This is a genomic window from Aquimarina penaris, from assembly GCF_040786285.1.
GTDB lineage: Bacteria > Bacteroidota > Bacteroidia > Flavobacteriales > Flavobacteriaceae > Aquimarina.
In genome coordinates this window covers 230,687-288,357 of sequence record NZ_JBFMKQ010000005.1, presented here as the reverse complement: position 1 = coordinate 288,357, position 57,671 = coordinate 230,687, and the positions used below count along the sequence as shown (strand labels likewise).

The following is a 57,671-nucleotide window of genomic DNA, read 5'->3' as shown; positions in this document are numbered from 1 at the left end:
CAATATGTCTGGTGCTCCACAGGGATCTAAGCAACAATCGCTTATTGAATCTTTTCTTGACGCAGATGGCGACGGAAGTATTATTGATGACGTAGCCGGAATGTTATTAAGTGGTAGCGGAAATAAAAAAGGGGGTCTAGGCGGTTTACTAGGCGGGCTTTTTGGAAAATAACAACAATACTAAATAATGGTTAAAGCCGAAGAATTATCTTCGGCTTTTTTGTATTTTACATACTGGGATGATAAAAAAAGTTATTTACATACTACTTCTGGGGGTATTTATATGTAGTTGTGCCACAACACAGGACAGGAATATGAATGTAGCTTCTGCAGATGATGTTTCAGACACCTTAAGAATTGCTAATGATAGTCTAGAATATGAAATAACTATTATAGAACCCGGGTTTAATGCATGGTTAGTGACTCAAAGACCCAGAGGGTATTATTCTGAATCTTTTTTAGAAACAAGAAATCAACGATATGTAATTGAATATAATCAAAGAGTTATACAACCTATACGCTTTGATCCCAATCTATACATTCAACAAATCAACTATGATTCACATATTCATTATGGATATGAAGTAAACTATCTCTTATATAACTATTTTTTATTTTTTGAGCAGCGATATAGACAGCGATTTTTTGTAACTCGAGGAATAAGGTTTTGATTTGAATACTTTTTAATTGTATTTTTGCGGCATGCAAAAATTTAAGGACCGCTGGGAAATAAAATCAAACTGGCAATTAATCTTTCCAATACTAGGATTAGTAAGTTTAGTATTTTCTTCTTATTTGATAAGTAAAAGAGTTTTACCAGTTATTGAGATTCATCAAACAGACATAGCATATATCGGTTTACTTTCTACAACTACAATTTTTCTATCTGTCCTACTCTTGTTTATTACCTTAAAACTTTTTAATATTCTTGAATCAAAATGGGCAGTTACTTACCGCTGGGAACTTATCGCTATTTTTATTGTATTTGCGATAACCGGATCTACAGCTGCAAGAATTTCGGATCCTGTAATTTCTTTTCTGGGAATTCATAGAGAAACAACAAATGGATGGATATACTGGCCCTTACGTATATTGCTTGTATTCCCAATATACCAAATACTACTTCTTATAGTAGGATGGTTATTTGGGCAATTTAAATTTTTCTGGAATTTTGAAAAGAAAATGCTAAGTAGAATGGGATTATCTCGTCTTTTTATGGATTAAGACACATCTACATCAATAATGTCCTTTGCTTCATCTTTTTTAAATACGTAAGTATACAACCACATTATGGTAAAGGTAGGTATGATATCAAAACCAGGTAACGCCTCCTCTACAAATGTAAAAACTCCGGCAGCTTTACCAACATTTCCTTTATACATTCTGGTCATTAGCCAACCAGCCAAAGGTGCCCAGATTATATCTCCAAATTCGCCAACTCCGGGTATAACGTAAGTTACCATTCCAAGTCCATCAAAAAGTAAACTTAATCCAAGCTTTTTATATTTATCGTTTGCCATATCAAATTGTTTGGGGTGAATATAAAACGAGTAAAGCAAATAGTATTCCAAAAGTTGGCTATCCCAAATCTGCCGTTATCAGTCTTAAAAATTCTGTTCTTGTTTCAATTTTTTCAAACTGTCCTCTAAATCCAGAAGTCGTTGTAACCGAGTTTTGTTTTTGTACACCACGCATCATCATGCACATATGAGCTGCTTCTATCACTACAGCAACTCCTTTTGGTTTTAAGGTGTTATTAATACATTCAAGAATATCATGAGTAAGTCGTTCTTGTACCTGCATTCTTCTAGAAAACACATCGACAATCCTAGGCAGTTTACTTAATCCAACAATATGACCATTAGGAATATAAGCGATATGTGCTTTTCCAAAAAATGGTAACATATGGTGTTCACATAAAGAATATAACTCAATATCCTTAACAATTACCATATCATCATAATCTTCTTTAAACATGGCACTTTTAAGGATTTCTTCGGGATCCTGATGATATCCCTGAGTAAGAAACATCATTGCTTTTGCAGCTCGTTCTGGTGTTTTTTGTATACCTTCTCTCTTAACATCCTCTCCTAAATCGGTGATTATAGATTCGAAATGCTCTCTTACATCATCCGTTACCTTTATATTATACTCTTCAAAATTTTTGTACGGCATATCAATTAATTCTGTATTTCTTTTTTTAATTTGGTTTTAAAGGTAGTATTTAATTTATTAAGCTTAGGGTTGATTACAAATTGACAATAACCCTGACTACTATTTTGATTATAATAATTTTGATGATAGTCTTCTGCATTATAAAAATCACCTAATTCTGTAATTTCGGTCACAATAGGTTGATCAAAAACACTCTGATTTTCAAGATTTATAATAGTTTGCTCGGCTATTAATTTCTGATCTTCATTAAGGTAAAAAATAGCACTTCTATATTGGGTACCACGATCTGCCCCTTGTTGATTCAATGTAGTAGGATCATGAGTGGCAAAAAAGATTTCTAACAGCTCATTATAAGTAATTAAACTTGGATTATATTCTATTTTAATAGCTTCAGCATGACCAGTTCTACCTGTGGTTATTTCTCGATATGCGGGATTTTTTATAGCACCTCCGGTATATCCAGATATCACCTTTTGCACTCCTTCCAAACGTTGAAAAACAGCTTCTGTACACCAAAAACAACCTCCAGCAAAAACAGCAACTTCTATAGTCTCTTCTTTCATAATCATATTTAAAGTAAAAATTAAGAAAACTAAAATACATATATAGCATAAGGACTATATACAATTTAACTTTTCATTAGTAACAATATTAGCACGTATAAACTTAGTATATTATCTTGGGGATTCTGTGGATATTGATTACTTTCACTGCTTGTAATTTGAAAAGTAAATGATCAAAGCAAAAAACATTCATAAATACTATGGTGATTTACACGTTCTTAAGGGTGTAGATTTACATATCAAAAAAGGAGAAATTGTTTCTATCGTTGGGGCTTCTGGAGCAGGAAAAACTACCTTGTTACAGATTTTGGGTACTCTCGATCGACCCCATGAAATAAAAGAAGGTCATTTAACTATTAATGAATCTAACATTGATAAATTTTCTCAAAAGCAACTTTCAAAATTTAGAAATGAACAATTGGGTTTTATCTTTCAATTTCATCAATTATTACCCGAATTTACCGCATTAGAAAATGTATGTATTCCTGCATTCATAAAAAAGACATCTTCTTCTAAAGCCGAAAAAAAAGCTAAAGAATTACTTGATTTTTTAGGGCTTTCTCATCGGTATGACCACAAGCCTAGTGAGCTCTCTGGTGGAGAACAGCAGCGTGTAGCGGTGGCAAGAGCACTAATTAATAACCCTAAAGTAGTTTTTGCCGATGAACCCTCGGGTAATTTGGATAGCGAAGCGGCAGAAAATCTTCATCAATTATTCTTCAAACTTCGGGATGAATTTGGGCAAACTTTTGTGATTGTAACTCACAATCAAGAACTAGCCGACATGGCTGATCGAAAACTGGTTATGGTTGATGGTAAAATAATTAGCTGATGTTTTTGTGAAAAAGCTTAGTAAATCCGACCTTAAAGACTTTTTAGACGAAAAAGCAACCTTCTATGAACAACCAAAATTTATAGAAACTGATCCTGTACAGATCCCCCATCTCTTTTCGAAAAAAGAAGATATCGAAATTTCTGGTTTTCTAACCGCTACAATTTCGTGGGGAATTCGCAAAAGCATTTTAAAAAATGCACATCAACTTATACAACTTTTAGGAAACAGTCCGTATGACTATGTAATGAATCATACAGAGGCGGATCTTGAGGGTTTAGATGGATTTGTTCATAGAACGTTTAATAGTCTAGATCTCGTCTATTTTATTAAAGCTTTACGGCATTTGTATATCGAATATGGAGATATGGAAAGTTTTTATGCTCGGTTTAATAAGGAAAATGATCTTCAGAACGCTATTCACCATTTTAAAAAGGAATTTTTTGCGCTTCCACACCAAACCAGAACCGAAAAACACATAAGTGATCCTCATAAAAATTCGGCCGCAAAGCGAATCAATATGTTTCTTAGGTGGATGATACGAGATGCTAAAGCGGGTGTCGATCTTGGAATTTGGAAAAGCCTGTCCCCTGCTCAACTATCATGTCCACTAGATGTTCATTCGGGCAATGTGGCTCGTAAATTAGGGTTACTTAAACGGAAACAAAATGATGGTAAAGCACTAGCAGAATTAGATAGCAAGCTTAGAGTTTTAGATCAAAATGATCCCGTAAAATATGATTATGCTCTCTTTGGTTTGGGAGTTTTTGAAAAGTTTTGATATTACCCATAAATCAAAAACAACATTCCGATCAAAATGATAATGGGCGAACAAACAAGCAGATACTTTTTGACTTTAGTAAAAGAATAATCCCCCATCGTTATAATAGCAAAGACTAACCCCAAAAATGCTCCTACAATACCCATAAAAATTGGCACCACGAAATATAAGATTTCATCTATACTATGAGGGTGATCATTTCCGAAAAAGGTAACCATAACAAAAGCCATGAGTACACCGACTAAAGCGTATAGCAATAGGCCCACTAATGAAGATTTAAGAATATAATAGAAAGTTTTCATCAAATTGAATATCTTTTAGAATCCTTTAATGCACAACGAATATACAGTTTTAACAATAAACAATAATTTGGTAAAATTCTATAGTATGCAGCAATTACATTCTTACTGTTTCAAAAACTACTTCATCAAGTTTAGACTAATTCTAAAGAATAATAATTCCTTTACATTCGAAACATTGAGGTGATATTTCTTTAATAAACATAAAACATCTTCATAAAGTCATTAGGGTATCTCGTGTGGTAAATTTGTAAAAACAAAAAAAAACACACAACCATGAAAAGTCATCTTATAATTGCTTCTTTACTATCTGTATTGGTTTTAACATCATGTGACCTCGACGATTATTCGGGTCCTATAAAACCAACTGGAAAAATTGAATTAAAAAACCACTCTATTTCACCCGTTTTATTAGAAAAAACTCCTGAATTTTCTGATATAGAAATCTATACTATACTTTCATCTGAAGATACCTATATTCCGGATTTTACATACGGATCAATGGCAGATGGTGCTGGACTTCTAAAAAACAATGACGGAACGTATACTCTAATTAACAATATAGAGGCAGATTATTCTGTAGCTAGAATTACATTAGATGAAACTTTTAAACCCATAAAAGGAGAACACATTCTTAATGCAATAGCAACAGCAAATACTGCACAATGTTCTGGATCTTTAATAACGCCATCAGAACATGGTTTTGGTCCTTTATACCTTTCTGGAGGTGAATGGGGAGGAAATTCTAAAGGGGTTTTTGCTACAGATCCTTATAGAAATGCCACTGAAGCTTCTGCGCCAAGAATGTTACCTGCTTTAGGGCAATGGTCTACAGAGAATGCCGTAGCTCTTGGTATACGAGCTTATGCAGGTAAAACGGTAGTATTTATAGGAGATGACAATAGTAATAACGAAATCCCTTCTGGACAATTAGGAATGTATGTGGGTAGACATGGTGATTTAGAAGGCGGTAAACTTTATGGGTTGAAAGTTACTTCACCGGGTGTTACTTATGAAATGGATATGGAAGAAGGAGTAGAATATAACATGGAATTCGTAGAGCTAAATGAAAGAGATATTGATCTACTTGATGCCGAAGCCAAAGAAAAAGGTGTAATGGGATTCTCTAGGTTAGAAGACATCGATTGGAGAAGAGGACCCAGAAGAAATAATCAAGAGGTCTATTTTGCCGTAACCGGAAGAGATAAACCAGGATTAATAGGAAAAGGTACGCGTTCGGGAAGAATCTATAAAGTAATTCTTAATCCGAGAAACCCACAGGGACCCGGTAAAATTGTTTGTGTTCTTGATGGAGACAAAGAAGGTGGTATAGCCGAAGCTTTTCATAGCCCAGACAATATCTTGGTAACCGAAAACTATGCGTATATCCAGGAAGATCCAAATGGAATTCAGGATTTTAAACCAGCTGCTGCCCATTATTCTAGACTTTATCAATATAATCTTAATACAGGCGAATTAAAAACCGTTTTAGAATGTGATCAGCTTAGAGCAGAAGCTGAAGGTTATGGCCCAGCAAATAGAATCTGGGAAATCACAGGGATGATCGATATTTCTGAAACTATCGGCGTAGATGAAACATTTGTTATGATTACTCAAAACCACGGATGGGAAAGAGCAGATGGCGTTCCGTTTACCGACCCTAAAGCAAATCCAGATCTGGCAAATAGCCGTAAAGAAGGAAGTATGATGTATGTAATAAAAGGTTTAGAACGTTAATATATGATCATTAAGAATTCGTTTAAATATACTAAAGGGGCTTATTTATCAATAAGCCTCTTTGTCGTATTCAGTCTTTTCACTTCTTGTTCTAAAGAGGGTAAGGTTGAAAAAATGCCGTTTAACATGGAGATGAAAGAACAATTCATAGACGATATTACTATGGCAATTGCTTTTTTGGATAGTACCACAATCGATACCACAACTGCAGAAAAAAATTATTTAGAATCCCGAAAGTATTTCAAAAAAATAGAACCTATTTTATCTTCTCTCGATACAGAAAATTATGGTTTTCTAAACCAGCCTAATATTCTCAAAGTCGAGGAAGAAGATTATACAGATATTAAAATAATAAAACCTGGTGGATACCAAGTTCTAGAAGAAGAAATCTTTACAGAACAAATGGATTCTGTCATCGTAAAAAAGCATATAAGTTTAATCTCTAACAGGCTTAAACTAATTAAAGAGAATATAAGTTTTAGTCATATAAAAACGTATCATTTTTTATGGCTGTTTAGAAAATCAATTATTCGAATCGCACTCACCGGAACAACTGGTTTTGATTCTCCAGTGCTAGAAAATTCGTTAGAAGAATCTAAAATAGTATACCAAAGTCTAAAAACATACCTCTCTATTTTTCAAAGTGAATTTAAAGACCAAAAACTTTTTGAAGACTGGAATAAAGAAATAGAAGCATCAATCAAAGATCTAAATGGTGATTTCGACACATTTGATAGATATAACTTCATCAAAACACACACTCACAAGCAATTAGAATTATGGAATCAAGTTGTTAGCGATTGGAACGTAAGCTTTCCGTTTGAATTAGCCATAAAAAACAATGCTACCTCTCTTTTCTCTTCGAATACATTTAACCTCTCCTATTTTTCTGATAGAAATTCGGGAGAAATAACACCAGAAAAAATAGCTCTTGGAAAAAAACTGTTTTATGATACCAAACTATCTTCAGATAAAAAAATAAGCTGTGCTACATGCCATCATCCAGACAAAGCATTTACCGATGGAATGAAAATAAGTACGGGAGTAACGCGCAATGCACCTACGTTACTCTATGCTGCATTACAAAAAGCTTTCTTTTATGATAAAAGAGCTGGTAGTCTCGAGGGGCAGATCATTGCAGTAGTCGAAAACGAAAATGAGTTTCATACGAATTTAGAAACCTTAGAAAATGCAGTTAAAAATGATAGTACTTACATTTCTGGTTTTGCTCTATCCTATTCAAATCAAAAGATCACTAATGTAGAAATCAGAAACGCTATCGCCAGTTATATTAGAAGTTTAGTTCCGTTTAATTCTAAATTTGATCGCAATATCAATGCGTTAGAGAATACATTAACTCAAAGTGAAATTAATGGATTCAATTTATTTCATGGGAAAGCTAAATGCGCTACCTGTCATTTTGCACCTGTATTTAACGGTACTGTTCCTCCTGATTACAAAGAATCTGAAATTGAGCTTATTGGTGTGCCAGAACAAAACGATACGGTAAATGTTACAATAAGCAAAGATTTAGGTAGATACGATGTCTATAAAACTCCCGAAAGAAAACATTTTTTTAAAACCTCTACGGTAAGAAATGTTAATAAAACCGCTCCATATATGCATAATGGAGTATACAAGAATCTTGAAGAAGTTATGGATTTCTATAATCGTGGCGGTGGATCAGGAATAGGGATACAACAAGAATATCAAACGTTACCCTCTGATCCTCTTCATCTTACAGATCAGGAAGTAAAAGATATTGTAGCTTTTTTGAATAGTCTGAGTGATGATACTATTTATGAAGATAAATAATAGTATTATTTAGACTTTTTCAAGATTAAATACCCATTACGTAGTTTAGATTTGAAAAGTATATAATGGGTAGCTAGATTTTTTGAATTTCATTATTCATCATCTGATTACTAAAGTAATTTTTTATATCCGGATCAGTCATAGGTTGTAATGTACCAAATACGATTTCTTTATAGACTTTATTGGTATATGAATTAGGAGACAAAAACCTTGATCCCATTAAATGCCTGATTTTAGTAATGATATCTTCAGAAAAATGGGTAGCAAAATACTTTGACAATGCAGAGGCCTCAAACATGTTTTCTAGAGATCTCTTATTTCCGATCTTAAAGCCTTCGATTGAAATCCCTGCTTGTTCACATAATTGACATGCGGCTTTATACTTAATCATTAACTCTCCTATATTATCTAAAAAACTTTCTGATTCCGACACTATTTTCCCATTCTTCATCTTTCCTTGAGCAAATTCCTTAACCTCCAATAACACGCGAAATGCAGCTCCTAAATACGTACCTGGCATTAATGCCTGAAACCATGATCTTTGATAAATTAATAGTTCGCATCGCTCCTCTTGCGTGCTATCCAATTTAATAACATTAGTACTATGCACATTCAAATTTTCGAATCGCACTGATTTTGTAAAAGATCCACGCATAGCATCTCCAAAAGCAGTATCCTCGAATTTGATTTTATCGGTATCCAAAGGCACAAAAAACACCGCTTTTTCATCTTGAAATATACTAGCAGTAAATACCATATAATCTGCTATCCCAGATAATGACATAAAGGGTGCCTCACCATTAATAGTGTATGAATCTTTTTCTTTTTCGGCCACTATACTTTTATTACCAGAAACATTTTTGAAAGTTCTTACCGATCCGGTATTTGCTATTAAAAGTCGCTCATTTTTAATCTTTTTTAATAACATTTCCCGTACCCAATATTGTTTACTTGTCTTCGAAAAAGGGAAAGAAGCCATTGATGCCAAAACATAGTAATGCATGGACAACGCAACAGACACCGGAATTGAAATTTCACCAATACGATGTAAAACCCTAAAACATTCTTGATACATTGTTTTTACGTCCTTTTCGTAGCAAGGTATAAAAGGTATTTTGGTCGTTTTTAGGTACGAATAAAAGTCCTTATAATTTTTTGTCTTTTCCACTTCACGAAGTTTAGTACAGATATTTTCTAATTCATCATTCTTATGGATTGGCTGATTATTGGTTATGCTAATATTCATTTTTGAGTCCTTTTTTTAATAGAAATATTTCTTCTTTTTAATTTTTAAAGATTTGGCAACCAGAAAATTTGAGCTGCCATAAAGATTCCCATAGCCAAAAGTATAGTGAGTACAAATAGAAGGAACGCCATCATAAACTTCCCTCGATCACCAGCATGGTCCTGAGCAAGGAAATAAAGCTCTAAGAAAAAAAGTGGTAAAAGATAATTAGCCAGGTATAAAAACATATCAAACGGACCCGTAAGATCCTGTGTTGAACCAGGAGCATTGCCATTATTTAAGAAAATCCATAGCCCAAATCCAATTCTAAAGAACCAAACTCCGCTTACCACTATAAAAGTGCGAAGTGCCCAACGACGATGGGCTACAAAATTACGAGTAATCGCTGTTCGTATAGTTATAGCCGCAAAGACTATAATAAGTATCGCATTCCCCGAGATAGCTACCTGGCCATAAAGTCCACCTACAACGGCTTCACGGCTCCAAACCATATAGAGTCCGCCTAGGCTTATGATGATTGCTGTAAAAATATAGGCCCGACCATTTAACCTATGAAACAATGGATAACGATTTCGTAATTTCGGAATCAATTGAAGTGGGCCGCTAAATGTAATAATAAATGCCAGCAGTATATGAAGGAGTACAAAAGCATTACCCATATAATCTCCCTCAATAAACCCATGGATCATTCTCCTGGTCCATTCTGCAAAATTTCCTTGTATGGCAGTACCTCCGTAAAAAAGAGCTATATAATAGGCAAATAACCATTGGCCGGCAACAGCGACCAAAAACCAAAGGGTCGCTGATGTATTCAAGGTCTTATTCGACCATTGTGTTTTACCTTGTAAAGTATCAACGACACTATTTTTTAAATTCATAACTGTTCGTTTTTATTAATGATTGATGATGATTTTTAATTTTAATGGAAAGAATAAGGTGATTAAATCCCATTCTTAATACTCTATATTTTAATTAACTTATAGATGGTTTTACTGACTCTGTGGGAATTACTGTTGAATTAAACCCTTTAACAATTAACCAAATAGATATAACTATAAAATGTACACCATTTTGGAGATAAAAAACAAAGCTTACACTATAATCAAAGATTTGCATCCAGGTCACAATAAAAACAATAGTAACTGCAATAAACGCCCAGGCCGATAGTAACCTTGGAATCAGTTTTACTTTATAGAGCAGATAATAAAATAGTGCAGCTCCAGAACTATACACTATCAAAATCAGAAAATGTGCCCAGTAATATTCTTCAAACTTTAAAAACCCCAACATATTGAAATAAGTAGGGTCTGAAACATTTCCTTGCACAAATTCCTGGCTTAGAGATAATAGAGAAAAGTGAGTGATATTGCTTACCATAATGATCGAAAATTCTATGATCCAAAAAGTAAGATAGAGTAATGCGATATAGTTATTATATTTTTTTAAAAATGGAAATAGGAAAATTGCAATACCCACCCCTACCGTACTCGAAATTATATCGAGAAGGATAGCAATTTTCATTTGTAATGAGTTTTCATGAACAGTGGCTAGAAAGTTCTCAGATTCTACGAGAGAGGTTGATAATCCTCTTAAACTTGTGCCTAGAGCTCCTATAATAAAAACGATGAGAAATAAAACGCCTACAATTCTTCCTGTCTTCTTATTGGTATACATAATATTTGTTTTTGATTGATAATTAATAAAGTAATGATAAATGTCTGTTTATATCAGTTTTTGAGGTGCTTGGAAGGAATTAAACCCTTTAACCATAAGCCATATTGCCAAAAACAATCGGTTAAGCCCCAATGGAACGAGTAGTTTCATTTCTGTACCATGCGTACCTAAGTCAAAAATTGTGAATAGGATTGCTGCTAACATCAATAGGACACCGATACCCCCCCAAACAGATATAAATCGAGGAACTAGCTTTAAAACATATAACACATAATAAAACACAGGAAGCGCAAAGATGGCTACAAGCATATCTAAGTAATGGGTCCACCAACGAGTAGCATAAAGTATAGTGCCTATATCCTCAAAAGAGTTAATCTCTGTTGTCCCGGCTTGTACATATTCTTGACTTAATGCCAATATTGATAACACATTTGTATTATCAATTAAACCCATTGCAAAACCTAAAATACTGAAACCAAGATACCAGAATGCTACCCCTGTATTGAGTTGTTTAAAAATGGGTAATAAAAGAACTGCTACTGCTATAGATATTGAACTACCGATCAGCCCAAGTAGTACCGATGAAATTACTTGTGTGGCGTTTGAGGATACTGTGGTAAGAAAATCTGAGGTAAATATAATAGGGCCTAATAAAAATTGATTAATTAAAATGCCAATTATTAATTGAAGCAAGAATAATACTCCTACAATTCTACCTATTCTTTTGTTTGATACCATAATGTTCGTTTTTTGATTGATGATTATTAATAATGAGTTGATTAGGCTCTTTTAATGTTTAAAACAAATTGATTACGTTTGTTTTTTAATTCATAAAGTTCATTTTTTACATGATGATTACTATTTTAATTAGAAAAATCGATATTTTTTGAATTCCCATTCAATACTACTTTTGACTCTGAGGATGCTTTACATTTCACAGATTCATATGACAATTCAAGCTTTCCTTTGCTATCATCACTAAACTCGAGTTTTAGATCTTTTCCCGAAACCATGCCTATGGTTCTAAAATGCCCATCGGGTAAAACATATAGTTCATCTAGTTCAGGATTAGTGATATGGATTACAATACTATCTACACTCTGCATTCGTTTTGTTTTCTCCAGGATCAATTTTTCTTGTTCTACCTTTACACGTATATAAGGCATCAACGTTCTTGGGGCTTCTACTCTAACTTGAGTCATACTATCTTGCCTAAAAAAGACCTGGATACCATGATGGACCGATATTTTTCTAAACATCGGAATTGTTTTTATTTCAGAAATAAAATCACCACTTTCAACATCTTCAATAGCACCTTTTTCAACATAACTATGTATTGAAAACTGAAAAGCTGAGAAAAAAAAGATAGTCGCACCTAATGCGCCTAATACCATTAGATTACTTTTTTTCATGGTCTAAATTATTTACATATTGGTCAAATGAGTTTTTTACTTCTTCAAATGTTACATTAAGTAATCCCATTTTTTTAAATACATCAGGAAGGATTACTTCCATAAATTCTATTTTCTTAATATCTAACACCTTATTAAAACCGTTTTCTGAAACGAAATATCCTATTCCCCTCTTATTATAAATTACATTCTGTTCTTGCAAATAATTAAAAGCTCGTATTGCAGTATTAGGATTAACTTCAACCATAACAGCAATCTCTCTAACAGAAGGTATTCTTTCTTCTTCGTGCCATCTTTTTGCAAGGATGTTTTCGTAAAAAAAGTCTACAATTTGTAAATAAATAGGTTTACTGTTATTAAAATCCATAGCTACACTTCTTTTTCAACTATTTTAAAGTAGGTGGCCAGGAGCATTGTTGATACAAAAACACCAACGAATAGCAACTTTTCTATTCCCGAAAAATCTTTTGAAGCAAGACTAAAAGCCTCAGAGGCCAATTCTTCTCCAGAAAACACATCATACCCATAATTAAGCATCCCATATAACATCATATTAAAAAATATTAACCCCAAAACAATTAATAAAACAGAGAGTATGGTTTTACCAATTCTATTTTTATTAAACGTAACCGCTCCGTAAAGAAATACGGGTTGTATGAAAAAATAGAATTTAATCGATGTCCAAAAATCTTCAGAGAATACCGGCAGTAGATGAAAATTAGTTTCAGAAAAGATGCTTCCGATAAAAATGGCAAATTGCCCAATCAAAAAACACAGAAAAGAAAACACTATGGTATACAAAATACCGGTTGTGAGCCAGATTGCCGTTATGCGTTCATAGGATGAGACTGGTAGTGATACATATAAATGATTTGAGGTTTTATTATTTATTTCTTTTAAAACAGAAAAAATAAATAATATTCCTGAAATGATATAAAGCTTATTAAATATACTCACAAACTCTCCTGGTGACACTAAATGATCTTTTCGTAAGCTAAATAAAATGACGATGAACATAAGAATACTTACCACAGACAAAGCAGTAATTATAGCTCCTCTTAACAATACGATATCTCTATAGATAAAATTACGTATTCGTCGAATGTTATACTCTTTCATCATGATACACATTTTTTAGTATAGTATTAATTCGATCTGGCTGGTTGATTACGGCATTAAAAAGCAACTCTAGATCAACTTCTGTTTCATCATGATCTTTACGCATTACTACTGCCTTTCCTCCATAAGATGTTTCTGAATAAATAATAGACGCTCTATCCTCTTGTGTAGGTTTGCCAAACCACAGATATTCTGAAATAGTAGAAAGTGGTTGATCAAAAGTTACCTTAGCATTATCTAATATCACAATATGATTTATAAGACTGTGCAAATCCCTAACCTGGTGCGTAGAAATCAGGATACATTTTCCTTGATCTACAGCAGAAGCCATAATCTTTCTAAACTGGCTTTTTGATGGTATATCAAGTCCATTGGTGGGTTCATCCATAAGGAGTAGCTTGGTGTTCGTAGCTATCCCAAATGCAATAAGCACCTTTTTTTTCTGTCCGAACGATAAAGTCGATATCTTTTGATGAACCGAAAGTTTAAATTCTTCTATAAGTTCATAAAACTGATCTCTTGAAAACTCAGGATAAAACGATGAGTTCACTCGCTCATATGTAGAGATTTTGACTGCAGGTAGCTCAAACTCTTCGGGTACCATAAAAATATCCTGCAGGCATTTCACTGATCTTTTTAAAGTGTTCTCATTAAGAATACGACAATAACCAGCTTTGGGGAAGAGTAATCCAGTCATTATCTTCATTAACGTACTTTTACCCTCACCATTCCTCCCAAACAGGCCATATATATTACCCGAAGTAAAATTTAATGAGACATCATTAAGAACTATTTTACTATGAGAATAGTAGAATCTAATATTTTTAACCTGAATCATATCTAGTGTATTAGTTATCTAGTACACTTCAAATGTAAACAACTAAAAGTAATTAAACAAGTCTTTTTTTTATCTACAAGCCAATACCTATTATATCATAGATAATATTTCGGCATTGTTTCCCGTTATAAATCACTAAATACAGTCTTAAACTACACTAAAATGCAGGGTTACGGAAATACCACAAAACATTTACGCTATGTTAATTATTTCGTAATATGTAACTTATTTTTGTTAATTTTATTAAGAATTGTTGGAACCTTCAAATCAATTCTTCAATAGGTATGATATCAGCTGCGATACCCACAAATGAGAATTTCAGACTAGAAGCTCTAAAGTCATTAAAGATTTTAGACACCGAGTATGAAAACGAATTCGACGACATTACTGCGTTGGCTTCCCATTTATGTGGAACTGAGATAGCTTTGATAACTCTAGTTGATGAAAAAAGACAATGGTTTAAATCTAGGTACGGTATAGATGTTTCTGAAACTCACAGGGATTATTCTTTTTGTGCACATGCTATTTTAGAACCCGAAAAACCATTTATTGTTAATGATGCTCGCAAAGACGAACGTTTTTATGATAATCCGTTAACAGAAAAAGACAAAGTGGTAATTTCTTATGCCGGTATACCTCTGGTAGATAAGGACGGATTTGCATTAGGAACTCTTTGTGTAATCGATGGTAAACCAAAAGAGTTCTCAGAACAACAAATAAAATCTCTTAAGGCGCTGGCCAATCAAGTTACTATTCTTTTTGAGCTTAATAAGAAGAACAATGATCTTGAAAAATTTCAGCGTAGGCTTAAAAAAAGAAATGAATCTTTAAAAGAATTTGCAAGAGTTATTTCGCATGATCTTAAAATGCCTCTTGCCAATATTATCTCTACTACCGATTTATTAAAAATTATCCTAGGTGATAAACTAGATAAAGAAAGCCTTGAATATTTCGATTATATTAAAACGTCTTCTTTTTCTATGAGTAATTATATAAGTGACATTCTTGGGCATTATGAGAGTGAAAGCTTACTAAAAAATAAACCCGAAAAGTTTTACTTAAATGATTTTCTGAAAGAAATAGTTACTTTATTAAGTATAAAACCAGATTTCAATATTCACTATCCGGCAAATAATCCTTTGTTAGAATGCAATAAACTGGCGCTGAAACAAATTTTCTTTAATCTTATAGGAAACAGCATTAAATATAATGACAAAGAAGAGATTGTTATATCTATTGAAGCAGACGAGGATGAAAAGTTTTATTATTTCAAAATAACAGATAATGGAATGGGCATTCCAGAGAAGGATATTGATGGCATTTTTGATCTCTTCACTACCGCTAATATGACAGACAGGAGTGGCAATAAAGGTAACGGAATAGGGTTATCAACTGTTAAAAAATTGGTCCAAAAACTCAATGGAACCATTAAAGTAACGTCTAAAGTAAAGGTGAAAACTACTTTTCATTTTAGTATTCAAAAGCCGCAATAAAATCTATTTTGATTTTAGTGTTTTTACACATGCCTCAGCACATTTTTCACCATCAATAGCTGCAGATATAATTCCACCGGCATACCCTGCACCTTCTCCACATGGATACAACCCATTAATTTGTATATGCTCTAGTGTTTTCCAATCTCTGGGAATACGTACGGGTGATGATGTACGTGATTCTGGAGCATGCACTACAGCTTCGTTGGTAAGGTAGCCGCGCATACTTTTATCAAACTCTTTAAAACCATGTTGTAATGTATGATAAATAAACTCTGGAAACACTGTTTTCATATCCACAGAGGTCAAACCTGGTTTATAGGAGGTAACGGGAAGGTCTACAGACGTTTTTCCTTCTACCATATCGACTAATCGTTGTGCAGGAACTTTCTGGGTTTCACCTCCTAAATGCCAAGCTTGTTGCTCAATACTTTTCTGAAAATACATTCCGGATAAAGGCCCATACTTTGCAAATGGCTCAAAATCTTCTAAACGTAGTTCTACAACAATCCCACTATTAGACGTAGGTTGATCTCTTTTAGAAGGAGACCAACCATTTGTAACCACCTCTCCCGGACTCGTCGCACAAGGCGCAATTACTCCACCCGGACACATACAAAAAGAATACATCCCTCTACCATCGATTTGTTTTACAATACTATATGGCGAAGGAGGTAGATATGGGCTCCTAACCTCACATTTATACTGAATCTGATCAATCAACTGCTGAGAATGCTCAACTCTTACTCCCAAAGCAAAAGGTTTTGCTTCGATCTCAATCTTTTTACGATATAAAAGTTCAAAAATATCTCTGGCCGAATGTCCCGTTGCTAAAATTACTTTGTTTGTAGCAATCGTATTTTTATTTTGAAGTGTTACTCCTTTGATTTCAGAATACTTAACCTCTAGATCAACAACACGGGTTTCAAAATGTATCTCTCCCCCTCTTTCAATAATTTTTTCTCGTATCGCAGCAATAATATCTGGTAATTTATTGGTACCAATGTGTGGGTGTGCTTCTACTAAGATCTGATCTGTAGCACCAAAACCCACCAAAAGTTGTAAAATACGTTGTACATCTCCACGCTTTTTAGAGCGTGTATACAATTTCCCATCGCTATATGTTCCTGCTCCACCTTCACCAAAACAATAATTAGAGTCTTCATTTACAATATGGTCGCGATTAATGGCTTTAAGATCTCTTCGACGATTTCTTACGTCTTTTCCACGCTCTAGAACGATCGGTTTACAACCTAACTCAATACAGCGTAGTGCAGCAAATAATCCAGCCGGTCCTGCTCCAATAATCACAACTTCGGGATTATGTGTTACATCGGGATAATCTGGTAATTCTATATGCTCTTTTATAAAATCCTCTTGTACAAATACACGTAGTTTTAGGTTTACTTTAATATTCTTTTGTCTAGCATCGATAGACCTCTTAAGAATCTGAATGTGACTAATTTCATCTTTAGGAATGCCATTTTTTCGTGCAATATCATCCTTTAGTTGATCAGGATGCCCCGCAATCTCTGGTGACACTTGTATAGTAAATTCGTGTTGCAATTTTAGGTAGGGTTTCTATTTATAAGGCGAAGATACAACAATCTTTATTTCAAAAGTATGGACTAAAATAACAGAATATAAATAAAGTTTAACCGTTTATTAAGGTAATTGTTTTATATATTTGAATTAAACAAACCTTAAATTTACAATTATGAAAAAGCTTATTTTATTAGCAATTGCAGTAATCGGTTTTACACTAACTGCAAATGCCCAGAAAGTTAAGTTTGGTTTCAAAGGAGGGCTTAATCTAGCCAACGTTGATGTTGAAGTTGCTGGAGTTGACACTGATTCAAGAACAGGATATCATATAGGAGCTGTTCTTCAGCTTGGGCTTGGTGACACCTTTATTCTACAACCAGAACTTTTATATTCTGCTCAGGGAACAAGTGATTTTGATATTGATTACTTAAATATCCCTGTGTTGGCAAAACTTAAATTTGCCAAGATTTTTAGTGTAGAAGCTGGACCTCAATTTGGTTTTGTAGTAAATGATGGCATTAAAGACGCTTTTTTATCGACAGTAGAATCTGAAAGCTTTGATATTAGTGGAGCTGTAGGTGCTGGGGTTGAATTTGGACCCGTATTTGGACAAATACGATATAACTTTGGATTAACAGATGTTGTTGATGGTTTTGATGGAAAAAATACGGCATTCCAGATATCTGTAGGGTATTATATCTTCTAATAAAAAAATAGGATTATTTCCTGAAGGGTGAAAGTTTGACTTTCACCCTTTTTTTGTAGCTATTAAAGCATCAATACAACTTGAATTTACATCCCTTACTAGAGCATACAAGGAAGAGGTTACCTCCTACTTTTTTATTGGCCAAAGCTTTGTTAAAATTAGTCTAGAGAATAAAAAGGTTATGTAGCTTTATAGAGTTATACTATGATAGTAAACCTATTAACGATACGCACTTAATCCTACATGAAATCAATCTGGAAACGAAGAATTGTTCAGACGTTTTTAGCACAAAAACTCACAAAATCCCGGGATATTTCGGATCCTAATTTGGGTGATATTTCGAAACAAATTACAACACTAAAAATTACTGTTTTTTCATTTCTTAAAGATATGTTTTTTATGGTTTTAGGAGTTGTTGCGGCTGCTTTTGGCCTCGAAAGCTTTTTATTGCCTAATCAGTTTATCGACGGTGGAGCAACAGGAATTTCTTTACTCATTTCAGAAGTTTCATCAATACCACTTTATATTCTTATTGTAATCGTAAATACTCCCTTTATAATTCTTGGACTTAAAGTAATCGGCAAACGTTTTGCTATACGAGCCATTATGGCTATATCAGGACTTGCCTTTACTCTTGTCGTAATTGATTTTCCTGAGGTTACACAAGATAAGCTATTAGTTTCTGTATTTGGCGGGTTCTTTTTAGGTGCAGGAATAGGGCTTTCAGTACGCGGAGGAGGCGTATTGGACGGCACAGAGGTATTAGCCATTTTTATGAGTAAAAAATTAGGGAGCACAGTTGGAGATGCTATCACAATAATTAATGTAATAATTTTCTCTGCGGCGGCTTACCTCTTATCTGTTGAGACTGCATTATACTCTATGCTTACCTACCTTTCAGCGTCTAAAACCTTAGATTTTGTGATTGAAGGAATCGAAGAATATACCGGAGTTACTATTATTTCTGAGTCCAATCTAGAAATGGTAGATATGATTACCAATACAATGAGACGCGGAGTAACAATCTATCAAGGAAAGCAAGGTAATGGAGATCAAGGACAAATGAATCAAATCGATATTATATATACTGTGATTACCCGACTTGAAATCAGTAAACTTAATGCTGAAATAGAAAAGATAGATTCTAATGCATTTGTAATCATGCATAGCATTAATGATACACGTGGCGGCATGATCAAAAAAAGACCTATTGAGTATTAAAGATTATTAAATCTAAGAATTTCTTATAAAGTTAGTAGTAGTTTATCTTCTCGACCTTCTTTTATAATTCTTGTTATTACCTCTTGACTTAGGTCTTCTATGATTATTAGTATTCTTACGCGCCGGGCTTTCATTTTGAGTACTAATTGTGGGTTCAAAACCTTCTACAACTTCGCTTGCTAGTTTTTCGCCCAGTAGTTTTTCTATTCCTTTTATATAACTTAATTCGTCCTGACTTACCAAAGAAATTGCTTCTCCGCTTGCTCCTGCTCTACCAGTACGCCCAATTCTATGGACATAATCCTCAGATATATTAGGTAATTCAAAATTTACAACATGTGGTAATAATGGAATATCTAGCCCTCTTGCTGCTATATCTGTAGCTACCAAAACACGAACTGTTCCTTTCTTGAATCCTCCCAGAGCTTTTGTTCTGGCTCCCTGGCTTTTATTACCGTGGATAGCAGCAGCCGTAATACCATTTTTAACCATTTTTTCGCTTAGACGATTTGCACCATGCTTTGTTCTGGTAAAAACCAAGACCTGTTTCCAGTTTCCTTCTGAAATAAGCTTAATAATTAATTCCGTTTTTCTTTTCTGATCTACCTTGTATATTTTTTGATCAATCTTTTCTGCAGTAGTATTTTCTGGTGCGGCTTCAACCCATACCGGATGGTGCAAAATCCCATTAGCTAATTGCTTTATCTCTTTAGAGAACGTAGCAGAAAATAAGAGGTTTTGTCTTTTTGAAGGTAATAGATTTAAAATTTTATTGATATCTCTTTGAAACCCCATATCAAGCATTCGATCAGCCTCATCTAACACCAAGATTTCTACATTGGCCAAAGAAAGTGCCTTTTGATTATGCAAATCTAGTAAACGACCAGGAGTAGCCACCAATATATCTACGCCATGTCTTAACGCTCTGATTTGAGGGTTTTGGTTTACTCCCCCAAATATCACCATCGATCGAAGATCAACAAACTCGCTATAGGCTCTTACATTATCTAATATCTGAGCAGCTAATTCTCTTGTAGGAGTTAATACCAAAGCGCGTACAGGTCTTTTTCTTAATTTTTGTCCCTGAGATAAAATCTGTAATAACGGTAACGTAAACCCCGCTGTTTTACCAGTTCCCGTTTGTGCAGACGCCAGAACATCTTTTCTTTCTAAAATTGGTGGAATAGCTTTTTCTTGAATAAGAGAAGGAGTTGTATATCCTTTTTTCTCGATGGCTTTTAATAGCGCATCAGATAATCCTAATGTATTAAATGACATATAAACTGTTTAAGAAATAACCATTTAATTAGTATGAATGCCATTTCTGTATAATGAGCCAAAGGTACACCTAATTTTTAGGATATCTTATTATACTTGCGTATTGATGTACGAACATTTAAAAATTCATCAATCATAAATCATAAATCGTAAATCTTGTATTATATTTACACGAGAAAGGAATGGATCCAATACTACTATTGGATATAAAATCAAAGTCTCATTAACATATAGGAATGCAATTTAAACACCCAGAATTTCTTTACGCCCTTTTTGCTCTTATCATTCCTATTATAGTTCACCTATTTCAATTACGACGATTTCAGAAAGTAGATTTTACCAATGTACAGTTCTTAAAAGCAGTGACTATACAAACTCGAAAAAGCTCACAGCTTAAAAAATGGCTTACACTCCTTGTTCGTTTACTGGCTCTGGCGTCAATTATTATGGCGTTTACACAACCTTTTCTGGCTTCAGATGAGATTGTGGGCAAAAAAAGCGAAACGGTAATTTATTTAGACAATTCATTTAGCATGCAAGCTAAGGGCTCAAAGGGTCCTTTGTTAAAACGTGCAGTACAAGAGATTCTTAGTGATCTCCCCGAAGATGAAACTATATCACTTTTTACCAACACAGAAACATTTTCTAATGTCTCTAAAAAAGACTTTCAAAACGATTTACTTCAGTTAGAATATAGCTCTAATCAGCTACCTTATACTGCAGCGTATTTAAAAGCTAAGCAATTACTTGGCACATCTTCAGAAACCATTAAACGAATCATTATGGTTTCAGATTTTCAACAAAAAGAAGATGCATTTACATTACCTACAGATTCTAATACCAAAACCAACCTTGTACAACTACAACCTGTAACAAGGCAAAATATAGCTATAGATAGTGTATACCTGCAACGCAATACAAATAATGATTTAATGCTTCAGGTAATAGTGAGTAATACCAGTGCCAATGCAGAAAATATATCTATTGCGCTTCATAATGATGACAAATTGATTGCTAAAACAGCTGTTTCTGTTTCTAAAAACAGTAAATCGACTACAGAGTTTCGTTTAGATGAAAACACAAAGATAAATGGGCGTGTAACCCTAGAAGATCCTGCGATTACTTTTGATAATTCAAGGTACTTTACTATAAATACTCCCGAAAAAATAAAGGTTGTTGCTATAAACGAAGCTAATGATAGTTTTATCAAAAATATTTTTACTCCAGATGAGTTTTTACTAATCAGTAACGCTATTGAAACACTTAATTATAATGACATTAGTAATGCAAATCTGGTTATAATTAATGAAGTGAAACAAATCCCTATATCGTTAACCAATGCTTTAAAACCTTTTACAGATCAAGGTGGTAAAATCTGTTTTATACCGGCTAAAGAAGGTGATTTGACGTCGTATCAACAATTCTTCAATAGTTTTTCTACTTCTGGATTACTTTCAGAGAAAACACAAGAAAAAAAGATCACTACGATACACTTTTCTCATCCTCTATATCGAGGAGTATTTGATAAAAAAGTGGTTAATTTTCAATACCCGAAAGTGAACAGTTATTATCAAACTAATGCTACCAATGTTATATTATCCTTCGAGGATAATAGTCCATTCTTATTTAAGACCCGAAGCATATATGCCTTTACAGCTTCTATAAACAATGAGAATTCAAATTTTAAGAATTCACCCTTAATTGTTCCTACGTTGTACACTATCGGAAAACAAAGCTTACAACATACCGATATATCGTATACTATTGGGCAAACTAATTCGTATGATGTGCCCGTATCTCTTGGGCAAGATGGTATATTATCTTTGATTTCTGATCTGGAGAATATTATTCCGTTACAACAAAGTTTTTCGACAAAAGTGCGTATTACCACAGATGAAGTGCCAACTAAAGCAGGGATTTATAGACTTCAAGATAAAAATAACATTATCCAGCATGTTAGTTATAATTATAGTAGCTCTGAAAGTGATTTACAATACTATAATCTCAATACCACAGATAGCTACGAGGTAAACGATTCTGTTACAGAACTTTTTGACCAAATAAAAGAAGAGACTAGTGTGAATGAACTTTGGAAATGGTTTATTATTTTTGCGCTGATATTCTTACTAATCGAAGTACTACTATTAAAATATCTGAAATGAATTTTTTACTAAAGGCTGCAAGAGTAATTGATCCAAAGTCACCTTTTCATCATAAAACAGTTGATATTTTGGTCGAAAATGGAACTATAACAGATATAAATACTTCAATTACCACCAAAAATGGATGTCAGGAGGTACAATTAGAAAATTTACATGTATCTCGGGGATGGTTTGATAGTAGTGTAAGCTATGGAGAACCAGGATATGAGGAACGAGAAACCATAGTACATGGACTAGAAGTGGCTGCAAAAAGTGGTTTTACCGGTATCGCCTTAAACCCAAATACGTTACCTGTAACCGATACTAGTGCCTCTGTGGGTTTCCTTAAAGGAAAATCGCAAAACAATCCCGTATCACTTTATCCGATAGGAGCATTAACGATAAAATCTGAAGGTGTTGATATCGCAGAGCTATATGATATGCAACAGGCTGGTGCCATAGCTTTTGGAGATTATAAAAAATCAATTCAAAACCCTAATTTGCTTAAGATTGCACTCCTTTATGCTCAGAATTTTGATGGATTAGTGATGTCTTTCCCGCAGGAAAATGACATTGCAGGAAAAGGCATGGTTAATGAAGAAGAACAAAGTACCTTATTGGGTCTGAAAGGAATTCCAGCTCTGGCAGAAGAATTACAAATTGCAAGAGATCTTTTCTTATTAGAATATACTGGCGGAAAATTACATATACCAACAATTTCTACAGCTAAATCTGTAGCACTAATTAAAGAGGCTAAATCCAAAGGGCTACAGGTTAGCTGTAGCGTGAGTGTTCATCATCTAGCGCTCACTGATGCCGAATTAGCGCCATTTGACTCTAATTATAAGGTATTACCCCCATTAAGAACTAAAAAAGATATAAAAGCTTTGCAACAAGGAATCGAAGATGGTAGCATAGATATGGTTACTAGTGATCATCTACCCATGGATATTGAGCATAAAAATGTAGAATTTGATAATGCAAAATACGGTACAACAGGACTAGAAAGTGCATTTGGTATATTAAACAACATTTTTGGGACAGAAAAAGCAATATATATGCTAACCAATGGTGCATTTGTTTTCGGAATAGAAAACAACCCCATCAACATTGGAAATAAGGCTGATTTATCACTATTTAACCCAGAAGGTAATTCTGTTTTTACTAAAGAACATATACTTTCTTCTTCTAAGAATAGTGCTTTTATAGGAAAACAAGTAAAGGGTTCTGCCTATGGTATAGTATCAAATGGAAAAATAGTATTGAAATAAATAATATGTCGACCGAAGCCCGTAACGTTTTTTTTAGCTAATACAACACTTCGGAAAACTCAGTCTGACACCAATAGAAATAAATTATAATACATCAGTCATGCAATCAGATTACGCAAAACAAGGAAAAACGGCAGCTATTGTAGCTTATCTTACAATTATAGGTACCATCATAGCCTTTTTTATGAATCAAGACAGTAAAAACAAATTTGCAAGTTTTCATATCAGGCAAGCATTAGGTATTAACATTTCATTTTACCTTTTAGGCGCGCTAGCGAGTGTTTTTGACTCTTGGGGGATATCTTCAGCATTTTACATCTTTATATTTGTATTATGGGCTTTTGGTATTATAACAGCCATACGAGAAGAGCAAAAAACTGCTCCAATTCTTGGACCTCTTTTTCAGGATTGGTTTAAGTTTATTAAGTAATCCATATCCCCTTTAACAACTCAATTCTAATTACATAGCACTACAATTCATGCAAACAAAAACTTTATCCCTGCATCATATCATCAAAGAACCAACAATTAAGAAAGATAAGACTCCTGTTTTATTCATGTTTCATGGGTATGGTAGTGATGAAAATGATCTTTTTTCGTTTACACCAGAGTTACCCGAAGAACTTTTTATCATCTCTGTACGAGCTCCATACCCAATGCAACCATATGGTAATGCATGGTATGCCATTTATTTTGATGACACACAAGGAAAGTTTAGTGATGATCAGCAAGCCATAGAGTCTCGAGATAAAATAGCGGATTTTATTACTGAAGCTGTAGAAGCTTATAGCTTAGATGGTAACAATGTGACTTTACTAGGGTTTAGTCAGGGCACTATATTAAGTTATTCTGTAGCACTATCTTATCCAGAAAAAGTGAAAAATGTGATCGCATTAAGTGGGTACCTAAACGAAGATATTCTAAAAGACGGATATGAAAAAAATGATTTTTCAAACCTTAATATCTATTGTTCTCATGGTAGTGTAGATCAGGTAATCCCAGTGGATTGGGCGCGCAAAGCACCCGCTAAGCTTGCAGAATTAAATATAGTCACTTCATTAAATGAGTTTCCGGTGGGTCATGGTGTTGCTCCGCAAAATTTTTATCAATTTAAAGAATGGTTGAGTACTTTAATTTAGTCTACCTTATTTAAGTAATCTTTTGTTTAATAAATCTCTTGCAATTTCTTTATAAGATCTTCCTATAGGAAATACTCCACTATCATTAGTTACACTATTATTATCAAAACGTTTTACATGTGTCGTGTTAATGATATAAGAGCGGTGAATACGTATAAAATCATGAGGAGGTAACTTCATCTCAAATTCTGAAATTGGCATAAGACTGATATGAGTTCCTTTTGTTGTTACGATTTTTATATGATTTTTGATGGCCTCAATTTGTAGAATGGTAGAAAAATCAATTTTTAGAAATGCTCTTTCTGATTTAATGAAAATATGATCAAGAGTTTCGGGGTCTTCTGAAACAATTCCTGTTTCTCTTTTTTCTATATGAATTTGGTGATCATTTTTGCTAACCAGTCGTTTTATACGGCTAATAGTTTGAAGAAATCTATTGAGTCCTATTGGTTTTAATAAATAATCAACCACTTCTAACTGAAACCCTTCGATCGCATACTCACGATGGGCAGTGGTAAGTACAGTTAAGGGTTGTCTTTTTAACATTTTCAGCATAGAAAGCCCTGTTATTTTAGGCATTTGTATATCCAAAAATAGTACATCTACTTCTAAATCATCAATTATTAAAAATGCTTCAACAGCACTATGAAAAATACCAACAATTTTAAAATCAGGTACATTTTCTAAATGCTTGGCTATAACTTTTGTAGCCATTTCTTCATCATCAATAATTATACAGTTGATTTTTTTACTCATATGCTTTTGGATAATTTAATTTTCAAATTCACCTCAAACATTTTTCCTCTTTTAATACATAACTCATGTCTTTCGGGGTAGATCAATTCTAATCTTTTTATAATATTTTTCATACCAATACCCGACTTCAAATTATTATCTACTGACACCTCATTATAAGTATTTTTAATCGTAAAACTCAATGTGTTATTTATTATCTCAATTTTTAAATCGATTATAGACTTTCCTTCTTCTTTTGCCGGGCCATGCTTAAAAGCATTTTCTAAAAAAGGTAATAAAATTAAAGGTGAAATATATACATCAAAAGGTATCACAGATTTTTGATATCTGAAATCCAATTTTCGATCATATCTCAAACATTCTAACTCAATAAAATTTTCTAAATTATCAATCTCAGAAGCTACCGAAATCAGTTCAACATCGCTATCATAGAGTAAATAACCTAATATTTCTGAAAGTTTGACAATAGACTCTCCTGCACTTTTATTATTTGATAATACCATCCCATAAATATTATTAAGAGTATTAAACAAAAAATGAGGTTGAACTTGGTTTTTCAGGAACCTTAACTCGGCCTCTATCTTTTCTTGTAATAGGGTCTGATTACGTTGACGTTCTTGCAAAAAATTCTGAAAAAACTTTATACCCAGTACCAAAGAAGTAATATATATTAATTCTACACCTTTATAAATAAAGCTTGCGTGGTCTGTGTAATAATGTCCCGTTTTACCCAAAATTGTTGGATAAATCATCTCATAGTATAACAATAATAACATCCACCCAAAAACACCTGTCGTTACCATAGCGGTTAATATAAACTCAAGATATCGCCTTTTATACAGGTATCGGGGCATTAAAAAATAGGCAATAAAATAAGCACAGCCCATTTTAATAGGAAGAACCAATAACTCATGGCTAATACATTGCCAAAGTGTTCTATCGTACACGGTAAAATAATTGGTCAACACATACAAAATACTCCAAGTACTCCAGTATAAAAGATGCCTACTGATACGTTCTAGTGTCCAGGTGTCATATGTCTTTAACCAATTCATACTACTATATTACGACTAAATATGATCTAGAACGTTAAAGAGTCTAATTTTCATGACCAAGGTTTAAAAATAAAGGACGAATTACCAATACCAGGGCAAACAAACATTAAAATACGAATCCACGTAATTCATCCTTAATTATATAGTTACAGAGTTATCTGCATTTGGGATCATATCCCTTGTCCTCTTTCCAAAAATGGTATCATCTCTTGCTATACATTTATAGGAAATAATAAAATTTATTCATCATGAAAAAGTATTTAACCTTAGTGCTAATAGTAGTATTAAACACTGTAAGTTTTGCTAGCGACGACTTTAAAAATATAGTACTGGTTTCTTCTGAAAATAAAACTATACTACTCGAATATTTTGGTTTTGAAGATATCCAAACCACTATAACGATTAAAGACCGATCCAATGCAATTATGTTTAATCAAACCGAAAAAAGCCCGAACCAGTTACAGCAAGAATTCTCCTTAGATAGACTAAACGGAGATAGATTTAAAGTACATATTGAAAATAAATACAAGAGTATAGAAGTTACCTATAAATTTGATAAACAGAGAGCAATTGTTCAAGGAAAACCCATTGAAATTTTTAAACCTATTTTTATTAAAAAAGAAAAAGAAGTATTGCTCTATCTCCTAAATTCGTTAGAAAAGAAAGTGATCATTGATGTTGTAGATGAACAAGGAAATACTTTAATACCAAAAATAATATCAACTAAATTGGTGGTTAAAAAATTATTTGATTTTTCGTCCTTCAAATCGAAGGCCAGAATACGTGTTAGAAATGGTAAGTATTTTATTCAAGAATTTACTTTTTAAAGAGTTTAGCTCTGTCTTGAATATCTGTTAAAGATCTCCTTCATTTAAAGAAAATGTTTAAAAATCAATATATTTTAATGCTTATCAATCCCTACCATAAAAACTCAGATCGCACAGAATGGTTATAGAATTTAAAAAAAACAGAATATATGAACCTCGTTTTTTACAAGTAATAAATTATCACAAAATACTCATAATTAATATTTTACAATTGAATTTATGTGATTTTTAAATTATATTTAAGGAGTTTAACATCAACATAAATACTAAAACATGAAAAGATTCAATTCATTATTAGCACTCATCCTTTTGTTGAGTGTTTTTTTTGTTTCTTGTGAGCAGCAAGAAAACGAAACAACCGTAAATCGAGAAGTATCCGACGAAGTCCTAACTGCACTTAAAGCTTCTGGATTTAACGTTACAGATCAACCACCAATTCATTACAAAGAGGGCTACCTAGTAGAGGGTGATATTTATCTTTCTCTCGATAAGATCATGAGCCCAAGTAAAAAAGGTGATGGTATTACCATTTCTGAAAAACAATACAGTACTAATAATTTAGTAGTCACAAATGGTAGTAGAAATATAACTGTATTTGCACGAGAAGGAGGAAGAGGGGGATTTGATGCTATCACTTCTGCAGCCGTAGATATGGCTATTGACCGTTACAATGCAGAAAATCTTGAAATCACCTTTGAAAGAACAAATAGTGTACGAAATGCCGACATCGTAATATCGAGACTAAACTTTCTTTTAGAGTTTGTAGGTGTTCTAGGTTCTGCAGGCTTTCCTACAGACGATGGAGATCCTTTTGATGACATTTCATTAAGTGGTGTTCTTAACGCTAACTTTGGTCTTTCTACAGAAGGTATTGCCACAATTGTTGCCCATGAGATGGGACACTGTATTGGTTTTAGGCATACAGATTTTTTTGATAGAAGTATCTCTTGTGGTGGTGACCCCGTTAATGAAGGTGAAGGTGATATCGGCGCTAATCTGATCCCAGGAACCCCAGAAGGAGCAACTCTCGAAGACGCGTCCTGGATGTTATCCTGTACAGATGGAAGTGATAGACCTTTTAACGAAGACGATGCAACAGCTTTGGATTTCTTATATTAAAATTAATTAGATCCATAAAAAAACCTCACAGCGTAAAGCACTGTGAGGTTTTTTGATATCATATATGTATTTAAACCATTATCTTATCGGACTATACTCCTCAAATATTGGTATTCCGTTTTCTTCGAGTATTTTGTTTATAAACCTCATCACATCGGTTCTGGTTTTTCTAAAAACAACAATAAATAGGTTTATAAAATCAACAGGAATAAAAGTTAATAATCCTCTATCCGTTTCTTCTGCATTGACTCTTGTTGCAAAATATTTAATAAAAGCATTATCACTTTCGGTATCAGCAAATTTCTTTTTTGCATCTTCAATGCCAGGCATAGAAAAAGGGATACCTATAATATCTTCTTCGATTTCATTCATCATAAAGTGATCTAATGTCCTATTCTTTAACTCCAAAATATTTTGCGGAGTATTAATAATCGGATTAGGATATGTATACTTCCAGTACTTACAAGTAGCTACATACACTATTGGATTCATGGTGATGGCCACCATGTAGATATTGGTAAAAAGATACTTTAGTCTGGCTTTAAGCATTGTTTTTAGAATTAAGCTTTTCGGAAAAAATGATCCACCTCTTTCTTCTTTAATTATACCAATACCCAATCGAATATACAAGTCTTTTTTATACTCCGGATTTTTACAATACATGAAATATGACATCCCTATATCTTTTCCATTTTTCATCATTATGTGCATATCCATACTATCATACTTTGTAAATAGCTTTCTAAAATGAGCAATAGAAACCTCATCACTAATAGCAGCTTTAAATAGATTATATAGTCTATTTTCTAACGGAGAATTTTCTTCGATCTTAACAATCTTGTGATATTCAAATTTTGTCATTGATTCATGTTTTATTTTGGGACGTAAACACTTAAATAGTATAGAAACTTCCTACAATATTTTGATACAAAATTAGTAGTTTAAACCATTCACGAAAACGATTTTAAGAATTTAACAATATACTAATAAGTAGATGATTTTTACTTATTAATCAACTGTATTACAGTTGTTTAAAATTTATTTTGATAGTTAAAATACGGTTTATACGTACTAATTTTGATGCATTTGCAAGTGTTTTAAAACATGCCTTTTTTAGACTAAAAAAGAGAGGAAGAATGCCCTTTTTCTTATTAATATTATGTTAAAAATAAAAATAGGGTTAAACAATTATTATAATAATAAAAAAGACTATCACAAGATGTGATTTCATTAAAGTACTAGTATAAATTTTATAAAAAAATAAACCCAAATTATGTAATGAAATGTACAAGTACTTTATTGGTCACAATAAAAACATTGACATATTTGGTACTTTTATATTGTTTTTTGAAGGGTATTTCGTTGTGAAAAATTTAAAATCAGATAAGAAATTATCTATATTTATCATTTAATCCTATACCTTGAAGAATCATAGGGGTTATTTTTTCTAAACGAGAAAGACGAGTAGCTTCTCGTTTTGCAGTAGTGATATACTCTATATATTCTTTTTGTTTGAAAGGGGTTAATTGCTCAAAAGATTCTTGAAGCTTATCATTAGACATTAATGCAGTCTTTAATTCTGAAGGGATGTCTACCGTTTTTGACTTCTCAGGTTTGATTTCTTTACCTTCCTTTTGATTTTCAATAGCTTCATTTACATATTGAAGTATCAAACCCTGATCAATATCATCCTCTGATGTAAATCGCCATTGTCTCAATCCTTTAGTTTTTCCTTCTTGCGCATTGATCAACTTGTTTTGTTTGTCTTTCAGAAAAACTCCTTGATAAAACCAAATCCCAACATAGGATTTAAAAGCACCCATTCCTATTACATTCTTATTACCTAAAGTGTACACCGGTATACCCCATTTTATGGTTTCTTCCATTTCGGTAGAGCGCATAATAGATCGTAAGGTTTCAAGTTCTCTTTTCCACTCGGTTTTTTTAGCGATAAACTCTTCTACGGATTTGTTTTTTTCCATAGCGTTAAATTACAAAGAAATATCCAGTTTCTTTGCTTCAGCAGAATTCCAATCTAAAGTAATTTTCAATGTCTTTTCTGTTTCATTCCAATCAAAAGAGACAGACTCCTCACCTATTGTCACAGATTTTGGTTTTGCCTCAATATTATGAACCAAAAGAGTAATTTGTCGAGTACTTGCCGCATATTGCTCTCCTTTTTCTGCAGATACATGAATAGAAAGCTTAGTTGATGACGTTGTACTATTAAATTTCAGTAGTTCATACTTCCCTTTTTCAAAAGCATTAGGTGTTTTACCATCATCATCATATAACTTTCCTGAGCTCGTCTTTACTGCAGAATCATGATAATAATGTACTATCAAATCTTTGGTTGAATAAGCATCTGTAGTTTGCACAGGGGCCACCATCGGAATAAAAGAACCTGCTTTTACAAATACAGGCACATGCTCTTTTACAACGTCTACCGTTTTAAAAATACCTCCTTCATATTTTTCACCACTAAAGAAATCATACCAGTTAGTTCCCTTTGGAAAAGGAATATCCATCGAGGCAATTCCGGGTTTTACCACAGGTGATACCAAGAAGTTATCTCCCCATAAATAAGCAAAACTCATCTCATAAAGCTCTTTATTACCCATATCTTCAAAGAATAATGGGCGCATTAATGGCACTCCTGTTTGATTATTGTCAAAAGCAATGGTATAATTATAAGGCAGTAGACTGTATCGTAGTTCGATACTCTTTTTTGCTAATGCTTTTGTATTTGCATCATGAAAAACGGGTTCTGGAGCAATGTGTTCTTGTGCATGCGGTCTAAATATTGGTTGAAACACACCGTATTGCAACCAACGGTTGTATAATTCTGGATCAAAAGTCTCACCTCCTGCAAATCCACCAAGGTCAGAATGCATATAGCCCATTCCCTGCATTCCCATTTGTAATGCAATTTCGGTTTGTGGTTGTAATCCTCCCCAACTTCTGCTTACATCACCAGACCATGGAATCATACCAAAACGCTGTGAGCCAGAATATCCTGCTCGCATTAAGATAAATGGTCTTTGATCGGGGAAATCTTTCTGATATCCTTCTTGTACTAAACGCGCCCAATCATGCCCATAAATATTATGAACCTCGTCTGCACTTCCAGTAGCATGTTGTAAATCTGATGGATGCACTTCGGGTTCACCCAAATCTCCCCACCATCCTGCTACTCCGTACTCTTTGGTGTATTGTTTATATATATTCCAGAACCAATCTTTTCCTTTAGGATCGTATATATCAATGATTCCGGTATTTCCGAAATAAAAATCATATTTAAATGGGTTACCAACAGAGTCTTTTCCTAAAACACCTTTTTCAACAGCTTCATCCCATTTTTTAGAGGTTGTTAGTACAAAAGGTTCTGTAATAAGTATCGTTTTTACTCCTTTTTCTGCAAAATCATTAATCATTTGTTTTGGTGTTGGGAAAGAGTCACTTAAAAACTCCAGGTTCCCCATATGTCCTTTAATATCCTTACCAAACCAATAAATATCTAAAATAACAGCATCAAGAGGAATGCTATCCTGAGCAAATTTTTCTATAGTTTCTCTGGTCTCTTTTTCTGAATGATAACCAAATCGACTAGCAAAATTTCCAAATGCCCAACGAGGTGGCAATGGTTGTTTACCAGTAAGATCTGTATATTCGTTCATTACATCTTTCCAATCATCACCAGCAATTACCTGATAGGTTTTTCTCCCGTTAATCGTTTCATAGGCCAGTGTGTTATCCTTTTTGCTATCAATATCTAAAAAACCAATTGGGGCATTATCAAAATGAACTGCATATACTTTAGAAGAAAGTATCAATGGCATGGTAAAGTTCATTAGCTCAGAGTGCGTTTCGTATCCATAATGAGCTCTATTATACAACTCAAGCTTCTTTCCTCTTCTATTCATTCCGACTACCCTTGCTCCTGCTCCGTAGATAACTTCAGTTTTATCAAGGTTGAAATCAAGAATTTCGGTTGAATCGGTCTTTTGATATCCTTTCTTCTCTGAAATCAGTTCTTTCCCTTTATATGAATATGATATATGAAAAGGTTCTTTAACAATATGTACAGCAATCCCAGAAGTGGTATACGTTAACACACTATCATTTTCTCTAATATCACCTTCGATATTAGGTTTTAATATAACTGCATGAGATTCAGGATTAAAAGCTTCTCCTTCAGGAATAAAAGAAGTCTCTATAATTTTATCAGAATATGGTTTGATAATGTATCTACCATCTTGTTTATACACCTCTATATAAGTCCCTTTATCTTTAAAACCCTGGTATGGTCCTTCGTATTTCTTTTTACAGGAAACACTAAAAGTGACAATTGTAATGCATAAAAAAAAGGAAAGGAATTTGGTATTCATATTGTGATATGTTTAGCTTTTGATTCAAAAGAAATCAAATATAACTGAATCCTCTTAGAATCAAAGTATAGCAATACGTTCAGCAATAAAATTATTGAATTTTCAACAAAAATCAATCTATACAAGAAGAATCACAAAATATTACTACAACGTTATAGTATAGCTTTAGGAGTAGTTTCTACTTCATATTTTTTCAAAACCAAACAAAAAAGCTGCCCATATGGGCAGCTTTTTGTGTTTAATGAGATCTTTATGTATTAATTTCTAGGGTATAGAAACGATTTTTCGACTTCAAAATCCACTACTCCATCCTCTCTTACTTCATAAGTAATAAAAAGTTCTCCCCAATATACTCCATCTGTAAAATCAGCAATAATCCATCTATGGTTTAACAAACGTACCTTATTTATTGCCATATTCCCTTCCATCCCAACAAAAGGAATAATAGGATTATCTGCACCTGCTTTGTTCTGGGCAATAATCTGATCGCTAATAGTTAATGCCAATTTGTTGGGTTCATACCCCATTTCCTCAAAATAACTTGCAGCATCCTCATTACTCTCTAAAGAAAAATAGGTAAGATCCATATTGATGTCTATAAGAGAGTCTATAGCAGCATTTTTAGAAGTTTCTTGCTCTTTTAATCTTTCTTTTAGGTTCTCTATTTTAGCATCGTAGGATTCTTTGGCTTTTTTTGCATTCATAAACTGAAAAAGCACGAACAATGCCGTAAAAATAAATAAGTATAAAAAAATCTTATTCTTCATATTCTAAATGGTTATTTTTAAATTATCGTAAGCTATAAAAACATTCTCAGGAAGCTCTTTCTCCACTTCAGCATGAAACCCAAGCATATGACTAATATGGGTAAGATAAGCTCTTTCTGGCTGTATTTCTTCTATAAATTCTAAAGCTTCTTCTAAATTGAAATGCGAATGATGTGGTTCAATTCGTAATGCATTCACAACCAATACTTTTACGCCATTCAATTTTGATTTCTCTTTTTCTTCAATCGTTTTAACATCGGTTAAATAAGCAAAATCCTTAAATCTAAAGCCAAAAACCTGTAATCGGTTATGCATCGTATTTATAGGGATAACATTTAAATTACCAAGGGTAAAGGATTCATTTGTTAATTCATTTTCTAATACACTAGGTGCACCCGGGTATTTATTTTCTGAAGCAAAAATATAATCAAATCTCGTTTTTAGTGCCTTTAACACTCTTGTATGTGCATAGATAGGAATATCACCTTGTCTAAAAAAGAAAGGTCGTATATCATCTAATCCCATGGTATGATCTGCATGCTCATGAGTAAAGACAATACCGTCTATTCTTGAAACATTATTGGATAGCATTTGTTGCCTAAAATCTGGACCACAATCCACAACATAGGTATATTCATCCCAGGATACTAAAACCGAAACACGAAGTCTTTTGTCTCTAAAATCATCACTATGACAAACCGGATGGTCACTACCAATAATAGGAATCCCTTGTGATGTACCTGTACCGAGAAATATTACTTCCATAATTAATTAACTATAGCAAATGTAATTATATTTTTTTGGCAAAAAATATATAGATCTCTTAATTCTTACCGGTAGTAATTATAAACTATAGAAATTTGCATAAGGGCTTTTTTAATAATTATGGTATTAGTACCTTTACATTAAACAAAAAAAGCCCTTTTTACTATGCCTATCACGATAATGGGAGATAAAGAATTTGAATCTGTCCCTTCGATTAAGAGTAAAGCATTACGTATAAATTTGAACCAAAATATCTATGGTACTTTTGCCGAGATTGGTGCTGGTCAGGAAACCGTTCGAAATTTCTTTAGAGCAGGTGGAGCTTCTGGTACAATTGCTAAAGCCATGAGTGCCTATGATAAAGACTTTAGTGATGCTATCTATGGAATAGAAAATGACAAACGATATGTTACCGAAGCCCGGTTAAAAAAAATGCTGAAGCATGAAGTAAGTCTTATCGAACAAAGAATTACTAGAGAAAAACATCCTAATAAGTTATTTTTTAGTTATGCTAACACAGTAGCTACCATTGACTTTGCAAAAAAGTACAAAGGTCATGGTTGGGTTGGTATTCGTTATCAAACTGTACCTAATGAAGAGTATAACGAGATTACTCTCCATATACGTTTTCATGAAAACGATGCCAGATTACAACAAATGACGTTAGGAGTGTTAGGTGTAAATCTAATATACGGTGCCTACTATAAATACGATAATCCAAAAAAATTGCTTCGATACCTGTATGACCATTTGGATAAAGACCAGATAGAAATTGATACTATCAATTTTTCTGGCCCAAGGTTTACAAAGGTTGATAATCGTTTGATGAGTTTACAACTTGTTAAAAATGATATGACCGAAGCCGTAATGTTTGGCCCTGATGGCAATAATATACTACCTGCTGCAATTTTATATAAGAAAAATATTCTTGCCTTAAGAGGTAGTTTTAGACCGGTTACTAAGGTAAATATTGATATTTATAAAAAATCTCTTAATATATTTTTAAACGAAAACAAAGTTAAAAAGGATAAGACCGTAGTGATTTTTGAGATCACTTTATCTAACCTAAGAGCCGAAGGAGAGATTGATGAAGCTGATTTTATGGCTAGAGCAAGATTACTATGTTCATTAGGTCATACGGTAATGATTTCAAATTTTAAAGAATATTACAAAGTTGTAGAATATTTCTCTAACTATACTAAGGAACGAATGGCTTTAGCCATGGGTGTAAATAATTTGATCGATATTTTTGATGAAAAGTACTATAGACATCTAAGTGGTGGTATTCTTGAAGCTTTTGGTAAATTATTCTTTAAGGATCTAAAAGTATACTTGTATCCATTAAAAAATCATCAAACTGGTGAATTAACAGGTAGTGATAACCTGAAGGTGCATCCAAGAATGAAAGAACTCTATAAATTCTTTAAGTATAATGGTAAATTAGTAGATATTACGGATTATGATCCAACGATCATGGATATTTTCTCCAGAGAAGTACTTCAAAAGATTCAAGAAGGAGAATCGGGATGGGAAGACCAATTACCAGAACTAATACCAGAAATGATTAAAGAAAATAACTTTTTCGGATACAAAGCTGCCGAAACAATAAAATAAAAATTATATAAAAAACAAAAAGGCACCATTATAAAGAAACGTAATGGTGCCTTTTTTTAATTCCTAACTTTTATAATATTTGTGCTGCGTGTTCTTTAGTTTTAACCTTTAGGATAACTTCTGAAATAATTCCATTTTCATCGATAACAAATGTGGTACGATGAATTCCATCAAACTCTCTACCCATAAACTTTTTAGGACCCCAAACTCCAAAAGCATTTATTACTTCTTTAGATTCATCTGCTAATAAAGGATAAGGTAGTTCAAATTTATTTTTAAAATTTTGTTGTCGTTTCGCACTATCAGCACTTACTCCCAAAATCTCATACCCTTGCGCCTGAAAAGTCTGATAGTTATCTCTTAGATTGCATGCCTCTACAGTACAACCGGGAGTACTGGCTTTTGGATAGAAAAAAACAACGAGCTTTTTTCCTTTATAATCATTAAGAGTTATGGTATTTCCTTCTTGGTCTAAGGCCGAAAAATTAGGAGCCTTATCCCCTTCTTTTAATGTTGTCATTCTTAGTCGATTTATGAAAAATTAATTCTGTTTAAAGTTTTCAATCAAATGTAAAACAAAATTAAAGATCATGTGTTACTTTTATTAAAAATTTAGCGATTAATCATATCTGGATAAGGTTGAATATTTTTTACTTTAGCATAAAACAATTTAGGTAGCATGACCAAACAAGAAAAAGTTGAATTCACTATAAGTACACTTCAAGAATTATATCCCAAAATACCTATCCCATTAGATCACAAAGACCCATATACCTTATTAATTGCGGTGTTAATGAGTGCTCAAAGTACAGATGTTAGAGTAAACCAGATTACTCCACTCCTATTTGACAGAGCAGATAACCCATATGCTATGATCAAATTATCGGTAGAAGAAATTAGGGAAATTATAAAACCAGTAGGGCTAAGCCCAATGAAATCAAAAGGAATTCATGGCCTTTCACATATTTTGATAGACAAACACAATGGTGAGGTTCCCCAAAGTTTTGAAGACCTAGAGGCTTTGCCTGCAGTTGGACATAAAACAGCCAGTGTTGTTATGTCTCAGGCATTTGGAGTTCCTGCATTTCCTGTTGATACACATATTCATCGTTTAATGTATCGTTGGGGTTTTAGTAGTGGAAAAAATGTTACTCAAACGGAAAAAGATGCAAAGCGTTTGTTTCCGAAAGAATTATGGAATGACTTACATCTACAAATTATATGGTACGGTAGAGAATATTCTCCTGCTCGAGGTTGGGATTTAGATAAAGATGTTATCACTAAAACGATCGGAAGAAAAACAGTTTTAGACGAATACCAAAAAATAAAAAGACCTATTAAAAAATAGGCCTTGTTTAAGTTTAGTTTAAAATCGTTTCAAATTTTAGATTGTTGTATTCTACAACGTTTAACGATTTTGAATAGCTGAGAAGAAAATCTATAGTACTTCTTCTTGGAACTAAATGTTGTTTTTCTTCTTTTTCAGAAGACTTAAAGTAAAATTTTGCCATATTCTAATAATCTTAAATTAGGGTTATTTAAAATTAAAACGACAAATATTACACTTTATTATATAAAAAGGTTATTAATTTGTTAAAACTATATTATTTTTCTCTATTACTTTTCTCAAGTTGATTAACGCATATCGCATTCTACCTAAAGCCGTATTAATACTAACACCGGTTTTATCAGATATTTCTTTAAAACTCATATCCTTATACATACGCATTACCAATACTTCCTTTTGATCTTCTGGTAGTTCCTGAATTAAAGAACGCAAGTCTTCTTCAACCTGGTCTTTAATTATTCTCTTTTCAGCATTAAGATTTCCATCACTAATTACAGAGAAAATACTAAACTCACCATTATCTTCAAACTTTGGCATACGATTCCCTTTTCTAAAGTGATCAATAACCAAATTATGAGCAATACGCATCACCCAAGGAAGAAATTTTCCTTCTTCATTATACTTTCCATTTTTTAGAGTACGAATAACTTTTATAAAAGTATCCTGAAAAATATCTTCAGATACGTCTCTATCAAAAACTTTTGAATAAATAAAACTGTAAATACGTTGCTTGTGACGTTCGATTAGAACAGATAAGGCACCTTCGTTACCTTTGATGTAGTCATTAACCAGAACTGCGTCTGTTAGGGTGTAATCCTTCATACGTTTACTTATTTTAGTACCAACAAGCTTGGGGCTCGGGCTATGTTAAACTTAAAAAGTAAAAGTATTCCTTATAGGCAGTTTCTTTAAATTTGGTTTATTAATGCGGCTAAGATAATAACAATCATTTAAAAACAAAGAATTTTCTGTTAATTTTTTTAACTAAACTTTCATTATCAATAGGTTATAATACTTATTTGGTAATCATTATCTTTGCGCTCTTACCGCGTATTTACTATGATTCAAGACATTACTAGCATAAATCCAAAACACAATATAATTATTAAAGGTGCTAAACTTCACAACCTGAAAGATTTAGATGCCGTTATCCCAAGAAATAAATTAGTTGTAATCACCGGTTTATCCGGTTCTGGTAAATCAAGCCTGGCTTTTGATACCCTATATGCAGAGGGACAACGAAGGTATGTAGAGAGTTTATCATCGTATGCAAGACAGTTTTTAGGGCGCTTAAACAAGCCTAAAGTAGATTACATCAAAGGTATTGCCCCGGCAATAGCCATAGAACAAAAAGTAAACTCCACAAATCCAAGATCTACTGTAGGTACAACTACAGAGATATATGACTATTTAAAGTTACTTTTTGCAAGAATTGGTAAAACCTACTCTCCTGTTTCCGGGAATCAAGTTAAAAAAGATAGAGTTACCGATGTAATAGAATATGTAAAGACATTTGAAGAAGGTGAAAAACTATTACTACTGGCCCCTATTCATATCGAAGAAGGTCGTACTCTCGAAGGAAAACTTAATGTATTACAACAACAAGGATTTGCGAGAATTAAAGTAAATGATGCGATAAGTAGAATTGAAGAAGCCACAACAGAAGAGAATGATGATGTGTTTCTGGTAGTAGACAGAATTGTAAAAAGAGATGAAGAAGATTTTTATAATCGCCTGGCTGATGCTATTGATTCTGCATTTTTTGAAGGAAAAGGAACTTGTTTTATTGAAACCTTAAGTGATGGACAACTTAGACAGTTTAGTAATAAATTTGAATTAGATGGGATAAGCTTCCTGGAACCCAATGTGCATTTGTTTAGCTTTAATAATCCTTATGGAGCCTGCCCAAAGTGCGAAGGATATGGTGATGTAATAGGTATTGATGAAGATTTGGTGGTTCCGAATACGGCATTAAGTGTGTTTGAAGGCGCAATATTCCCCTGGCGAGGTGATAGTATGGGTTGGTATAAAGATCAATTGGTAAATAATGCCTATAAATTTGATTTTCCAATTCACAAGCCCTATTTCGAGTTATCTGAAGAAGATAAAGAGTTACTCTGGACAGGAAACAAATACTTTGAAGGAATCAATAGCTTTTTTACAGAACTCGAATCCAAAGCGTATAAGATCCAAAATCGTGTCATGCTTTCTCGCTATCGCGGAAAAACAAAATGTACTACCTGTAAAGGAAAACGATTACGACAAGAAGCAAATTATGTAAAAATTAGTGAAGCTACACTTACCGACCTTGTAGAGAAACCTCTAAATGAATTGGATGATTTCTTTAAAAATATTACTCTAAATGAATATGATGCAACTATCGCCAAACGGCTTTTAAAAGAAATCAATACTCGATTAGAATTTTTGCAAAATGTGGGGTTAGAATATTTAACGCTTAATCGTAAATCAAATACACTTTCTGGAGGAGAATCACAACGAATCAATCTTGCTACCTCTCTAGGAAGTAGTCTTGTAGGTTCTATGTATATTCTTGATGAACCAAGCATTGGCTTGCATCCCAAAGACACCGAGAAACTGATTAAAGTCTTACAATCACTTCGTGATCTGGGTAATACGGTAATTGTAGTAGAGCACGACGAAGATATTATGAAAGCTGCCGATGAGATAATTGATATAGGCCCCGAAGCCGGTACCTATGGTGGTCATGTAGTTGCAACTGGTAACTTTGATGAAATTTTAAAAGCCGATTCTCTTACAGCAAAATACCTTAATGGGCAGCTAGAAATTGAAGTCCCTGAAACCAGAAGAACTTCAAAATACTATCTAGAAGTGATTGGTGCTCGAGAAAACAACCTAAAAAATGTAGATGTAAAAGTTCCCTTAGGAGTTTTTACGGCAATCACAGGGGTGTCTGGTAGTGGTAAAAGTACCTTGGTAAAAAAGATCATCTACCCTTCTGTTCTAAAAGAATTAGGGGGATATGGCGAAAAGGCAGGCGAATTTACAGAGCTTAAAGGTAATTATAGCAATATCAAACATGTAGAGTTTGTGGATCAAAATCCAATTGGACGCTCTTCTAGATCAAACCCCGTAACCTATATTAAAGCCTATGATGATATTCGTAATCTTTTTGCAAGTCAAAAATTATCGAATATCCGCAACTATAAATCAAAACACTTCTCCTTTAATGTAGATGGTGGCCGATGCGAAACTTGTAAAGGTGAAGGCGAGGTTACTATAGAAATGCAGTTTATGGCCGATGTGCATCTAGAATGTGAAACCTGTGGCGGAAAACGATTTAAAAAAGATGTGCTAGAAGTAACTTTTCATGATAAAAGTATCCATGATATCCTTACCATGACCATCGATAATGCTATTGATTTCTTTACAGCGCATAATCAGACCAAGATTCAAAGAAAATTACAACCCTTGCAAGATGTTGGTTTAGGATATGTGCAATTGGGTCAAAGCTCTTCTACCCTTTCTGGTGGTGAGGCCCAGCGAATTAAACTCGCATCCTTCCTTGTAAAAGGAAACACCAAGGATAAAGCTCTTTTTATCTTTGATGAACCTACAACCGGACTTCATTTTCATGATATCAAAAAACTCCTGAAATCATTTAATGAATTATTAAACAAAGGGCATTCTATACTTGTCATAGAACATAACCTCGACCTGGTAAAATGTGCCGATTATGTTATTGACCTTGGACTAGAAGGTGGTAAAAATGGTGGAAATATAATTGCTCAAGGCACTCCCGAAGAAATGATAAAGATCAAAGATTCATATACAGGACAATATTTGAAAGAAAAGCTTTAGAAAACCTTCTTGCAAGGTGATGCAATCAATTCTACAATTAAAAAAGTTCCTTCTAAAACATTAACACTATTCTAATATTTCAAAATGTAATGTATTCCCTATCGTTTCGGCTAAGTATGTGTAATATTTTAAACCAATAACAATGTCACTTACCACAGATTTAAAGAATCGAGCCGCGCAATCAGCTTCAAAATACTCAGAAACTACTCATACAATAATGAACAACGGCATACAAGCCGTTCGTGATGCCAAACTTGTTCCTAATGCTCTAAAATCAGGAGATTATATTCCAGAAATATCGCTTCCAAATGCCGCTAATAAGAACATATCTGTTCAGGAATTACTACTAGAGAAAAAAGTAGTGCTCTCCTTTTATCGAGGCGGATGGTGCCCTTATTGCAATTTAGAGTTAAAAGCATTACAACAGGCCCTACAAGAATTCGAAAAACTAGGGGCTACCTTAGTTGCCATTAGTCCCGAAACTCCAGATAATTCTTTAACCACTTCAGAAAAAAACAACTTAAGTTTCGAAGTACTATCGGATATCGACAATACGATAGCCAAAACATTTAATCTAGCCTTTACCCTACCCGATGATTTGATCCATATATATCATGGATTCGGAATAGATCTAGAAATTAGTAACGGTAATATCAACCAACAACTTCCTATTGCGGCTACCTATGTTATTGATCAAAATGGTAAGATCATTTATGATTTCATCAAAGAAGATTACAAGGAAAGAGCAGATCCTCAAGAAATAATTAACTTTCTGAAGAACAGATAACTACATCTTGTTTTTTATAGCTTAAAAATTTTTGGCACGCCATTTGAAATACTACTAGACAAATAGCGGAAGCCGAAAAGCTAATGAGTAGGCATAAACCCGAAAAACATTTAAGTTATGAAAAAAGCATTACTTTTTATTGCAGCTTTGTTACTAGTAGGAACAACTGCACAAGCGACCGATCACAAACACTCGGATCACCAGGATAGGGTTACAAACCGCTATCTTAATTCACAACCAATTGTCTTTGTAAGGGGAGGTGTAAAATTCTTTGTATACCCAGAAGGAACCATAGATTTTAAAGTCCTTAAAAGAGGGGTTAGACCTAGACATACCGATTGGAACAATAATCGACATAGTACACCGGGATCTTATGGATATTACAACAGACCTTACTATAATCATAGAGGTATTAAATATGATTACTATGGAAGACTTAAAAAAGTGGGTCTTAATTATATAAGTTATGACCGATATGATCGAGTACGAAGAATTGGTAGTGTATACCTAAGATATAACAGAAGAGGTTTAGTATCCCAGATAGGTGGATTACATATCTACTATAACAGATACAGTAGAATCAAATTCGTAGAAGGAGATGTTCATTATACAGGTTGTGGTTATTGTGGTATCGATGGGTGTACTGCCACTCATGATCCATATTTTAACCAAAATTGGAGACCAAAATATATGCACCATAATAATGATGACAATCATTACTACAAAAATAGAAAAAGAAAGAAAAAATATCATAATGACAATGATGACGACGATGATGATGATTAAAATTTAGATTAGTTGTTGGTTAGTTGTTAAAATCCCGTTACCAGAAACACATGGTAACGGGATTTTATATTTTATTTAGAGTGTTTGGGCGTGCTATTCGTTGTATCTTTTTATTTGATCGTGCCCTTCGACAGGCTCAGGGTGTGATCAAATAAAAAGGATAAGCCTGTCCTGAGCTGTCACGCTGAGCTTACCGAAGTGTTGTAGAAGGGTTGCTATCTCTAATGCAAGTTCATGATAGATCACATTTAAAATCTTGTTAACCTTGCTTTCAGAAGAGAACGTTTATTCTATATTTATTACTTCACAATCAAAATCAAGCATACCCATATGAAATTCTACAGCAGTATTGTTCTACTTTTCGTTTTCTCAATCGCATCATTAACAGCTCAAAATATGGAGTTCGAAGATTATGATCCCCCTTCTACTCTAGTCGTTCCGGGAACCGAGGTTAAGAAAGCCAAATTTCCGTTTATCGATGTGCATAATCACCAATTTAGAATGCCTACACAAAATTTGCAAGAGGTGGTTACAGAGATGGATAAACTTAACATGGCAGTGATGGTCAATCTTTCGGGAAGAGGTCGAGGATCAGATGAACATCTAACTAAATCCTTAGACAATGTAAAAACTAATCACCCCAACCGTTTTATAGTTTTCACTAATATTCGCTTAACCGGAATTGATGAACCTGGCTGGACAAAAAAAACAGTAGCTCAAATAGAAAAAGATGTTGCACTGGGGGCTAACGGTCTTAAAATATACAAAAGCCAAGGGATGGATAATAAAGATAGTAAAGGCAATCGCATTAAGATTGATGATCCCCGTATTGCTCCCGTTTGGGAAAAATGTGGAGAGCTTGGTATCCCTGTATTGATTCATTCTGCCGATCCAAAATCATTTTGGGATCCTCATGACAATAAAAATGAACGTTGGTTAGAATTAAAATTAAAATCACGTAGAAAAAGAGATGCTAAAGTCACTGGTTCCTGGGAAACCATTATACAAGAACAACATAACATCTTCAAAAAACATAAGAATACGAAGTTTATTAATGCGCATTTGGGTTGGTATGGTAATAATTTAGCAAAACTATCCGAGTTGATGGATCAAATACCCAATATGTATACCGAAATCGGAGCAGTAATTGCAGAACTTGGTCGACAGCCCCGCAATGCCAAAGCTTTTTTAACCAAATATCAAGACCGGGTAATGTTTGGTAAAGACTCCTGGAACCCCAAAGAATACTATACTTACTTTAGAGTACTAGAATCTGCTGATGAGTATTTCCCCTATTACAAACGCTATCATGCATTCTGGAAAATGTATGGATTAGATCTTGATGATGAAGTTTTAAAGAAACTATACTACAAAAATGCCCTCAAAGTAATTCCTAATATTGATAAGAGTTTGTTTCCGAAGTAAAAAGCTAACCTTTTAATTTTTTCCTATAATAAAAGAAAACTAAAAACAGGAGTATCAAAACACAAGTTAAAGCGATCCAATAGATGTAGATACCAATTGGCTGATCTATATCGATAGGATCAACATTACCCAACAAATAAAAACTCCCCCAATAAAAGGGAGTTACCTGATCAAAACTGGCTGTTTTCAAGAAGTCTAATTTAGCTTTCTGAAGTGCTTTAGCTTTATTCATGCCATTGGCTAAATTGATATAAAAGTTCTCGATAAGTACGGGGGCGCTTTTATCAGAAACTTCCCAACTACTTAATAACAAACTTTTTGTACCTGCATACTGAAATGCATTGCCCAGACTCATAATACCTTCTCCTTTGGCAATTGTTCCCGTTCCTGTATTACAAGCGCTTAATACTGCCAATTCTGCAGGGATATCTAATGCAAAAAGTTCATGACTATAGAGTAGATTATCTTCTATAGTATCTTTGCTTTTTGTAAAATATAGCTTAGAGTTTTGTGGATTTTCATGGTCTACATCTCCATGCAATGCCAAATGAAGAATACTATATTGATTTACATTTTGTTTAAAGTTAGCTTCTATAGCTTCTGATCCATAAAAATATTGACCATCAACAATATTAGAAATAGATTTGATTTCTTTTCGGGTCCCGGGCAGATCATCTCCTGCACCCCTTAGTGTAGCCAAACTCATGGTTTTCGAATTTGCAAGTTGTGGGTTATCCGAAAATGAAAACGCGAGACACTCCCTACGAATTTCTGAAGATTTGGATGTTTTTTGCAACGGGTTAAACAATAGATTTGCAGAATTGGCATACGAAATCGCATAATCACGTAATAGGTATGACATATTTCTAGCTTCATCTTCATTGTTTTGAGTAAGTAAAAGGTCAAAATTAAGGTGCCATAACGGACCATCAGGGATAATGATAAGCTCATCCCCTATTAATTCATCTTTTATAGGTGCAATAAGCTCATTGTATAAGGTATACGCACTATTTTGATATTTGTTTATGTTATTTGAAATAATGGCATTACGTAGTTTCTCGATATTACTTTCTAGGGTATTGGTGGTCGCTAGTTCTTTTATTGAAAAGCCATTCTTTGATATAATGAAAGCATGTGTAGTATTATCTGTAGCAAAGAGTTCTATCAAAGTCGAATTTTCTTCGAGGTTTTCCTGTACTTCCTCTATAGATACAATGCTATTTTGATGTTTAAGCCGATAATATCCCTGATATTGTTCTCGCAAAACTGAAGCTAAAGAATCATGCTTTCTATTAACTCTGAATAATTCATCTTTATACCTTGTTCTATTAGCTATACTCAAGCTGTCCGAATTGGTTGATTCAATTAGTTTTGATTTATAATAAGATTGATCGGCTTTTATTTTATCTTCCAAACTAATGATATCAGAAGGAATATCAAGATGTTTTTTGATTTCTTCTTTTAATATAAATTCTTTGAGAATATGCGTTTTCTTCTTTTCAAGGTAATAAAAAGCCTTCTTTGCAGATGCTTCGTAACCTTCTTCTAAGGCCAACAACAATGCTGTTTCTATTGCATTTTCGTAGACTTCTGAGACTAACTCTGAAAACGCTACCTTATCTTCATATGTAAGAATATTGTGCCGATTTTCATCAATAAGTTTATCTAAGCTAATATAAGTGGATAAGGCTATTTTAAGGTGGTTAAGATCTTTATTAGCCAGATACAATTTTTTAAGTACAATTGCTTTATCCAAAAATGAAGCAATCTCAACACTCATATTCATATAATCAATAGGCTCTGAGTTTTTACTTACCGATTCCTTATCATGAGATAAATTATTATATTTTAATGCACTCTGATAGTACTCGAGAGCTTTAAGAAGGTCTCCGCTTTCCTCGTATATCTTACCCATAAAATTATTACATTTTGCAAGATCAGGATGCCTTTTATTATTATGTATTTCTGAATAGTGTACTTTTGATTTTTCTAGATAATATAATGCCGATTGAAATTCTTTTTTTTTACGATAAGATTCTCCAAACCCTAAGTAAATGAGACCAAGATCCTTGTGGTTTTTTGAAGACCGCTTTTTAGCAATAACGAGGGCCTTATTAAGGTAAGAAATGGCTTCATCATGTAGTTTTAAGCAATTTAAAGTAACCGCAATATTTGCATAACAAAGCAATAAACCAGGATGATCGGTAAGTTCGTTCTGTATCCAAATCTTTTCAGCCTTTAGCAGATATACCAATGCTGTTTGATACTCATTCTTGTTCAAATAAATCGTACTGATATTGTTATAATTATTTGTCAAATCAAAAATATTATTTCCTGTTGAATGTTTCAACAAGTCAGAAGCTTTGTTTAAATATTCTAATGCCAGGTTGTATTGTCCTTTATTTTTATAAGTAATCCCAATACTATTGTAACTATTTAGAACCTTAGGATGGTCTTCTGAAAACACTTCTAGATTTATTTTCTGGCCTTTTTTGAAGCTTTCTAATCCTGCATTATAATTTCCCTTATCACTATGTATTACACCAATGTTATGGTATATAGCCGCAATTCGAACTTTACTTTTATAAGAATCTTTATCATCCGATTTGAGAATGATTTCTAAAGCTGTATTGTATAGTTGTAAAGCCGTGTTATAATTCTCATTTTTTTCATGAATCGCACCAGTATTGATATATATCCTCGCTATTTCGGGATGATCATCCCCGTAGATAACAACAGCTTCAGACAACGCCTTTTCCATATATTGCAAAGAGACTGTGTAATTTCCCAGAACATAATAACTGCGGGCTAAAAACACCAATATTTCTATCAATATAGGATTAGGATTCTGGGCAGATGATATCGACCTTTGTACCTGTAGTGCATCCTTAAAATACACGATAGCATCATGAAAAGAACCTTTAATCAGAAAACATTGTCCTTTGTTAAAGTAAGCCTTAGACACATATATTGAAGGTATTTTAATTTTTTCTTCACTTATCTGTAACGCATGATCTGCGGCTTTTAAAGATTCATCATAATTCAAATTCAATCTATGGTTTTCAGAAATTTTATTATAACAACTAGCAACCCTTACCCAAGTATTAGCTTTTTTATAGAGAGGTAATGCTTTTTTAAAAAACACTATAGATTCCTCATATTTTCTATGGGTTAGAAGTGAATCTGCCTTTTTATAATATTTCGAAGGTACTATAGTATCATTTGGAGTTTGTGAAAAAACTCCTCCGGTCAGAAAAAATAAACCTACCCAAAGAAATAATACTTTTTTTGTCATGATCAAGGAAATGTTATTTTACTTTTTTCTATAATACACAAAAGCCAAAGCAAGAACGATTAAAACAAAGGCTAAAACAATCCAATATATATTGATTGGTAAAGGTTTGTTTATATCTATTGGGTCTGTATTACCCAATAGGTAAAAACTCCCCCAATAAAACGGAGCTACCTGATCAAAACTGGCTGTTTTTAAAAAATCTAATTTAGCTTTCTGAAGCGCTTTAGCTTTATTCATACCATTGGCTATATTGGTATAAAAGTTCTCGATAAGCGCAGGAGCACTTTTATCAGAAACCTCCCAACCACTTAACAACAAACTTTTTGTACCCGCATATTGAAATGCATTCCCCAAACTCATAATACCTTCTCCTTTGGCAATTGTGCCCGTTCCTGTATTACATGCGCTTAACACCGCCAATTCTGCAGGGATATCCAAGGCAAAAAGTTCATGACTATAGAGTAAATTATCTTCTGTGCTATCCTTGCTTTTTGTAAAATATAACTTAGAGTTTTGTGGGTTTTTATGATCTACATCTCCATGCAATGCCAAATGAAGAATACTATAATTATTTACATTTTGTTTAAAATTAGCTTCTCCAGCTTCAGATCCATAGAAATACTGACCGTTTACAATAGTAGAGATAGCTTTAATCTCTTTTCGGGTACCTGGCAGATCATCTCCTGTATCTCTTAGGGTTGCCAAACTCATATTTTTTGTAGTAGTAAGTTGGGTACTATCAGAAAATGAGAAAGCGAGGCATTCGTTACGGATTTTTGACGTTTTAGATGTTCTTTCTAATGAATTGAAAAGTAGATTGGCAGAATTCGCATAAGAAATCGCATAATCGCGCAACAGGTAAGACATATTTCTAGCTTCTGCTTCATTGTTTTGAGTAAGCAATAATTCAAAATTAAGATGCCATAATGGTCCATCTGGGATAATAATAAGCTCATCTCCTATTAATTTATCTTTTATAGGCGCAATAAGTTCGTTGTATATACTATAAGAATACTGTCTATAATCACTTATATTCTTTAAGGTTATTGATTGATTGAGGTCTCCTACCTTTATAGCCAATTCTGGAGTAGCAAGCTCTTTAACAGCTATTGTGTTCTTAGAAATTGTAAAGGCATATGTAATACGATCACTAGTAAAAAACTCCAATACGGTAGTTTTGTTATCTAATTTTTCTTGAATTTCTGAAACAGATATAATTTCATTCTTATGCTTGAGTTGATAATATTTTGGATAGTTCTTCTCTAATAAAGTTATAAGTGAATCTTTTTTCCTGTTGATATCAAATAATTTGTTTTCGTACTTGGCAATCTTTGCGGTGTCAAACTCTTTTTCAGCACGTTCTCTGGTTATTTTAGATTGGTAAAAAGAAGAATTAAGTTTTAGCTCTTTTTCAAATCTTGTTAATTCAACTGGTAATCCTGCAAAATCTTTTGCATTAAGATCATTTAGTATCTCTTTTAGAGTATTGGCTTTGCTTTTTTCTGCATAGTAGGTGGCTTGTTCCAAAAACTGTTGCTCTCCTGTTTCATTATAATAAAGCAATTGAACTTTAATAGCCTCTGTATACATCTCTTTTGCCATTTTTGCATAGGTCACTCTGTCCTTATAATTATTCAAAGATTGCCTAACAGTAGCAATTAGGGTATCTATATTTTTGTAGGTAGTTACACTTAGAGCTAGAGTATCTATACTAGTGTTTTGAATATATTTTTTTGTAAGACATTTGGCCTTTCCTTTTAGTGTTTCTAATAATATATTAGAGTCTAAATATACCGCTTGAATACTATTCTTTATAGTATTAGTTTTAGAACTATTTGAAGAATTTACTTTCTCTGCTCTAAGGTAATACGCTAAAGAAGTATCTATTTCTTCTTGCTCGAAATACAATTCACCAATATGATTAAACATCATAGCGACTTTTGGGTGTTGATATCCCAAAAGCTCTGTATACAAATCAAGAGCCTTTTGATAATATTCTAAAGATAAAGTGAAATCTCCCTTTTTTTGGTAAGCAATTCCTATTTTTTCATAAGATGAAATCGCAGCGCCATGATCTTCTCCAAAACTTGTTTTTTCGATTTCAAGAGCAGATTTTAGATGATGTATTGCATTAGAGAATTCTTTTAATTCTATAAAAATGTCCCCTTTATAAGTATACACCTCTGCCATAAAGGGATGGTTTTTCCCTAACTTATTTTCATAAATTATTTTCGCTTTTTCTATGTACTCTAAAGCTTTACTGTATTCTCCTTTTTCAGCTAATAAATTTCCATACACTGTATAACTTAAAGCTAGCTTTGGATGGCCCTGAAATTCCTTTTCCCTTATTTCAAGAGACTTTTTTCCATACTCCAGAGCAGTATTCAAATTACCCAGTTTATTATAAAGTCCAGAAATAGTGTTATATACACCACTAAGATATAAGTAATCTCTTTCCTTTTTTGTATTAAGAATGGCTAATGCTTTTTGGCAGTATTCTAATCCTTTATTATAATCCCCGAGTTGCCTAGTCATAATAGCAAGGTTATTATATGATGCCACGTTTCGAATGTAATTCTTCCCCTTGGTACCAATATTTACATCTAGTGCCTTCTTGAAATACTCTATAGTTTTATCTAACGCATCTGTTCTATAGTATACTATTGCTAAATTATGATAACTTTTTGCAAAATCTGAATGTACTCCTTTGTACAGTGTTTTTCTTATCTCGAGAGCCCTAAGATAATTTGCAAGTGCCTTGTCGTATACAGCAGTCTGCTCGTAACATTTACCTATATTATCATATGCTTCTGCTTCTTCACTATTTCCTTGTATAAGATACCCATTACTAATTTCTAGAACCTTTTTAGCACTAGTCATTGATGCTTCATAATCTGAATTTTTCCATTGATTTCCCGAAATCTTGTTATAACAGCTCGCAACTTTTTCCCAAGACTCAGTTCTTTCATAGTGAGATAATGCCTTTTTAAAAAATGCTATCGATTCACTATACTTCCTCTTTTTTAAGAGCAATTCAGCTTTACCATAATATTCTGAAGCTACCAAGGTGTCTTTGGATGTCTGTGATGAAATAGAGGCAATAAAGAATAACAAGATTACCAATAGTAATGTTACTTTTTTAGTCATAGTTGGTTTTAATAAAGTGAGTTGGTAAAAACTAAATTTATAATACGCTATTCTTTAAGTCTTATCTCTTTGTTTTGGTCGTTGGGTAAGAATAGGAATTTTTTGGCAGCTTTTTTATCGCCAAGATCTAAATAGATCAATCCCTGATACCATAGGGCAACCTTTGCTTTTTTACCAGAAGGATGTTTAGAAAGTGTTTCTAAGGTTTTTAAAGCATAACTAACATTTCCTGCTTTGTATTCTGACAATCCTTTTATTAATAGGGCATCTTCATAATATAATGTAGTAGAAATAAAAGGTTCAAGAATAGTGATTGCATCTTTAAACTTTTCTTCTTCGTACGCATCAAAGGCATTTATAATAACTTGTTGTAATGAGTCTCGATTTGTGGTTCTCATCATGCGGTAATCTAAGCCTATTTTTTTATCCCATGATGCTTGAGTAATCGTAGCTAAGTTTTGTTGTTTTGTATTGCTCGAATAACGCCAACCAAAAAAGATCAGCACAATACTTGCAGCAATTCCTGCAATCCATTTCCAATATGGAGTAATTATTTTGGCGTCTTTTTCATCATTCACGATCACTCTCCATTTTTCTACACGTGCTTTTTCTGAATTCGAAATATATTTTTTTTCCACCAGATCCATACTTTCTTTATATGCATCTAATTTTCTGGCAAAATCAGGTTCGACATCTATTCGGGCTTCAAACACAAGTAATTCATCCTCAGAAAGCTCAAGATTAAAAAACCTTTCAATATATACGATATCTTTATCTATACTACTCACGTTTCTAATTTTTTCTGATTTTTCAGCTGTACCATAACTTCATACACTTTTAGGATCAATCTTTTTTTACAATTATACTTGGCTTGTACCAATGCCTGGTAATTGTTATACCCAAACTCTTCTTGTAAATCCTTTAATTGTCGATCATTATCCAATTCATTTTCTATAAGTGCCCTGCACTTTGAAGATAACAATTTGAGAGCTTCTGCCAATGTTTGATGTTTTAATAATTCTTCACCTTCATTAGCTATAACCTCTTCTATAGTATTAGATTGCACATCTATCTCCTTTGTATATAAAAACTCGGGCGATTCTTCAATAGACATCATATTATTCGCTTTATTTCTTTTTTGCATCAACCAGGCATTTTTGCACATCATATAAATATACCCTATACTATTATGAGGGGGTTCTTCCTGATTAATAACAAAACGTTCCCAAAATTTTTGCATTGATATGATAAAAACCTCTTGAGAATCATTCTTAGACTTGGTAAGCGAAAGTAATTTAGATTTTAATTTCTGAAACGTATGGTCAAAAAAGGTAGTAAACGGAAGTTCATTTCCTTTCTGTGCACATTCTACAATATATGTTATATCAGTACTATCCACGGGTAAAAAACAGACAAAAGAGTATCCTCTTTTTTTGGGGTTTAAAAATGAAATGCCAAAATACAACAAAAAGTTAAAAACAAGCTCAGGATCTTCAATTTTCGATAGGTCACGAATACCTTTTCTAAGTTTTTAAAGTACGATATCATAAGATCAATGATAAAATATGTTGTTATGTATTTCTTGTTTTGCATCAACTAATAAACAACCAACTAATCCATCAATACCACACAGTTATGAGGAAACAAGTATTTACTTTTTTGGCATTTATTACTACTTTAAATTACTTCGATTCAACATTTTATACTGCATCTAAAACAAGAAAGGGTATTGTCTCATCAATAATGGTTTTGATAATTATTGGCATTCTAACCCAAATGCAAGAATACCATTATGCATATATAATTTTTACGTTACTTTCTACGTGTATTTACTGGATTGGTTATGTAGGCCTTCATAAACCAACGGGTACAAATGAATTCAAAAGTTCGAGCAAAAAGAAAATTCAGAAAAAAACAGGGTTCTATACCTATTATAAAATCAACCAGTATATCATTACTAATGAAAAATATTTATCCCCAAATATGAGCCTAAATAGTATCGCTTCATATTTCAACATGAGCAAGAATTATATTTCTCAACTTATAAATACACATGCAGAAAAAAGCTTTAACGACTATATCAATGAATTAAGAGTTGAGGCTTCACAAAAAATGCTCTTAGACGAACAGTATGATCATTATACTATAGAATCTATTGGATTAGAATGTGGATTTACCTCAAAATCCAATTTCTATACAGCCTTCAAAAAAATTACTGGGCAAACTCCAAATCAATATAAAAAGCTAGAAAAATAAGTTCTGGATCTTCAACTATCTACAGATCCAGAACTTTAGTTTGGAGATTAGATACTATACTTGCCCGATTAAATATAAAAACAAACAAAATTTCATAATACAGATCAAAAATTCAATCCAATGAAAAATAAATTATACTATCTTCTAGGCATACACTTGCTATTTTCTTCTGTTTTACTATCACAAACTACTACTTATGGTGACAATGCCGGTACGCAAGGTGCACAAAGTAGTTTCTTTGGTTATGAAGCTGGAACAGTAAATACAGCAAGCGACAATACCTTTATTGGTACATTTTCTGGAAAAAGCAATACTACAGGTTTTAAAAATGTTTTTGTTGGTACCTCTGCCGGAAAAACAAACACAACAGGACAAGACAATGTTTTTGTAGGAAGAAGTTCTGGGTTTTCTAATCAAACCGGTAGACGCAATGTATTTCTAGGGCGTAGTACAGGATATTCAAATTTTTCTGCCTCGAATAATGTTTTTATCGGTTATTCTACAGGATTATCTAATACCGTAGGAACAGAAAACACCTTTGTGGGTACTGAATCAGGAGTTAAAAACAGAAATGGAAATTGGAATGTATTTTTAGGATCGCAAGCCGGAAGAAATAGCAATACTGGTTCTCATAATGTATTTCTAGGGGTTCAATCTGGTTTTACCAATACTACAGGGTATAATAATGTGTTTGTGGGTAGAGATGCTGGTTTCTACCATGAGACTGGTGGCCTAAACACTTTTTTAGGTAGTGGCTCTGGTAAAAACACCAAAAATGGGAGTAGTAATGTATACTTAGGAGCCAATACGGGTCTAAACAATATAAGCGGTACAGCTAATGTTTTTATCGGATCTCATGCAGGATATAATGAACTTGGAAGCAATAAATTGTACATCGAAAATTCGACAACAGATACCCCATTGATTTACGGGGATTTTGGAGCCAATAAAGTAGGAATTAACACAAAGGAGATTCCATCGACAAGTACTTTTGCTGTAAAAGGAAATTCAACTTTTGACGGAAATATAAAGGCGAATATCGGAGTTTTCGATTCTAGTACTTTGGGAAATAATGGATGGATTCCTGTCTCTATAGGTCGTGAGTATAAAACTGATAGAAGAACTTTTGAGTTTGTTGTTGATCCTACCGATACAGGTTCTGGATATACTGCATTTGCAATAACAGATCAATCAGAAAACTTAAGACATGATTTTGTTTCTAGGAATACAGATACCTGGATAGATCTAGATGACCACAAAGGAACTCATTTCTTTAAAGTAGCTCGTGGAGAATATGAGCCCGGTAAATTTGCAACATACATACATATGCCAAGGCCAGAATCTAGAATTATTATCGGACAGTATGGAAGATATTTAGAGGACGAAGGATATAAATTGATTGTAAATAATGGTGCAGCTTTAGTAAATGGTGATTTAATCGCAAATGGAAATGTAGGCATTGGTACAAACGACCCCGGAGCATATAAACTAGCGGTAAACGGTAAAGTACATGCAAAAGAAGTAACGGTTGACCTTGTAGGCTGGCCAGATTATGTTTTTGGAGAAAATTACACCCTACCTACCCTATCTCAAGTTGAACAACATATTAAAGAAAAAGGTCATTTGGTGAACATCCCATCAGCAAAAGAAGTTGAAAAAAACGGAGTTCAATTAGGAGAGATGAATAAAAAACTTTTGGAAAAAATAGAAGAGCTTACCCTCTACACTATCGCTCAACAGAAACAATTAAAAGAACAAGAAGCAAGACTTAAAAAACTTGAAGTTTTATTAAACAAGAACTAAAACGAAAATAAAAATTTAAAACTATACGCTCCCGACTTCAGACATCTGACCTCGAGCTAAATAATACAAAGAATGAACAAATTAGCATTGCCCATTGCCATTTTGGCCCTTATCGCATCTGTAGGATCATTTTTCTTCCTGCAATCTTCATCAGACTTAGTGTATGTAGATGTCAATAAGCTATTAGAAGGCTATAAAAGAACTGCCATTGTCAAAGCAGAATTTGATGAAAAGGCTAAAACCATGAAATCTAATGTAGATAGTCTAGTTGCGAACTGGCAGGATGAGCTTAAGACGTATGAAAAAGAACGTAGCTCGATGTCTAAAAAAGAGGTAGAACTCAAACAAGAGTTATTGGCTAATAAACAACAACAGATCAATAATTACCAGCAAGCGGTACAAAAACAATTGGTCGAAGAGGATAAAAAGATCACCCAAACGGTGATTAATGATATTAATGATTTTGTAAAAGAGTATGGTAAAACTAAAGGATACAAAGTGATCTTTGGGGCTACCGGTAATGGTACGATTATGTATGGAGAAGAATCTTCTGATCTCACCGATCAGGTATTAGAAGAACTTAATGCAGAATTTGAAGGGAAATAATTCATCAACCTGTCATTCCGGCCCTTCGACTATTGCTCAGGCTAAACTAAAGGCCGGAATCCAGAATTCTATGTTCATGAATGAATCATCCAAGATTTGTAATAAAGATGTATCGAGAACTAATGGTAACAATAAGTAAACATTGAAACGAAACAAAATAAACAAAATAACAATAATTCCCCCTTCGAAGGGGGTTGGGGGGATGTTAAGAGTTGTCGTAACATTAATCGGACTATTGCTCATGACTGCTTGCTCTACCAAAACTTTTGACACCTCAGAGAAATTGATGAGTTACATACAGCAACCAGAGAATGAGTATGTGCATACTAAAACGGTGAATGGAGTAGATTTTTCAATACTCTATAAGCCTACCGATCTGTTAGTGGATCAAGAATTAACAGATGAGGTAGAGGCATCTAAAGTAGATAGTCTGCGAAATAAATATGGTAAGTATATGTATTTCACCCTATCGATGTCTAAAAACAATCAGGAGTTATTGAGTAATGTAGCAGGTAACAAACAACAGTTTGGTGCCATGGTCAACGAACTGGCATTTGGTATGGAGCAGAAAGTACATCTGTATACTCCACAAAAAGATACCATTGCCATGGCCGATTATATCTATCCCAGGATGTATGGGATGAGTGGAGCAACAACGATGCTACTAGTCTATCCCAAGGAAGAGAACATGGAGAAGGAAGAATATATCAATATCACGATAGAGGATCTGGGCTTTTATACCGGGGAGGTAAAATTTAAGATCCCAACAGAGATAATAAACAACGAGTTAAAAATAAATTTTTAAGACAGAAGCTAGAAGTCAGAGGACGGAAGAAATATAATCTTCGGATTCTGGATTTCAGTATTTCAACTCAAAAACCTTTGTTGTTATGCTCAAAAAAACACCTGACTTCGGACTTCCGGCATCAGGCACAAGAATAAAAACAACGTCAGTTCGAGTGATCCGATGCTTCGACAAGCTCAGCACGGACAGGAGGATTGTATCGAGAACTATAAAAAAAATGAATAATTGTCACACTGAGCTTGTCGAAGTGTATCGAGAACAAATAGAAACCAAAAGCAAAACACACCTGACTTCGGGCATCCGACCTCAGGCAAAATAGAAACATCAAATCATATATCTGATGAATAAAAACAGAACCAAACCATCACATCGCATTATTGCAGTGTTTTTTACACTCACTTTTTTACAAACGTTAATACCCTATAATCAGTTATGGGCTAATAATAATGGCCCTAATGCGCCTGAGGCGGCAGCTTTTGAGCCGGTAGATGCTACCGATATGGTAAATTTACTAACCGGGGATTTCTCATATGTATTACCCTTACTTAATGTACCTTCTCCAGAAGGAGGCTATCCTTTGGCACTCTCTTATCACGGAGGTATTGCACATAATCAGGAAGCTTCTTGGACTGGATTAGGATGGAACTTAAATCCAGGATCTATAAATCGAAACGTAAATGGATTTCCTGATGATTGGGGTAAAACTAAGTATAAAGAATTCTTTTATGATGCGGGTTTTGACGTTAGTAATTATAATTTTAGTGTTGGGGTGGATTTATACGGAGTAAATATTGGTATAGGTGCAGCTTGGGGTTCTCATCGATCCACATCAGGTCATGTAAGCATTGGATATGGTTATAATGGATTCAATGCTAATGTAACGATTGGAACAGATGGAGCTAGTATAGGTGTTGGGTACAACAATTTCAACGCATCTTTTGGAACTAATGGAGTTGGTATTGGATATGGTTTAGGCAAAGGAGGGATATCTCTCGGA

General features: G+C 33.5%; 54 protein-coding genes (2 of these 54 running past the window's edge). 27 read left to right on the top strand and 27 right to left on the bottom strand.

The features are described from left to right. The 3 genes from ABW637_RS20890 to ABW637_RS20880 all read left to right on the top strand — a co-directional run. Positions 1–172: the 3' end of a DUF937 domain-containing protein gene (locus tag ABW637_RS20890; RefSeq protein WP_367586674.1), read on the top strand. Its footprint begins 467 nt before the window's first position; 172 of the gene's 639 nt are visible here — the last part of the coding sequence; its start codon lies beyond the left edge, outside the window; it ends in the stop codon at positions 170–172. Positions 173–239: 67 nt separating this feature from the next. Next, positions 240–671 (top strand): DUF6146 family protein, encoded by a 432-nt coding sequence (locus ABW637_RS20885; protein ID WP_445012732.1) that lies wholly within the window; start codon positions 240–242, stop codon positions 669–671. Positions 672–702: 31 nt separating this feature from the next. After that, positions 703–1,224 (top strand): DUF6787 family protein, encoded by a 522-nt coding sequence (locus tag ABW637_RS20880; protein WP_367586673.1) that lies wholly within the window; start codon positions 703–705, stop codon positions 1,222–1,224. Here ABW637_RS20880 and ABW637_RS20875 read toward each other — a convergent pair. From ABW637_RS20875 to msrA, 3 genes are read right to left on the bottom strand one after another with little or no spacing between them, the layout of a single operon-like run. Next, complete coding sequence (locus ABW637_RS20875) at positions 1,221–1,520, bottom strand: hypothetical protein (protein WP_367586672.1); 300 nt, start codon at positions 1,518–1,520, stop codon at positions 1,221–1,223. The genes ABW637_RS20880 and ABW637_RS20875 overlap by 4 nt on opposite strands. 58 nt (positions 1,521–1,578) lie before the next feature. After that, entirely contained in the window at positions 1,579–2,175 is a 597-nt protein-coding gene (gene folE / locus ABW637_RS20870; protein WP_367586671.1) for a GTP cyclohydrolase I FolE, read from the bottom strand. A 5-nt stretch (positions 2,176–2,180) separates the two neighbouring features. Then, positions 2,181–2,738 (bottom strand): peptide-methionine (S)-S-oxide reductase MsrA, encoded by a 558-nt coding sequence (gene msrA / locus ABW637_RS20865; protein ID WP_367586670.1) that lies wholly within the window; start codon positions 2,736–2,738, stop codon positions 2,181–2,183. A gap of 169 nt (positions 2,739–2,907) precedes the next feature. On the opposite strand from msrA, the gene ABW637_RS20860 reads away from it, so the two are divergent. Together ABW637_RS20860 and ABW637_RS20855 are read left to right on the top strand one after the other, a co-directional pair. After that, positions 2,908–3,570 (top strand): ABC transporter ATP-binding protein, encoded by a 663-nt coding sequence (locus ABW637_RS20860; protein WP_367586669.1) that lies wholly within the window; start codon positions 2,908–2,910, stop codon positions 3,568–3,570. A gap of 7 nt (positions 3,571–3,577) precedes the next feature. Next, positions 3,578–4,351, top strand: coding sequence for a TIGR02757 family protein (locus tag ABW637_RS20855; protein ID WP_367586668.1), 774 nt, complete (start codon positions 3,578–3,580; stop codon positions 4,349–4,351). Positions 4,352–4,353: 2 nt separating this feature from the next. On the opposite strand, the gene ABW637_RS20850 is transcribed toward ABW637_RS20855, so the two are convergent. Further along, the gene (locus ABW637_RS20850; protein ID WP_367586667.1) at positions 4,354–4,653 is read right to left on the bottom strand and encodes a hypothetical protein; all 300 of its coding nucleotides are present in this window, start codon (positions 4,651–4,653) and stop codon (positions 4,354–4,356) included. 273 nt (positions 4,654–4,926) lie between these two features. On the opposite strand from ABW637_RS20850, the gene ABW637_RS20845 reads away from it, so the two are divergent. Then, positions 4,927–6,387, top strand: a complete 1,461-nt coding sequence (locus tag ABW637_RS20845) for an alkaline phosphatase PhoX (RefSeq protein WP_367586666.1) — start codon at positions 4,927–4,929, stop codon at positions 6,385–6,387. Positions 6,388–6,390: 3 nt separating this feature from the next. Next, positions 6,391–8,202 carry a cytochrome-c peroxidase gene (locus ABW637_RS20840; RefSeq protein WP_367586665.1) on the top strand — a complete coding sequence of 604 codons (1,812 nt, stop codon included), beginning with the start codon at positions 6,391–6,393 and terminating at the stop codon, positions 8,200–8,202. Positions 8,203–8,275: 73 nt separating this feature from the next. Here ABW637_RS20840 and ABW637_RS20835 read toward each other — a convergent pair whose 3' ends face one another. From ABW637_RS20835 to ABW637_RS20800, 8 genes are all read right to left on the bottom strand, one after another. Beyond that, on the bottom strand, positions 8,276–9,448 hold the full coding sequence (locus tag ABW637_RS20835) for an acyl-CoA dehydrogenase family protein (RefSeq protein ID WP_367586664.1): 1,173 nt from the start codon (positions 9,446–9,448) through the stop codon (positions 8,276–8,278). Between the two features lie 44 nt (positions 9,449–9,492). After that, the gene (locus ABW637_RS20830) at positions 9,493–10,326 is read right to left on the bottom strand and encodes a DUF2306 domain-containing protein (protein ID WP_367586663.1); all 834 of its coding nucleotides are present in this window, start codon (positions 10,324–10,326) and stop codon (positions 9,493–9,495) included. A 94-nt stretch (positions 10,327–10,420) separates the two neighbouring features. After that, positions 10,421–11,122 carry a DUF4386 domain-containing protein gene (locus tag ABW637_RS20825; RefSeq protein WP_367586662.1) on the bottom strand — a complete coding sequence of 234 codons (702 nt, stop codon included), beginning with the start codon at positions 11,120–11,122 and terminating at the stop codon, positions 10,421–10,423. Between the two features lie 48 nt (positions 11,123–11,170). After that, entirely contained in the window at positions 11,171–11,860 is a 690-nt protein-coding gene (locus ABW637_RS20820; protein ID WP_367586661.1) for a DUF4386 domain-containing protein, read from the bottom strand. Between the two features lie 125 nt (positions 11,861–11,985). Beyond that, entirely contained in the window at positions 11,986–12,534 is a 549-nt protein-coding gene (locus ABW637_RS20815) for a GIN domain-containing protein (RefSeq protein ID WP_367586660.1), read from the bottom strand. Next, complete coding sequence (locus ABW637_RS20810; RefSeq protein WP_367586659.1) at positions 12,521–12,901, bottom strand: GntR family transcriptional regulator; 381 nt, start codon at positions 12,899–12,901, stop codon at positions 12,521–12,523. Before ABW637_RS20810 ends, ABW637_RS20815 begins: the two co-directional genes overlap by 14 nt. Positions 12,902–12,903: 2 nt before the next feature. After that, positions 12,904–13,656 (bottom strand): hypothetical protein, encoded by a 753-nt coding sequence (locus ABW637_RS20805; protein WP_367586658.1) that lies wholly within the window; start codon positions 13,654–13,656, stop codon positions 12,904–12,906. Then, the gene (locus tag ABW637_RS20800; protein WP_367586657.1) at positions 13,640–14,491 is read right to left on the bottom strand and encodes an ABC transporter ATP-binding protein; all 852 of its coding nucleotides are present in this window, start codon (positions 14,489–14,491) and stop codon (positions 13,640–13,642) included. The genes ABW637_RS20805 and ABW637_RS20800 overlap by 17 nt, the downstream gene beginning before the upstream one ends. Positions 14,492–14,775: 284 nt before the next feature. Between ABW637_RS20800 and ABW637_RS20795 the strand changes: the two genes are divergently transcribed. Then, positions 14,776–15,984, top strand: a complete 1,209-nt coding sequence (locus tag ABW637_RS20795; RefSeq protein WP_367586656.1) for a sensor histidine kinase — start codon at positions 14,776–14,778, stop codon at positions 15,982–15,984. 3 nt (positions 15,985–15,987) lie between these two features. Here the strand turns inward: ABW637_RS20795 and ABW637_RS20790 are convergent, their stop codons facing one another. Continuing rightward, the gene (locus ABW637_RS20790) at positions 15,988–17,550 is read right to left on the bottom strand and encodes an NAD(P)/FAD-dependent oxidoreductase (RefSeq protein WP_367586655.1); all 1,563 of its coding nucleotides are present in this window, start codon (positions 17,548–17,550) and stop codon (positions 15,988–15,990) included. Between the two features lie 151 nt (positions 17,551–17,701). On the opposite strand from ABW637_RS20790, the gene ABW637_RS20785 reads away from it, so the two are divergent. Both ABW637_RS20785 and ABW637_RS20780 read left to right on the top strand, forming a co-directional pair. After that, on the top strand, positions 17,702–18,235 hold the full coding sequence (locus ABW637_RS20785) for a porin family protein (RefSeq protein ID WP_367586654.1): 534 nt from the start codon (positions 17,702–17,704) through the stop codon (positions 18,233–18,235). A gap of 243 nt (positions 18,236–18,478) precedes the next feature. Next, positions 18,479–19,456 carry a YitT family protein gene (locus ABW637_RS20780; RefSeq protein WP_367586653.1) on the top strand — a complete coding sequence of 326 codons (978 nt, stop codon included), beginning with the start codon at positions 18,479–18,481 and terminating at the stop codon, positions 19,454–19,456. A gap of 42 nt (positions 19,457–19,498) precedes the next feature. Here ABW637_RS20780 and ABW637_RS20775 read toward each other — a convergent pair whose 3' ends face one another. Then, complete coding sequence (locus ABW637_RS20775; protein ID WP_367586652.1) at positions 19,499–20,734, bottom strand: DEAD/DEAH box helicase; 1,236 nt, start codon at positions 20,732–20,734, stop codon at positions 19,499–19,501. A 236-nt stretch (positions 20,735–20,970) separates the two neighbouring features. On the opposite strand from ABW637_RS20775, the gene ABW637_RS20770 reads away from it, so the two are divergent. From ABW637_RS20770 to ABW637_RS20755, 4 genes are all read left to right on the top strand, one after another. Continuing rightward, complete coding sequence (locus tag ABW637_RS20770; RefSeq protein ID WP_367586651.1) at positions 20,971–22,896, top strand: vWA domain-containing protein; 1,926 nt, start codon at positions 20,971–20,973, stop codon at positions 22,894–22,896. Continuing rightward, positions 22,893–24,146: a dihydroorotase gene (locus tag ABW637_RS20765; protein ID WP_367586650.1), complete on the top strand. Its 1,254-nt coding sequence runs from the start codon at positions 22,893–22,895 to the stop codon at positions 24,144–24,146. The genes ABW637_RS20770 and ABW637_RS20765 overlap by 4 nt, the downstream gene beginning before the upstream one ends. Before the next feature lie 100 nt (positions 24,147–24,246). Beyond that, positions 24,247–24,576, top strand: a complete 330-nt coding sequence (locus ABW637_RS20760; RefSeq protein WP_367586649.1) for a DUF4870 domain-containing protein — start codon at positions 24,247–24,249, stop codon at positions 24,574–24,576. Positions 24,577–24,625: 49 nt separating this feature from the next. Next, entirely contained in the window at positions 24,626–25,285 is a 660-nt protein-coding gene (locus tag ABW637_RS20755; RefSeq protein WP_367586648.1) for an alpha/beta hydrolase, read from the top strand. Positions 25,286–25,291: 6 nt separating this feature from the next. Here the strand turns inward: ABW637_RS20755 and ABW637_RS20750 are convergent, their stop codons facing one another. Together ABW637_RS20750 and ABW637_RS20745 are read right to left on the bottom strand one after the other, a co-directional pair. Beyond that, positions 25,292–26,041: a LytR/AlgR family response regulator transcription factor gene (locus tag ABW637_RS20750; protein WP_367586647.1), complete on the bottom strand. Its 750-nt coding sequence runs from the start codon at positions 26,039–26,041 to the stop codon at positions 25,292–25,294. Beyond that, positions 26,038–27,096 carry a sensor histidine kinase gene (locus tag ABW637_RS20745; RefSeq protein ID WP_367586646.1) on the bottom strand — a complete coding sequence of 353 codons (1,059 nt, stop codon included), beginning with the start codon at positions 27,094–27,096 and terminating at the stop codon, positions 26,038–26,040. The genes ABW637_RS20750 and ABW637_RS20745 overlap by 4 nt, the downstream gene beginning before the upstream one ends. A 248-nt stretch (positions 27,097–27,344) precedes the next feature. On the opposite strand from ABW637_RS20745, the gene ABW637_RS20740 reads away from it, so the two are divergent. Beyond that, complete coding sequence (locus ABW637_RS20740; RefSeq protein ID WP_367586645.1) at positions 27,345–27,923, top strand: hypothetical protein; 579 nt, start codon at positions 27,345–27,347, stop codon at positions 27,921–27,923. Positions 27,924–28,196: 273 nt separating this feature from the next. Then, on the top strand, positions 28,197–29,042 hold the full coding sequence (locus ABW637_RS20735; RefSeq protein WP_367586644.1) for a M57 family metalloprotease: 846 nt from the start codon (positions 28,197–28,199) through the stop codon (positions 29,040–29,042). 78 nt (positions 29,043–29,120) lie between these two features. Here the strand turns inward: ABW637_RS20735 and ABW637_RS20730 are convergent, their stop codons facing one another. The 5 genes from ABW637_RS20730 to ABW637_RS20710 all read right to left on the bottom strand — a co-directional run bounded on the left by ABW637_RS20730 (position 29,121) and on the right by ABW637_RS20710 (position 34,962). Next, positions 29,121–29,903, bottom strand: a complete 783-nt coding sequence (locus ABW637_RS20730) for a hypothetical protein (RefSeq protein ID WP_367586643.1) — start codon at positions 29,901–29,903, stop codon at positions 29,121–29,123. A gap of 530 nt (positions 29,904–30,433) precedes the next feature. Continuing rightward, the gene (locus ABW637_RS20725) at positions 30,434–31,024 is read right to left on the bottom strand and encodes a YdeI/OmpD-associated family protein (RefSeq protein WP_367586642.1); all 591 of its coding nucleotides are present in this window, start codon (positions 31,022–31,024) and stop codon (positions 30,434–30,436) included. A 9-nt stretch (positions 31,025–31,033) separates the two neighbouring features. Then, positions 31,034–33,430 carry a glycoside hydrolase family 31 protein gene (locus ABW637_RS20720; RefSeq protein WP_367586641.1) on the bottom strand — a complete coding sequence of 799 codons (2,397 nt, stop codon included), beginning with the start codon at positions 33,428–33,430 and terminating at the stop codon, positions 31,034–31,036. Between the two features lie 257 nt (positions 33,431–33,687). Continuing rightward, on the bottom strand, positions 33,688–34,197 hold the full coding sequence (locus tag ABW637_RS20715; protein WP_367586640.1) for a hypothetical protein: 510 nt from the start codon (positions 34,195–34,197) through the stop codon (positions 33,688–33,690). Positions 34,198–34,200: 3 nt separating this feature from the next. Further along, positions 34,201–34,962, bottom strand: coding sequence for an MBL fold metallo-hydrolase (locus tag ABW637_RS20710; RefSeq protein ID WP_367586639.1), 762 nt, complete (start codon positions 34,960–34,962; stop codon positions 34,201–34,203). 165 nt (positions 34,963–35,127) lie between these two features. Between ABW637_RS20710 and ABW637_RS20705 the strand changes: the two genes are divergently transcribed. Beyond that, positions 35,128–36,576: a TonB-dependent receptor gene (locus tag ABW637_RS20705; protein WP_367586638.1), complete on the top strand. Its 1,449-nt coding sequence runs from the start codon at positions 35,128–35,130 to the stop codon at positions 36,574–36,576. 70 nt (positions 36,577–36,646) lie between these two features. On the opposite strand, the gene bcp is transcribed toward ABW637_RS20705, so the two are convergent. Next, positions 36,647–37,096, bottom strand: coding sequence for a thioredoxin-dependent thiol peroxidase (bcp, locus tag ABW637_RS20700; RefSeq protein ID WP_367586637.1), 450 nt, complete (start codon positions 37,094–37,096; stop codon positions 36,647–36,649). Between the two features lie 159 nt (positions 37,097–37,255). On the opposite strand from bcp, the gene ABW637_RS20695 reads away from it, so the two are divergent. Next, on the top strand, positions 37,256–37,924 hold the full coding sequence (locus ABW637_RS20695) for an endonuclease III domain-containing protein (protein WP_367586636.1): 669 nt from the start codon (positions 37,256–37,258) through the stop codon (positions 37,922–37,924). Positions 37,925–38,161: 237 nt separating this feature from the next. Here ABW637_RS20695 and ABW637_RS20690 read toward each other — a convergent pair whose 3' ends face one another. Continuing rightward, a complete protein-coding gene (locus ABW637_RS20690; RefSeq protein WP_367586635.1) occupies positions 38,162–38,746 on the bottom strand; it encodes an RNA polymerase sigma factor in 585 nt (194 codons plus the stop codon). Positions 38,747–38,983: 237 nt separating this feature from the next. On the opposite strand from ABW637_RS20690, the gene uvrA reads away from it, so the two are divergent. The 4 genes from uvrA to ABW637_RS20670 all read left to right on the top strand — a co-directional run bounded on the left by uvrA (position 38,984) and on the right by ABW637_RS20670 (position 44,762). Next, complete coding sequence (gene uvrA / locus ABW637_RS20685; RefSeq protein ID WP_367586634.1) at positions 38,984–41,764, top strand: excinuclease ABC subunit UvrA; 2,781 nt, start codon at positions 38,984–38,986, stop codon at positions 41,762–41,764. Between the two features lie 142 nt (positions 41,765–41,906). Beyond that, positions 41,907–42,551 carry a peroxiredoxin-like family protein gene (locus ABW637_RS20680; RefSeq protein WP_367586633.1) on the top strand — a complete coding sequence of 215 codons (645 nt, stop codon included), beginning with the start codon at positions 41,907–41,909 and terminating at the stop codon, positions 42,549–42,551. A 117-nt stretch (positions 42,552–42,668) separates the two neighbouring features. Beyond that, on the top strand, positions 42,669–43,337 hold the full coding sequence (locus ABW637_RS20675) for a hypothetical protein (RefSeq protein WP_367586632.1): 669 nt from the start codon (positions 42,669–42,671) through the stop codon (positions 43,335–43,337). A 330-nt stretch (positions 43,338–43,667) separates the two neighbouring features. Beyond that, complete coding sequence (locus ABW637_RS20670; protein ID WP_367586631.1) at positions 43,668–44,762, top strand: amidohydrolase family protein; 1,095 nt, start codon at positions 43,668–43,670, stop codon at positions 44,760–44,762. A gap of 4 nt (positions 44,763–44,766) precedes the next feature. Here ABW637_RS20670 and ABW637_RS20665 read toward each other — a convergent pair whose 3' ends face one another. From ABW637_RS20665 to ABW637_RS20650, 4 genes are read right to left on the bottom strand one after another with little or no spacing between them, the layout of a single operon-like run. Further along, complete coding sequence (locus ABW637_RS20665) at positions 44,767–48,057, bottom strand: CHAT domain-containing protein (RefSeq protein WP_367586630.1); 3,291 nt, start codon at positions 48,055–48,057, stop codon at positions 44,767–44,769. An 18-nt stretch (positions 48,058–48,075) separates the two neighbouring features. Continuing rightward, on the bottom strand, positions 48,076–51,204 hold the full coding sequence (locus ABW637_RS20660; protein WP_367586629.1) for a CHAT domain-containing protein: 3,129 nt from the start codon (positions 51,202–51,204) through the stop codon (positions 48,076–48,078). A 47-nt stretch (positions 51,205–51,251) separates the two neighbouring features. Beyond that, on the bottom strand, positions 51,252–51,992 hold the full coding sequence (locus tag ABW637_RS20655) for a tetratricopeptide repeat protein (RefSeq protein WP_367586628.1): 741 nt from the start codon (positions 51,990–51,992) through the stop codon (positions 51,252–51,254). Next, positions 51,989–52,603, bottom strand: coding sequence for an RNA polymerase sigma factor (locus ABW637_RS20650; RefSeq protein ID WP_367586627.1), 615 nt, complete (start codon positions 52,601–52,603; stop codon positions 51,989–51,991). The genes ABW637_RS20655 and ABW637_RS20650 overlap by 4 nt, the downstream gene beginning before the upstream one ends. Before the next feature lie 236 nt (positions 52,604–52,839). Between ABW637_RS20650 and ABW637_RS20645 the strand changes: the two genes are divergently transcribed. From ABW637_RS20645 to ABW637_RS20625, 5 genes are all read left to right on the top strand, one after another. Next, entirely contained in the window at positions 52,840–53,460 is a 621-nt protein-coding gene (locus tag ABW637_RS20645) for a helix-turn-helix domain-containing protein (protein ID WP_367586626.1), read from the top strand. A gap of 120 nt (positions 53,461–53,580) precedes the next feature. After that, the gene (locus ABW637_RS20640) at positions 53,581–55,263 is read left to right on the top strand and encodes an autotransporter outer membrane beta-barrel domain-containing protein (protein ID WP_367586625.1); all 1,683 of its coding nucleotides are present in this window, start codon (positions 53,581–53,583) and stop codon (positions 55,261–55,263) included. 72 nt (positions 55,264–55,335) lie between these two features. Then, positions 55,336–55,869 carry an OmpH/Skp family outer membrane protein gene (locus ABW637_RS20635; protein WP_367586624.1) on the top strand — a complete coding sequence of 178 codons (534 nt, stop codon included), beginning with the start codon at positions 55,336–55,338 and terminating at the stop codon, positions 55,867–55,869. Positions 55,870–56,011: 142 nt separating this feature from the next. Next, positions 56,012–56,674, top strand: a complete 663-nt coding sequence (locus tag ABW637_RS20630) for a hypothetical protein (protein ID WP_367586623.1) — start codon at positions 56,012–56,014, stop codon at positions 56,672–56,674. A 340-nt stretch (positions 56,675–57,014) separates the two neighbouring features. Next, on the top strand, positions 57,015–57,671 hold the beginning of the coding sequence (locus tag ABW637_RS20625; RefSeq protein WP_367586622.1) for an RHS repeat domain-containing protein. 4,947 nt of this gene lie beyond the right edge of the window; the window shows 657 of its 5,604 coding nt (coding positions 1–657); the start codon lies at positions 57,015–57,017; its stop codon lies beyond the right edge, outside the window.

Bases quoted from the DNA above. Each gene is read 5' to 3' on its own strand.
- ABW637_RS20885 (WP_445012732.1), top strand. From the start codon at position 240: ATGATAAAAAAAGTTATTTACATACTACTTCTGGGGGTATTTATATGT.
- ABW637_RS20880 (WP_367586673.1), top strand. From the start codon at position 703: ATGCAAAAATTTAAGGACCGCTGGGAAATAAAATCAAACTGGCAATTA.
- ABW637_RS20875 (WP_367586672.1), bottom strand. From the start codon at position 1,520: ATGGCAAACGATAAATATAAAAAGCTTGGATTAAGTTTACTTTTTGAT.
- folE (WP_367586671.1), bottom strand. From the start codon at position 2,175: ATGCCGTACAAAAATTTTGAAGAGTATAATATAAAGGTAACGGATGAT.
- msrA (WP_367586670.1), bottom strand. From the start codon at position 2,738: ATGAAAGAAGAGACTATAGAAGTTGCTGTTTTTGCTGGAGGTTGTTTT.
- ABW637_RS20860 (WP_367586669.1), top strand. From the start codon at position 2,908: ATGATCAAAGCAAAAAACATTCATAAATACTATGGTGATTTACACGTT.
- ABW637_RS20850 (WP_367586667.1), bottom strand. From the start codon at position 4,653: ATGAAAACTTTCTATTATATTCTTAAATCTTCATTAGTGGGCCTATTG.
- ABW637_RS20845 (WP_367586666.1), top strand. From the start codon at position 4,927: ATGAAAAGTCATCTTATAATTGCTTCTTTACTATCTGTATTGGTTTTA.
- ABW637_RS20840 (WP_367586665.1), top strand. From the start codon at position 6,391: ATGATCATTAAGAATTCGTTTAAATATACTAAAGGGGCTTATTTATCA.
- ABW637_RS20835 (WP_367586664.1), bottom strand. From the start codon at position 9,448: ATGAATATTAGCATAACCAATAATCAGCCAATCCATAAGAATGATGAA.
- ABW637_RS20830 (WP_367586663.1), bottom strand. From the start codon at position 10,326: ATGAATTTAAAAAATAGTGTCGTTGATACTTTACAAGGTAAAACACAA.
- ABW637_RS20825 (WP_367586662.1), bottom strand. From the start codon at position 11,122: ATGTATACCAATAAGAAGACAGGAAGAATTGTAGGCGTTTTATTTCTC.
- ABW637_RS20820 (WP_367586661.1), bottom strand. From the start codon at position 11,860: ATGGTATCAAACAAAAGAATAGGTAGAATTGTAGGAGTATTATTCTTG.
- ABW637_RS20815 (WP_367586660.1), bottom strand. From the start codon at position 12,534: ATGAAAAAAAGTAATCTAATGGTATTAGGCGCATTAGGTGCGACTATC.
- ABW637_RS20810 (WP_367586659.1), bottom strand. From the start codon at position 12,901: ATGGATTTTAATAACAGTAAACCTATTTATTTACAAATTGTAGACTTT.
- ABW637_RS20805 (WP_367586658.1), bottom strand. From the start codon at position 13,656: ATGATGAAAGAGTATAACATTCGACGAATACGTAATTTTATCTATAGA.
- ABW637_RS20800 (WP_367586657.1), bottom strand. From the start codon at position 14,491: ATGATTCAGGTTAAAAATATTAGATTCTACTATTCTCATAGTAAAATA.
- ABW637_RS20795 (WP_367586656.1), top strand. From the start codon at position 14,776: ATGATATCAGCTGCGATACCCACAAATGAGAATTTCAGACTAGAAGCT.
- ABW637_RS20785 (WP_367586654.1), top strand. From the start codon at position 17,702: ATGAAAAAGCTTATTTTATTAGCAATTGCAGTAATCGGTTTTACACTA.
- ABW637_RS20780 (WP_367586653.1), top strand. From the start codon at position 18,479: ATGAAATCAATCTGGAAACGAAGAATTGTTCAGACGTTTTTAGCACAA.
- ABW637_RS20775 (WP_367586652.1), bottom strand. From the start codon at position 20,734: ATGTCATTTAATACATTAGGATTATCTGATGCGCTATTAAAAGCCATC.
- ABW637_RS20770 (WP_367586651.1), top strand. From the start codon at position 20,971: ATGCAATTTAAACACCCAGAATTTCTTTACGCCCTTTTTGCTCTTATC.
- ABW637_RS20765 (WP_367586650.1), top strand. From the start codon at position 22,893: ATGAATTTTTTACTAAAGGCTGCAAGAGTAATTGATCCAAAGTCACCT.
- ABW637_RS20760 (WP_367586649.1), top strand. From the start codon at position 24,247: ATGCAATCAGATTACGCAAAACAAGGAAAAACGGCAGCTATTGTAGCT.
- ABW637_RS20755 (WP_367586648.1), top strand. From the start codon at position 24,626: ATGCAAACAAAAACTTTATCCCTGCATCATATCATCAAAGAACCAACA.
- ABW637_RS20750 (WP_367586647.1), bottom strand. From the start codon at position 26,041: ATGAGTAAAAAAATCAACTGTATAATTATTGATGATGAAGAAATGGCT.
- ABW637_RS20745 (WP_367586646.1), bottom strand. From the start codon at position 27,096: ATGAATTGGTTAAAGACATATGACACCTGGACACTAGAACGTATCAGT.
- ABW637_RS20740 (WP_367586645.1), top strand. From the start codon at position 27,345: ATGAAAAAGTATTTAACCTTAGTGCTAATAGTAGTATTAAACACTGTA.
- ABW637_RS20735 (WP_367586644.1), top strand. From the start codon at position 28,197: ATGAAAAGATTCAATTCATTATTAGCACTCATCCTTTTGTTGAGTGTT.
- ABW637_RS20730 (WP_367586643.1), bottom strand. From the start codon at position 29,903: ATGACAAAATTTGAATATCACAAGATTGTTAAGATCGAAGAAAATTCT.
- ABW637_RS20725 (WP_367586642.1), bottom strand. From the start codon at position 31,024: ATGGAAAAAAACAAATCCGTAGAAGAGTTTATCGCTAAAAAAACCGAG.
- ABW637_RS20720 (WP_367586641.1), bottom strand. From the start codon at position 33,430: ATGAATACCAAATTCCTTTCCTTTTTTTTATGCATTACAATTGTCACT.
- ABW637_RS20715 (WP_367586640.1), bottom strand. From the start codon at position 34,197: ATGAAGAATAAGATTTTTTTATACTTATTTATTTTTACGGCATTGTTC.
- ABW637_RS20710 (WP_367586639.1), bottom strand. From the start codon at position 34,962: ATGGAAGTAATATTTCTCGGTACAGGTACATCACAAGGGATTCCTATT.
- ABW637_RS20705 (WP_367586638.1), top strand. From the start codon at position 35,128: ATGCCTATCACGATAATGGGAGATAAAGAATTTGAATCTGTCCCTTCG.
- bcp (WP_367586637.1), bottom strand. From the start codon at position 37,096: ATGACAACATTAAAAGAAGGGGATAAGGCTCCTAATTTTTCGGCCTTA.
- ABW637_RS20695 (WP_367586636.1), top strand. From the start codon at position 37,256: ATGACCAAACAAGAAAAAGTTGAATTCACTATAAGTACACTTCAAGAA.
- ABW637_RS20690 (WP_367586635.1), bottom strand. From the start codon at position 38,746: ATGAAGGATTACACCCTAACAGACGCAGTTCTGGTTAATGACTACATC.
- uvrA (WP_367586634.1), top strand. From the start codon at position 38,984: ATGATTCAAGACATTACTAGCATAAATCCAAAACACAATATAATTATT.
- ABW637_RS20680 (WP_367586633.1), top strand. From the start codon at position 41,907: ATGTCACTTACCACAGATTTAAAGAATCGAGCCGCGCAATCAGCTTCA.
- ABW637_RS20675 (WP_367586632.1), top strand. From the start codon at position 42,669: ATGAAAAAAGCATTACTTTTTATTGCAGCTTTGTTACTAGTAGGAACA.
- ABW637_RS20670 (WP_367586631.1), top strand. From the start codon at position 43,668: ATGAAATTCTACAGCAGTATTGTTCTACTTTTCGTTTTCTCAATCGCA.
- ABW637_RS20665 (WP_367586630.1), bottom strand. From the start codon at position 48,057: ATGACAAAAAAAGTATTATTTCTTTGGGTAGGTTTATTTTTTCTGACC.
- ABW637_RS20660 (WP_367586629.1), bottom strand. From the start codon at position 51,204: ATGACTAAAAAAGTAACATTACTATTGGTAATCTTGTTATTCTTTATT.
- ABW637_RS20645 (WP_367586626.1), top strand. From the start codon at position 52,840: ATGAGGAAACAAGTATTTACTTTTTTGGCATTTATTACTACTTTAAAT.
- ABW637_RS20640 (WP_367586625.1), top strand. From the start codon at position 53,581: ATGAAAAATAAATTATACTATCTTCTAGGCATACACTTGCTATTTTCT.
- ABW637_RS20635 (WP_367586624.1), top strand. From the start codon at position 55,336: ATGAACAAATTAGCATTGCCCATTGCCATTTTGGCCCTTATCGCATCT.